Source organism: Campylobacter sp. BCW_6463 (assembly GCF_001762785.1).
GTDB lineage: Bacteria > Campylobacterota > Campylobacteria > Campylobacterales > Campylobacteraceae > Campylobacter_D > Campylobacter_D jejuni.
This window is the reverse complement of sequence record NZ_MJXL01000007.1, coordinates 1-57,671: the sequence shown is the minus strand read 5'-3', so window position 1 is coordinate 57,671 and position 57,671 is coordinate 1. Positions and strand designations below refer to the sequence as shown.

Sequence of the window (57,671 nt, the reverse complement as noted above, 5' to 3'; positions counted from 1 at the left end):
TCCTTGTTAATCTTTAAAAAAATGATAGACAAGGGTCTCAAATTCATTCTTGGTTAAGATCAGATAAATATTTTAAAATAAATTCCATAAATTCATCACTATCATTAGGACAACTTATTAAATCATAATCACATTTTGCTAAATGTTTATACTCCATACCTAGTTCAAAAATCGTTTCAGAACAATCTATACAAAAAGAAATAGGATAAATTAAAGCTTTATCGTTTAAATTTGCCAAAATATCGCTTGTATTTGGTTCAAGCCATTTTACAGGGCCTAGTTTGGACTGATAAGCTAAAATAAATTCATCAAAATGATCTTTTAATTTTTCTTTTAAAATTTCTACATGATTATTTACATGCTTTTCGTATAAATCACCCTTATCAATAATACTTTGTGGTAAAGAATGCGCTGAAAAAATCAAAATTTTGGCATCAAATTTATTTTTTTTAGCCAAAATGTGCGAAATTATCATCTCATTATAAAGTTCATTTTTGTAAAAAATATCTATAGTTTTTACTTTTGCTTGAATTTTTTGCTTTGAAATTTCATTTTGCAGAACTTCTAAAGATGAAGTTACTGTGGTGCAAGAATGGTGTGGATAAAGTGGAAAAAGAATGATTTCATCACTTTCATTTAAAGTGTATTTTTGCAAAATTTCTGTGGCAAAAGGAGGCACATAAAGATTTACAAAATCAAATTTAAATTCATCTTGTTTTAAATTAAGCTTGTCACACAGGCTTTGAGTAAGTTCGTTTAAAGGGGATTTTCCGCCCATTTTTTTATAGTTTTCTTGCATGGCTTTAACGCGAGCCTTTGTTATGATCCATGCTACAAATTTTCTTAAAAATCGATTTTTGATTCCTAAAATATAAGGATCATTAAACATATTTTTTAAAAAAACTTCACAATCTTGTAAATTCGTAGCTCCGCCCATATTTAAAAATAAAACTAATTTCACGCAAACCTTTCTAAAATTTCTTGAACTTTGTAAGCATCGCTCGTGCTGGCTAGATGATTGGGTTGATTATCGATAAGTTTTAACAAAGCTTCGTGTTCTGAAAAAAGTGGACTTTGTTGAGTAAGTTCTATAAAATTTCCATCTTTTAATAAAGAAAAATCATTTAAATTGGCTTCATAAAAATGATTTTTAGTAATAAGATGAATTTTTCTTAGTTTTTGTGTGCTATTCCAACTTTGATGTATGCTAGCAATACATTTTTCAAGCCCACATAGAATAATGCTTTCACTTTCTCTTGTTTGATCTTGAGTGTATTTTTTAAGCAAATTGGTTTTTGTTATTTCTTGCTTGCTTAAAAAACAAAGCAAATCAAGATCATGTACAGCCAAATCTTGCAAAATCCCTACATCGCTGATTCTTTGCGGGTAGGGTGAAAATCTTTGTATGTTAATGCTGATAATTTCTTCATTTTCAAGCTCTTTTTTTAGGGCTAAAACTGCAGGATTAAATCTTTCGCAAAAACCTACGCCTACTTTTATGCTGTATTCTTTAGCTAAATTTGAAATTTCGTCTATTTCTTTTAAATTTAGAGCTAAAGGCTTTTCGATTAAAACGCATTTGCATTGTTTAAAAACTTTTTTTGCTATTGCTAAATGTGAATTTGTAGGTGTTGCTATGATGATAATATCATTATTTTGATTTAAAAATTTATTCAAATCATCATAAAAAATATCATCAAAAATATTTAGATTTGGATTTTTGCAAAGATCAAAAAGTGCATTAAGCTTAAAATGAGAATTTTTGCTAAGTTCATTTAAGTGGTTTTGCCCCATTTTTCCAAGGCCTATGATACCTATTTTCATGGAGTTAATCTTTAAAAATATAAATAACTTGTTCTTGTTCTTCTTCGCTTAAAAAAGGTGAAAAAGGCAAAGATAAGATGTGTTTGCTTGCATATTCTGAATTTTTAAGTTCTAAATTTGAAAACTTACTAAAGCAAGGTTGTTTATGCAAAGGGGTTGGATAGTGTATAGCATAAGGTATATTAGCTTTTTCAAATTTTTGCAATACGCTAGCTCTATCTTCAACTAAAACGCTGTATTGTGCATAAGCGCTAAAAGCATTTGGATCAATTTGCGGAATTTGGCAGTTTTTTAAATTTGCATTATAAGTTTGTGCTAATTTTTGTCTTTTGTCTAATTCTTTTTCTAGGTATTTTAACTTAACATTTAAAATCGCCGCTTGTAAAGTATCAAGGCGTCCATTTATACCTATAAATTCATGTTTATAACGCTGAGTTTGTCCGTGATTGAGTAAAATTCTTATTTTTTTAGCAACTTCATCATCATGGCAAAAAATAGCCCCACCATCGCCATAAGCTCCCAAAGGTTTTGAGGGAAAAAAGCTTGTGCATGAAATTTTAGCTATAGAGCAGGATTTTTCTCCTTTGAAACTTGCGCCAAAACTTTGTGCACCATCTTCGATCAAAGTGATATTTTTATCTTTTAAAATTTCTTCTAAAGCCCTTAAATCACTCATTTGTCCAAACATACTCACTGCTATAACAGCTTTAGTTTTTGGGGTTATTGCTTTTTGCACTGCTTCAAAATCAAGATTGTAATTTGATAGATTTATATCTACAAAAACAGGTTTTGCACCTGTTAAGGCCACAACTTCAGCTGTTGCTATGAAAGTAAAACTAGGCACTATAACTTCATCATCTTTGCCAATATCTAAAGCTCTTAAGGCAAGATATAAAGCACTGGTTCCACTTGAGCAACCTATAGCGTGTTTAACACCTAAAAAATGAGATAAATTTTGCTCAAATTCGTTAAGCTTTACACCGCCTATGAAAGAAGAGCTTGATAAAACGCTTTCAATTTCAGTATTGATTTCATCTTTGTATGCGAGATATTGGGCTTGAAGATTGATAAAATTCATAAAAAACCTTAGAGAAATAAAATTAAATAAAAATGTTTATTGTATTTTAGTTTTACTTAATTTAAAGTAATTTTGGTATGATATGTTTTTATAAAAATTTCTTTAGGAAAATTCATGGATATTAGAAAAGCTTATTTGGATTTTTTTGCATCAAAAGGACATGAGATAACCCCGTCAAGTCCTTTAGTTCCTGATGATGCAACTTTACTTTTTACTAATGCGGGTATGGTGCCTTTTAAAAGTATATTTACAGGAGAATTTCCACGCCCAAACCCTCCACGCAAAACAAGCTGTCAAACTTGTATAAGAGCGGGTGGAAAACACAATGACTTAGATAATGTAGGATATACCGCACGCCATCATACTTTTTTTGAAATGCTTGGAAATTTTAGCTTTGGAGATTATTTTAAAGAACAAGCCATAGCTTATGCTTGGGAATTTGTAACTGAAGTTTTAAAACTACCTAAAGATAGACTTTATGTAACCGTGCATGAAAACGATGATGAAGCTTTTAATCTATGGCAAAAACACATTCAAAAAGAAAGAATTTACAAATTTGGTGATAAAGATAACTTCTGGCAAATGGGCGATACTGGTCCTTGTGGTCCTTGTAGTGAGATTTTTTATGACCAAGGACAAGAGCATTTTAACTCAAGCGAAGATTATATGGGTGGAGATGGAGATAGATTTTTAGAAATCTGGAATCTTGTTTTTATGCAATACGAAAGAAGCGCTGATGGAGTGCTTAGCCCACTGCCAAAGCCAAGTATTGATACAGGAATGGGGCTTGAAAGGGTAACAGCGATTAAAGAAGGTAAATTTAGCAATTTTGATAGCTCGCTTTTTATGCCAATCATCAATGAAATTTCAAAACTTTGTAATAAAACTTATGTTTATGAAAGTGGAGCAAGTTTTAGAGTAATAGCCGATCATATAAGATCAAGTGTATTTTTACTTGCGCAAGGGGTAAGTTTTGACAAAGAAGGCAGAGGCTATGTTTTGCGTCGTATTTTGCGTCGTGCTTTAAGGCATGGATATTTGCTAGGTTTTAAACAAGCTTTTATGTATAAACTAGTTGATGTTGTATGCGATTTAATGGGCGGACATTATACCTATCTTAATGAGAAAAAAGACTTTATAAAAGAACAAATTCGCCTTGAAGAAGAAAGATTTTTAAGCACTATAGACAATGGGATTGAAATTTTTAATGAAGAGCTTAAAAACACTAAAGAAATTTTTAGCGGAGAAGTAGCCTTTAAGCTTTATGATACTTATGGTTTTCCGCTTGATTTAACGGCTGATATGCTAAGGGAAAAAAATCTTAAAGTTGATGAAGAAAAATTTGAACTTTTAATGAATGAGCAAAAAGCACGCGCTAAGGCTTCTTGGAAAGGAAGTGGAGATAAAACTGCAAGCGGAGATTTTAAAAACTTGCTTGAAAAATTTGGAGAAAATCATTTCATAGGTTATGAAAAAGCGGAATGCGAAAGTAAAATTTTAGCCCTTTTAGATGAAGATTTTAAAGAAGTTTCTACCCTTAAAGATGCGGGTTGGGTGATGCTTGAAAACACACCTTTTTATGCGACAAGCGGGGGGCAAAGTGCTGATAGTGGGTTTATAGCTAAGTGTGAAGTTTTAGATACGCAAAAGTTTTTTAATCTCAATCTTAGCTTTGTAAAAGCAGGTGAAGAACTAAAAGTTGGCGATATAGTTCATGCAAGAATCGATACAGAAAAAAGAGAGCAAATCGCACGCCACCACTCAGCCACTCATCTTTTACACCATGCTTTAAGAGAAATTTTAGGTTCTCATGTAAGTCAAGCAGGATCTTTGGTTGAAAGCAATAAACTAAGATTTGATTTTACTCATCATAAAGCTTTAAGCAAAGAAGAGCTAGAAAGCATTGAAAAAAGAGTCAATGAAATGATTATAAACTCAAGCGAAGCTATCTTAGAAAATATGCCTTTAGAAGAAGCTAAAAAAAGCGGTGCTATAGCATTGTTTAATGAAAAATACCAAGGCAATGTGCGTGTTTTAACTCTAGGTGAAAGCAAGGAACTTTGCGGAGGAACTCATGTTAAAAATACTGCTCAAATAGGAAGTTTTTACATAGTTAAAGAAAGCGGTGTGAGTGCTGGAGTTAGACGCATTGAAGCTGTGGTTTCTAAAGCGGCTTTAGAATTTGTAAAAAATCAACTTGAAGAACTTTCTAAAGCAAAAAATGAGCTTAAAAATAATGATATTTTAAGCGGGATTAAGAAACTTAAAAATGAAATTTTAAGTTTAAAAAATGAGCTTAAAAACTCAAGTAAAACCGAGCTTGATTCTAAAAATATCCAAGGTGTTGAAATTTGCGTAAAGCGTATAGATAATGGCGATATTAAAGCTATGATTGATGATTTTAAAAACAAATTTGCTAAAGCGGTGATTTTACTTATCCAAGTAAAAGATGAAAAAATCACTTTAGCAGCTGGTGTTAAAGATGCGCCTTTAAAAGCAGGAGCTTTAGTTAAAGAAGCGGCGCAAATTTTAGGTGGAAATGGTGGCGGAAGAGATGATTTTGCTACTGCAGGTGGAAAAGATTTAAACAAAATTGATGAAGCTTTAAAACAAAGCTTAGAAACGATAGAAAAAGCACTTTAATGTTAATTCTTGCTTCAAGTTCCATTTCAAGGGTTAACTTGCTTAAAACCGCAAAGATTGATTTTAGGCAAGTTAGTTTTGATTATGATGAAAATTTAAATAAAAATATTTCACCTTTTTTATATGTTCAAAAAATAGTTCTTGAAAAAGAAAAACAATTTTTAAGTGCTTTAGGCAAAGATTTTCAAAACCAAAATTTACTTTTTGCAGATAGTATAGTTTGTATAGATGAAAAAATTCTTACCAAAGCAAAGGATAAAAAAGAAGCCTATGAAATGCTTGCCTTGCAAAATGGCAAGTATGCAAGTATTTTATCGGCTTTTTTGCTTGTAAAACCTGAAAAAAGAGTTTTTTCTCTTTCAAAAACTACGCTTTATTTTAAAAATTTTGATGAAAATGCTTTAAGAGATTATGTAGAAAATGATCTTTATAAAGGCAAGGCGGGTTGTATTATGTGTGAGGGTTTTCATCAAAATTTCATCACCCAACAAGTAGGAAATCTAAGCACTGCTTTAGGGCTTGATATCCAAACTTTAAAGGCTTATTTATGAAAATATTAAAATATATTTTTTCATTTTTTACTCTTTTGTTTATAGCTGGATTTATTTATGTGGCTTATCTTTTCACAAGTGCTGATACTGAGGGTTATACTTTTAAAGAATACAAACCTCCTCTTACAACACAAATTTACGATAGAAATGGCAAGCTCGTGGCTAATATTTTTGAACAACATCGTTTTTACGCTCCTTATGAAGAGCTTCCTCCACGCCTTATAGAAGCTTTGGTTGCTATAGAAGATACAAGCTTTTTTGAACATAATGGAGTTAATATCGATGCCATTTTTAGAGCTGCTGTAAAAATCATAAAAAGCGGTGGAAAAACCATGGAAGGAGCTTCCACTCTTACCCAGCAATTTATTAAAAACACAGAATTAACCCCAGAAAGAACTATTACGCGTAAAATTCGCGAAGCTTTGCTTGCTTATAAAATGGAAACCATTTTAACTAAAGAGCAAATTTTAGAAAGGTATTTAAATTTTATCTTTTTTGGACATGGGTATTATGGAGTAAAAACCGCAGCTTTGGGGTATTTTCATAAAAATTTAAATGAATTAAGCCTTAAAGAGATTGCTATGCTAGTAGGTATGCCAAAAGCACCTAGCAGTTATGATCCTACAAAGCATTTAGATCTTTCCATTTCAAGAGCAAATAATGTTATTTCAAGAATGTATAATCTAGGTTGGATTTCAAAAGCAGATTATGATACGGCCATCAAAGAAATTCCGCAAGTTTATGATGATACGCTTACTCAAAATACTGCTCCTTATGTCGTAGATGAAGTGATTAAACAATTAAGCCCTAATATCAAAGACTTAAAAACAGGTGGATATAAAATCATTTTAAATATAGACTTAGATGTTCAAAATATGGCGCAGAATGCTTTGAAATTTGGTTATGATGAGATAGTAAAACGCGATAAAGATGCAAATTTAAGCACTTTAAACGGAGCCATGGTCGTGGTAAATCATCAAAGTGGTGATGTTTTAGCTTTGGTAGGTGGGGTTGATTATGAAAAAAGTAATTATAACCGTGCTACTCAAAGTATGCGTCAACCTGGAAGCTCTTTTAAACCTTTTGTGTATCAAGTGGCGATTAATTTAGGATATTCGCCTATGAGTGAAATTGCTGATATTTCTAGAATTTTTGAAGGTGGAGCGGGTAATAATGAGGATTGGAAACCTAAAAATGAAGGGGGTAAATTTTTAGGTTTAATTACCTTAAAAGAAGCTTTAACAAGATCAAGAAATTTAGCTACCATTAATCTCGCACTTGATATGGGGCTTGATGTTCTTTACTCTAAACTAATGGAATTTGGATTTAAAGATATACCGCCTAATTTATCAATCGTATTGGGAAGTTTTGGTATTTCTCCTTTGGAGTATTCGAAATTTTATACCATGTTTGGGAACTATGGTATAATTAAAGATCCTCAAATTATCAGACAAGTTCAGGATAAAACCGGTAAAACCATCATGGAATTTAACTCAAATGAGCGTAAAGTCAGCAATGAAGCGCAAAGTTTTCTGGTTTTAGATATGATGAGAAATGTTGTTGAAAAAGGCACAGGGCGTAATGCAAGAGTAAAAGATATAGAAATAGCAGGAAAAACAGGAACAACGAATAAAAGTGTTGATGCTTGGTTTTGTGGACTTACGCCTGAAATAGAAGCAATCATTTGGTATGGAAATGATAACAACAAGCCTATGCGTTATACAGAAGGTGGCGCTAGAACGGCTGCTCCTGTGTTTAGAGAATTTTTAACTCAATATATAGAAAAATTCCCTGATACAACTAGAAAATTTAGCATTCCTAATGGAGTTTATCGTGGAAATTATAAAGGAGAAAGTGCTTATTATACCACCAAATCACCATTACCAAAAGTAAATATGAAATTTAATGAAAGTGAGATTATATTTTGAAAGTAGTTCCTTTCTACTTTCAAAATGATTAAGCTTTTTTGATGATTATTTCATCATCTTTTGCATCAATGATAATGCTATCATTTTCATGAAGTTCATCAGCAAGTATCATATCGCTTAATTTATCTTCTATAAGATCATAAATAGCTCTTCTTAAAGGTCTAGCACCAAAATCAGGGTCAAAACCATCTTTAGCGATTAAAAGAGCTGCATTTTCGCTTAAACTCGCTTTTATCCCCTTGTTTTCTAAGCTCATTTGTAAATCTTTAAATAAAAGCTTAACTATTTCATAAGCTTCATCTTTTCCAAGTGGATTAAAGGTGATAATATCATCTAAGCGGTTTAAAAACTCAGGTTTAAAGAAAATTTTTAACTCATTTTTTACCGCATCTTCTTGTTCTTTTCCACTTAAATTCATAATAGCACTTGAGGCGATATTAGAAGTTAAAATGATAATGGTATTTTTAAAATCCACTGTTACACCTTTGCTATCGGTTGCTCTACCATCATCTAAAATCCCTAAAAGCACATTAAATACATCTTTATGTGCTTTTTCAACTTCATCAAACAAAAGCACGCTATAAGGTTTTCTTCGTACAGCTTCAGTAAGCTCTCCACCTTCTTCATGTCCTATGTATCCTGGAGGTGCACCTAAGAGTCTTGAAACACTATGTTTTTCCATAAATTCACTCATATCAAAGCGAATCATTGCTTTTTCATCATCAAATAAAAATTTCGCCAAAGCTTTAGCTGATTGTGTTTTTCCTACCCCTGTTGGCCCTAAAAACAAAAAGCTTCCTATAGGTTTATTGTCCGCATTAAGTCCTGCTTTGTTGCGTTTAATGGCTCTAGCTAAAGCACTTAAGGCCTTATCTTGTCCTATGACACTTTCTTTTAAATGTTTTTCCACTTCTAAGAATTTTTGTTTTTCAGAGGTTAGCATTTTTTGCACGCTAATACCTGTCCATTTGCTTAAAATTCCAGCAACCAAATCCTCATCTACTTGATTTTTAAGTAAAACTCCATTTTCGCTCATTTTTTTCCATTTATCTTCTAAAATTTCTACTTCTTTTTCAAGACTTGGAATTTTTCCATACTCTAACTCAGCTGCTTTTTGAAATTCACCTCTAGCTTTAGCTAAAGAAGCTTCATTTTTAAGTAGATCAATTTCTTTTTTCTTAGTGCTTATATCATCAAAAACACTTTTTTCATTTTCAAACTGTGAATTTAGGGCATTTTGTTTTTCTTTTAAATTAGCTAGTTCTTTTGTGATTTCATCGAGTCTTTTTTGATTTTTCTCATCATTTTCCATTTTTAAAGCTTCATTTTCAACTTCTAAAGTTTCTATATCTTTGCGTACTTTTCTTAAAGAACTTGGTTCACTTTCAATTTGCATTTTCAGTTCAGCTGCAGCTTCATCGATTAAATCAATGGCTTTATCAGGTAAAAAACGATCTGCTATATAACGCTTTGAAAGTTTAGCTGCGGCTACTAAAGCGCTATCATTTATAGTTACATTATGATGAATTTCAAGCTTTTCTTTTATACCCCTTAACATAGCCAAAGCCTCATTAACACTTGGCTCACCTACATTTACAGGCTGAAAACGGCGCTGCAAGGCTGCATCTTTTTCAAAATATTTACGATATTCTTTTAAAGTAGTTGCGCCTATGGTATGGAGTTCACCTCTTGCAAGAGCGGGTTTTAAAATATTTGCCGCATCCATACTGCCTTCACTCGCTCCAGCACCTACTATAGTGTGAATTTCATCGATAAAAAGAATGATATTTTCACTTTTTATCACTTCATTAACCACAGCTTTTAATCTATCTTCAAATTCTCCTCTGTATTTTGCGCCTGCAATTAAAGCACTCATATCAAGAGCGATGACTTTTTTATTTTGTAAAGATTTTGGAACATCTTTTTTGATAATTCTTTGCGCTAAAGCTTCTACTATAGCTGTTTTTCCTACACCTGGTTCACCTAAAAGTATAGGGTTATTTTTGGTTTTACGTATTAAAATTTGCATCAAGCGTTCGATTTCTTCTTCTCTACCTATAACAGGATCAAGTTTACCCTCACTTGCTTTTAAGGTTAAATCTATACCAAATTTATTTAAGCTATCTAAGGTTTCATCGCTTGTTTTGCTATCTATTTTGCGTCCTGCCCTTAGACTTTCAAGCTCTTTTTGAAATTCTCTTAAATCTAAAAATTGCGCTAAAATTTCTTTAATAGGACTTTTTTGACTTTCACTTATAAGCCAAGTATCCACACTTAAATAACTATCTCCATTAGCACTCATCAATCCTTTAGCATTTTCTAATGAATTTATAAGTTCATTGGAAAAGCGTATATTTTCACGGCTTACATTTGAACTCGTTGCAAGTTTTGAAATTCTGCTTTTAATTTCAAGCTCTAAGGCTTCTTTAGAAATATTTAATTTATTTAAAATTTGATTTAAAATACTTGTACTATCTACGCTTAAAGCCCATAAAAGGTGCAAAGATACGACTTCGGTATTTTTAGAATGTATAGCTAAAGATGCTGCACTTTCAAGGTTTGAAAGCATATTATCAGTTAAAAAATCTTGTATATTTGCCATGTTTTATCCTTTATTTAGTTTATATACTTGACATTATATAACTTTAGTCATATAATGTCAAATTAATTGAGTAAAATTTTTTAAATAATAGGACAAATGACTAATTTTAGATTATTTCATAAACATATCTATAGCCTTGTTTAATTCTTCTATGCTTTGAATATCATTTTCTTCTATAGCATGTACCATACAATGAGCTAAATGTTCTTTTAAAACTACTTTTGCAGTATTGTTAACTTCGGCTTTTACGGCAGCAAGCTGGATTAAAATTTCACTACAGTCTTTGTCATTTTCAACCATTCTTTTAATAGCGCTTAAATGCCCTATGGTTCTACTTAGACGATTGCAAACTGCTTTAAGATGTTTTTGAGAATGTGTATGAGTATGTTTTTCTTGGCACATTGTATTAACTTTCTTTTTGGAATTTTTAGTCTATTTTAACATATTTTTAAGAATTTAAATTTATTTACGAAGTTTTAAGTAATTTTTATTAAAATTTAGTCTTTAAACTAAAACTCAATAATGGAGCTTATTTTGAAAACAAAACGATTTTTTGCAGGTCTTGCAGGCTTTGCCACTACTTTTATTTTATGTCTATTTTTAACGAGTCATTTACAAGCTAAAGTTGATCAAAAAGAAGAGCAGGTTCAAAAACGCCTAGAAGCTTTAGATAAGCTTACAAAAACTCTTGCCATAGTAGAGCAATACTATGTGGATGATCAAAATATCAGCGATTTGGTGGATAAATCTTTATCAGGACTTTTAAGCAATCTTGATGCGCATTCTTCTTTTTTAAATGAAAAAGATTTTAATGATATGAAAATTCAAACCAATGGCGAATTTGGTGGCCTTGGTATAACCGTAGGTATGAAAGATGGCGCTTTAACAGTTGTTTCTCCTATAGAAGGAACACCAGCAGATAAAGCAGGGATAAAATCAGGAGATATTATTTTAAAAATTAATGATGAGGCCACTTTAGGAATTAATCTCAATGATGCTGTAGATAAAATGCGTGGTAAGCCAAAAACTCAAATCACTTTAACCATCTTTAGAAAAGGTGCAACAAAACCTTTTGATGTTACACTTACAAGAGAAATTATTAAGATAGAAAGTGTTTATGCAAAAATGATAGAAAATGAAAACATTCTTTATCTTAGAGTTACAAATTTTGATAAAAATGTTGTAGATGTGGCAAGTAAAGAACTTAAAAAATATCCTAATGTTAAAGGGGTTATTTTAGATCTTAGAAATAATCCTGGTGGACTTTTAAATCAAGCTATAGGACTTGTAAATTTATTTGTAGATAAAGGTGTTATTGTTTCTCAAAAAGGACGCATCGCAAGTGAAAATCAAGAATATAAAGCCGATCCTAAAAACAAAATTTCTAATGCTTCTTTGGTTGTGCTTGTAAATGGTGGAAGTGCTAGTGCAAGTGAAATCGTAAGTGGAGCTTTACAAGATCTTAAACGCGGTGTTATTGTGGGTGAAAATACTTTTGGAAAAGGTAGTGTTCAACAAATCATACCTATTAATAAAACTGAAGCTTTAAGGCTTACTATTGCAAGATATTATCTTCCAAGCGGCCGTACTATTCAAGCAGTGGGTGTAAAACCTGATATTGAAGTTTTTCCAGGTAAAGTAAATACTCAAGAAGATGGTTTTTCTATAAAAGAAAGCGACTTAAAACAACATTTAGAAAGTGAGCTTGAAAAAATAGATAAAAATAAAAAAGAAGATAAACAAGAAAATAAAGACAATAAAAATCTAATCAGTCAAAAACAAATCAATGATGACGCACAGTTAAAATCAGCTATTGATACTATTAAAATTTTAAATATCAAACAAGGACAATAAAATGACAAAAAAAGAAATGCTCTACGAAGGAAAAGGTAAAAAACTTTTCAAAACTGATGATGAAAATTTACTAATTAGTGAGTTTAAAGATGATTTAACTGCTTTTAATGCAGAAAAAAGAGGCAATGAAAGTGGAAAAGGCGCATTAAACTGTAAAATCAGTACTGAAATTTTTCATTTGCTTGAAAAAAATGGGATTAAAACCCATTTGGTAGAAACTATAAGCGATACAGAACAAGTGGTTAAAAAATGTAAAATTGTTCCTATTGAAGTTATAGTACGCAATGTTGCAACAGGTTCTCTTACAAAAAGACTGGGCATTAAAGATGGCACTGTACTACCTTTTGCTTTGGTAGAATTTTGTCTTAAAGATGATGCCTTAGGCGATCCTTTTATCAATGATGAGCATTGTTTGATTTTAAATTTAGTGCAAAATGAAGCTCAAATTAGTGAAATTAAAAATATAGCTAGAAAGATTAACTCTATTTTAACTCCATTTTTTGACAATAAGAATTTAAGGCTGATTGACTTTAAAATCGAACTGGGTTTAACTAAAGATAATGAGCTTGTTTTAGCTGATGAAATAAGTCCTGATAGTTGTAGATTTTGGGATAAATTTAGTAATGAAAAATTAGACAAAGATAGATTTCGTCAAGATCTAGGTAATGTAAAAATGGCTTATGAAGAAGTTTTAAAAAGAATATTAAATTAAGGAAAAATATGGAAGTTATTGTAAATATTTCTTTAAAAAATGGGGTTTTAGATCCACAGGGCAAAGCGGTGGAAAAAGCTTTGCATTCTTTAAATTTTAATAGCGTAAAAGAAGTAAAAATAGCAAAACAAATCAAAATTTCTCTTGATGAGAAAGATGAAAAATTAGCCAAAGAACAAGTCAAAAAAATGTGTGAAGAGTTGTTGGTAAATAGCGTCATTGAAGATTATGAGCTTATAATTGAGAAAGAGTAAAATGAAAGTTGCTATTATTAGATTTCCAGGGACAAATTGTGAATTTGATACAGCTTATGCCTTTGAAAAACTTGGAGTAAAAACGCAGATTGTTTGGCATGAAGAAAAAGAATTTGATGCAGATTTAGTTGTTTTGCCAGGCGGATTTTCTTATGGAGATTATCTAAGATGTGCAGCTATTGCAAAACTTGCTCCTGTTATGCAAGGTGTTTTTAATCATGCAAAAAAGGGAGGATATATCTTAGGTATTTGTAATGGTTTTCAAATTTTACTTGAAAGCGGTCTTTTAAAAGGTGCAATGAAGCATAACAACAATCTTAGCTTTATCTCAAAAAACCAAAATTTAAGAGTAGTTTCTAATGATAATACCTTTTTGAAAAATTTCAAAAAAGATGAAATTATTAATTTGCCAATTGCCCATGGAGAGGGAAATTATTACGCTGATGAGGCTACTTTAAAAGAATTGCAAGATAAAGATCTTATTACTCTAAAATACGAGTCAAATCCAAATGGTTCTGTATTTGATATCGCAGGAATTTGTGATGAAAACAAAAAAATCTTTGGACTCATGCCACATCCTGAGCGTGCTTATGAAAAAGTTCTGGGTAATGATCTAGGTTTAAAAATGCTTAAAGGCTTTTTATTTTGAAAATTTTATTAACTTTAATTTTTAGTGTTGTTGTATTGTTTGGCAGAGGTGAAATTTCTGTATTTAGCGGCCAAGATGAAAATATGCAAAAAGAATTACAAAAATTACCCCAAGAAGAACAAAAAATTTATCAAAATATTCCGCCAAGCGATGAAAATAATGACTTTGAAAGCAATGTAGATGATCCTTTTATAGCTAAAGGGAGTTTGGTTCTTACAAATGATGAATATCCAAGTAGGGTATATGTTGGAGAAGTTTTTCCTATTACGATCTATGCTCGCACTACGGAAAATACAAAATTTGATTTTAACATAAGCGTAGAAAAAACTAATTTATCTTTTTTAAATCCAGATGCAAAATGGGAATTTATCAATAACGAATATAAAACAACTTTATGGTTTGAAGCTAAAAATTCAAATGCTAGTTTGAGTAAAATTTCTATCAAACTTCTTAGAAATAATGAAGCTTTTCAAGAGGCTGATATCAATCTGAATCCTATCAAATTTGAAAATACTTTATCCAATAAAGATTTTTCACACCTTGTGGCAAGTTCTTTGGAAATTAAAAAAGTTAAAGCGAGTTATTTTGATGATGCTAATATCATTATGATGGTAGAACTAAACGCAACCAATACAAATCTTAAAAGCTTTTTTATAGAAGGAATTCAAAAGCAAGGCATTGAAAATTTAAAAGGGGATTTTAATGCTTCTAGTGCTTTTTATTATGCTATTTTGCCATTAAGTAAAACAAATTTTGAATTTTCGTATTTCAATAAGGACAGTAAAAAGCTTGAAAATATAAATTTAAAACTAAAAATTAGTGACGATGAGATCAGCACTCAGAGTGATTTAAATCCTGTAAATAAAGACTTAAATATTTATAAACAATATACCTTATGGTTTTTAGCGGTTTTATTTGGAGCTTTATTTGTATGGAGAAAAAATTACATTATTCTGGCTTTGGCAGTTGTTTGTTTTGCGCTTAGTTTTCTTGTAGATACCAATACTCAAAATGCGATTATCAAGGCTGGTTCTAGGGCTAAAATTTTACCTACAGAGCCTTCAACTTATTTTTATACGGCAAATGCAGATGAAAAAGTAGAAGTTTTAGGCAAAAGACAAAATTATATTAAAGTACTGTTTTCTGATGGAAAAATAGGTTGGGTTAATAAAGATGATTTACAAAAAAATTAAAGCTCTTTATTTTTGGATTTTTTTTGTTTTAAGCGTTGCTTTGGTGGTTTTTTGTTTTTACTTTACAAAATCTCAAAACACACTTTGGAAAATCCGCAAAATTTGGGCTAAATTTCAAAGATATACCATCTCTTATAAACAAGAAATCATTGGTACTTTTAATCCACAAGCTCAGATGATTTTAATGAATCATCAAAGTGCTTTAGATATCATTGCTTTAGAAGAATTATATCCTAAAAATTTATGCTGGATTGCCAAAAAAGAATTAGGAGAAATTCCTATTTTCAAAGTCGCTATGAAAAAACCAAAACTTCTTTGTATAGATAGAAAAAATCCGCGTGATTTGGTACGAGTTTTAAAAGAAGCAAAAGAAAGAATTAGCGAAGATAGGGTTTTGGCTATTTTTCCAGAAGGAACTAGATCTAAGAATGAAAAAATGCTTAAATTTCAAAGTGGAGCAAAAATTTTAAGTGAAAAATTAAATCTTAAAGTTCAGCCTATTTTAATTGTGGATTCTGCAAAAATTTTAGACACAAAAAGTTTTAGTGCAAGCAGTGGAGTACTTAAAATCATTTGTATGGATTTAGTCGATACAAATGATGACAAATGGCTTGAAAACACTAGAAAAAAAATGCAAGAATTGCTCGAGCAAGAAAGAGCTAAGCTTTGCTAAATACCCTTTTAGTTGTTGGTTTTGGGGGATTTATAGGAGCAATATTAAGAATGCTTTCTATAAATTTAGTGAATAAATTTTTTCCTTATTCTATCAACCTTGGAACTCTTTTTGTTAATGTTTTGGGTTCTTTTATCATAGGACTTTTGTTTTCTTATGTACAAAATAAAGGTTTATCTCCTTTACTTAAAAGCTTTATAGGTACAGGTTTTTTAGGAGCTTTTACAACTTTTTCTACTTTTTCTTATCAAAATTTACTTCTTTTGCAAAGTGGAAATTATCTTCATTTTGCGTTAAATATTATCTTAAATGTCTTTCTTTGCTTATTTGCCGCATGGCTTGGTTTTATAATTTTCAAATAAATCTTTAAATTTACTTTAGAATTTGTATTTTTTGCTAAAATACCACTTTAAAAAATTACAAAGGAGATTAAAATGCAATTTCAAACCGAAGTAAATCAGCTTTTACAGCTTATGATACACTCTTTATATTCTAATAAAGAAATTTTTTTAAGAGAACTTATTTCAAACGCAAGCGACGCTTTAGATAAGCTTAATTTTTTGAGTGTAAGTGATGATAAATATAAAAGCTTAAAATTCGAACCTAAAATTGAAATCAAAATTGACAAAGATAAAAAAACTTTAAGCATTAGTGATAATGGTATAGGTATGGATAAAGATGATCTTATCAACAACCTTGGAACCATAGCAAAAAGCGGTACTAAAAGCTTTTTAGAAAATTTGAGCGGTGATGCTAAAAAAGATTCTCAACTCATAGGACAATTCGGAGTAGGTTTTTATTCTGCTTTTATGGTGGCTAGTAAAATCGAAGTTTTAAGTAAAAAAGCTTTAGATGATAAAGCTTATCTTTGGAGTTCTGATGCAAATGGTTATGAGATTGATGACGCAAACAAAGAAGAACAAGGAACAAGCATTACTTTATATTTAAAAGATGATGAGTTTGCTAATACTTATAAAATCGAAAGCATTATTGAAAAATATTCTAATCATATTCAATTTCCAATTTTCATGGAAAAAGAAGAATTTACTCCTGCTAAAGAAGGCGAAGAAGAAGGGAAAACTGAACTTAAAATTTCTCAAATCAATAAAGCCAATGCTTTATGGAGAATGCAAAAATCAAGCCTTAAAGCAGAAGATTATGAAAGATTTTATGAGCAAAATTTTCATGATTCAAACAAACCTTTACTTTATCTTCACACTAAAAGCGAAGGAAAATTAGAATACAATTCTTTATTTTTCATACCACAAAATGCACCTTTTGATTTATTCCGTGTGGATTATCAAAGTGGCTTAAAACTTTATGTAAAACGCGTATTTATCAGTGATGACGATAAAGAACTTTTACCAACTTATTTGCGTTTTGTGCGTGGGATTATCGATGTAGAAGATTTGCCGCTTAATGTAAGCCGTGAAATTTTACAAGAAAATCAAATTTTAAAAGGTGTTAAAGAAGCTAGCGTTAAAAAGATTTTAGGTGAACTTGAAAAACTAAAAAACAATGATAAAGAAAAATACTTATCTTTCTTTAAAACCTTTGGCAAGGTATTAAAAGAAGGACTTTATGGTTTTGGTGGAGAAAAAGACGGTCTTTTAAAACTCATGCTTTATAAAAGCACTAAAGGTGAAAATTTACGCTCTTTAGAGGAGTATAAAAATGACCTTCAAGGCGAACAAAAGGAAATTTTTTATATAGCAGGAAATAATGAAAGTTTATTAAGAACCTCTCCTTTGCTTGAAGAGTATAAACAAAAAAATATAGAAGTTTTACTCATGGACGATGAGATTGATTCTTTAGTAACTCCTATGCTAGAATTTGAAGGTTTGAAATTTGTAGCCATCAATCAAGTAGAAGATAAAAATGAACTAAGTGATGAAGAAAAAAATACTTTTGCTCCACTTGTAGCTAAATTTAAAGAACTTCTAAAAGATCAAGTTGAAGATGTAAGACTAACCAGTCGTTTAAAAGATAGCCCAAGTTGTATAGTTTATGATAAAAATAAACCTGATTTTGCTATGCAGCAACTCTTAAAACAAATGGGTCAAGAGCAAAATTTCAAACCTATTTTAGAAATCAATCCAAAACACGCTATTTTTACAGGTCTTAAAAACAACGAAACTTTTAGCGCAGATATAGCAACCCTAGTTTTAAATATGGCAAAACTAAGCGAAGGTATGGGCGTGGATAATCCTGCTGAATTTAATGCAAGCCTTACAAAAATCATCAACAAGGCTTTTTCATGATAGAGAATATCCCTGCAAGTCTTTGGACAAAGCAAGATTTAAACGCATATCAAATTTTTGATGTGCGCACTCCTTTAGAATGGGAAGAAGGTATTTTACCTAATGCGCAATGTGTGGCTTTATATGATAATAAAGGGCTTTTAAATGCTAAATTTTTAGATGAATTTCAAAGTAAAAGAGATGAAAATAAAAAACTTGCTTTTATTTGTCGTAGTGGTCATAGAAGCATGGTTGCAGCTGAATTTATAGCCGAAAAATTGGGACTTGAAAGCATTAATTTAGATGGCGGCATGCTAGCCCTTAAGGGTTATTAATGCTAGGAATTTATTTACTCATAGCAGCTTTGTCTTTTTTAGCTCTTTATTTTGCTGTTAAAAAGCTTACTTTAAATATAGATGAGCGAACTCTTTTAGAGCCTATTAAAATGGATATTTATCCGAAATTTTGTGATTTAATCGATGAAAAAATCAGAGAATTTAAAGAAAATATCCAAAATACTAATTTAGCATTAAAAATTTCTTATCAAAAAGATGAATTTTTAGAAAAACTTGGGGATTTAAGCAGGGAGCTGACTTTCATACAAACCATGAATTTGAGTAATAAAAACGATAGTATTTGGCAAAACGAACTTTTTTCTTTTTTAAAAGAATTAGAAAATTTATTGCTTGAGTATCTAGAAAAAGGGGAAGAAGAAGCTGAAAATTTAAGAGAATTTCTGATGAATGAATTTGAAAAACTAAAAGGTTAGGCATTGCAAGAGGAAAGAAATTCTTTAAAATATTTTAAATTTATTTCATGGAGCATTTTTACTTTAGTTCTGATTTTTATTTTAATTCGTTATGATGGGCTTGCCAATCTTTTAGCAGGAGTGGCAATACTTCTTATTGGAATGACTAATTTAGGTATAGGTTTTAAAGCTTTTAGTGGTGGTTTGCTTGAAAAAATTTTAGCAAAGTCAACTGATACAAAGATAAAAAGTATACTTTTTGGTACTTTAAGTACTTTAATTATGCAATCTTCAACTTTAGTTTCTATTATTACGATTTCTTTTTTGAGTGCAGGGCTTATTTCTTTAGGTGCGGGCATAGGGATTATTTTTGGAGCAAATTTAGGAAATACGGCAAGTTCTTGGCTGATTGTTGGTTTGACAAATATTAAAATTTCAATGTTAGCTATCCCACTTTTGATTATTGGAGTATTATTTTTCTTTCAAAAAGATAGTGTTTTAAAGGGTTTGGGTAATATTTTTATTGGTATAGGATTTTTCTTTTTGGGTGTGGATTATATTAAAAGTGGTTTTGAAAATTTTAAACATATAATTGATCTTTCTCGCTTTGATTTTGCTGGTTTTAAAGGAGTTTTTGTTTTTTTAGGATTGGGTGCTTTGCTTACAGGAGTTATACAATCAAGCACAGCTACAATGGCTATTATTGTTGCTGCTTTACTTGCTGGACAAATCAGTTTGGAAAATTCCTTAGCAGCAACTTTAGGTACTAGTGTTGGAGGGGTTGTAACGGCTGCTTTAGCTTCTTTAAGTACCAATATTGAAGGAAAGAAATTAGCGTTTGCAAATTGTATTTTTAATTTTGGTATAGCTTTTTTAATAGTGCTTATTTTTCCTTATTTTATACATTTTCTTAATTTTTTATCCATTGTATTAAACATAGAAGATATAGCTTTGAAAGTAGCATTATTTCACACTTTGTTCAATTTAATTGGTGTTGTGCTTTTTTCATTCTTTACTCCTCAAATTGTTCTTTTTTTAAATAAGTTGGTAAAAGCTCCTAAAGATAAGAATAAAGACAAACCTTTATATCTTGATAGTAGTTTGGTTAAGTTTAGCGACACAGCCATCGAAGCTTTAAGGAAAGAAAGCGAGCATCTTTATAACAATACCTATGCAATTGTTGCTCATGCTATAGGTTTTAGTCGTAAAGATATACAAAGTGATAAAAGTTTTAAAGAAATTTTAGAAAATAAAAGGTGGTTTAGTAAAAATGTGGATTTGGACTATTTGTATCAAACTAGGATAAAGGTTCTTTTTGAAGCTATTATTGATTTTTCAACTAAAGCACAAGTTTATATTAACGATGAAGCAAAGAATCATAAAATTTTTACCTTTAAGATGGCAGCTAAAAATTTAGCCGAAACAACTAAAAATTTAAAAATTATCCAAGCAAATATTAAGAAATATTCTAGTTCTTCTAATGAATTTTTGGCTTTAGAGTATAATAAAATTAGATCGAATTTAGGAGAGCTTTTAAGAAGTATCGAAGAGCTTAGAGTGGTTGAAGATCGTGAAAAGCTTTATTTGATTATTAAAAATCTTCAAAAAGGAAAAGAAATTTTAAAAGAAATCGATACTTTAACCTTGAGCAATGTTGAACATCTTATTTCGGTAAGAAAAATCACAACAGCTGAAGGAATTTCAATACTTAATGATACAACTTTTGCTGCTAAGATTGCTGAAGAACTTATAGGTGCTGTTGAGGTGATATTTTCTAAAGATATATCAAACTAGTTGTTTGTGCTAGTTTGGTTATTGTCTTGTATAGGCGTTAGAAATTCTTCATTGATTAAAATATCAACAACATCTTTAAACATAGGCAAAGCGCTTTGTGCAGCATAATAACTATAAGGTTTAGTAGGATGTCTTACGAGAACTCCTATGGTATAGGCGTGATTTAAATCATTTGCAAAACCAAAAAAGGATGCATTGTAGCGATTTGAGGTGTAACCTTGTCTTTCGGCTATTCTTGCCGTTCCTGTTTTACCTCCTGCAATAATACCTTGTGTAATTGCTTTTTTTCCTGTTCCTTTTTCTATAACATTTATAAGAACATTTTGCATCGTTTTAGCAGCTTCGCTAGAAAGAATTTTTTCTTTTTTTACATCATTATCAAGATTTGTAAAGCGTCCATTTTGATAGAATTTTTCAGCTAAACGCGGTGTGATATAAAACCCATCATTGTTGAAAACATTATAAGCCGCAAGGAGTTGTATAAAGGTTGTTTTAAGTCCATAACCATAACTTAAAACAGATTTTTCTATATCTCTTAAGCGCTTAGGATTTGGAATTTCTCCTTTTTGTTCATAGGGTAGGTCAATACCACTTTTTTCGCCAAATTTAAATATTTTAAGTCCTGATACGATTTCTATATTGTTAAGTCTTTTAGCAATTTGTATCATGCCTATATTTGAAGAATATCTTATAACTTCCTCCATAGTCATTTTGTCCATTTTGTGATCGTCTTTGATGGTGAAACGTCCTAGCTTATAAGAACCGCCATAAGTATTAATTACTTCATCCATTTTTATTTTACCAAGTCTTAAGGCTGTTGTAAAGATAAAAGGTTTGATAACAGAACCTGCTTCATAGCCGTATTCTATAGCGCTTGCATTAAGAACTGATAGATCTTTTCCACGATTTTGCGGGTCATAGCGCCTTGAGCTTGCTAAAGCTAAAATTCTTCCTGTTTTGCTTTCCATTACCCCAACGATGATTTCATTGGCTTTTAAATCCTCATTTCTTTGATCTATGGCTTTTTCTATGCTTTTTTGTAGTTTTAAAGAAAGATTTAAATATAAATCACAACCATTGATCTTTTTTTGTTGTAGTGAATTTAGATTTAAAATAATATTTCCACCTATATCTTTAAGTCCTTGAATTTTTTCATTTTGAACAGGACTTAGACATTCATCGTAGTATTTTTCTAAACCTTTAACTCCTATATTTTTTAAAATTCCACTTTCTGGATCTAATATCATTTTAGTATAACCGATAATAGGAGTAAAAGAATCTTTTGACATGTAAATTCTATCTTCTTCATGTTCGATGATATTTAATCCTCTTGTTTCAACTCTTCCAGAATTATTTGTAAAAGCTTTGAAAAAGCCTTGTATATAAAGTTTTTTAGCAAGGTCTTTAAGGTAGCTTGCTTGCTTGGAATCTAAGTTTTGTAAAAGAACAAAATTATAAGAGCGTTTTTTTTGATTTTGCATTCTTTTTTTAATATCTGCTATTTGATCGTTACTTATCCCACTATAAATTTGAAAAAGCTTTAAAAATAGATCAAATTTATCTTTGTTGATACTTCTAAGATCAATTTCAGCGCGATAAATTTGTTTAGAACTTGTGATAGTAAAATTATCTTTAGTTATAATCGATCCTCTTAGAGCAAGAGCATATTGATCTTTTTCAGTGTTAGGTATATGACGTTTTGATGTAAGAAAAAAAGTAGAGCTGATAAAAATAATCATAAACAAAAGTGCCATGCAGTAGGCAAAGGCAACTTTTGAAACCCTATTTTTTTTATATTCTTGCATTAGGGTTTAAATTTGAGTTCTTGTGATTTCTTTATAAGCACTGATCGCTTTATTTCTTACTTCTAGCATAAATTTCATACTGCTTTCAGCTTTAGTGATAGCTATAGCTGCTTGATGTAAATCTTTTACTTGTCCTGTGGCAATGTCTGTCATTGCAGCTTCTCCACTTTCTTGTGCTTTATTTAAATCATCGATTTCATTTTTAAGCATCTTGGCAAATTCATCACCAATTCCTGTGGAATTTTGACTTTTGTTGGTATTTGAAATATTATTATTTAATCTTAAATCATTAATATTGTTCATTTTTTATTATCCTCTTAATAAATCAATCGCACTTTGAGCTATAGTTTTTGCACTTGTAAAAGCACTTACATTGGCTTGATAAGCTCTTGTAGCTTCAATCAAATCTGCCATTTCAATAACAGGATTTACATTTGGATACGCTACATAACCTTCAGCATTTGCATCAGGATGGCTCGGATCATACTTCATGCGAAAATCTTTGTCATCTCTGACCACTTTATCCACTACAACACTTTGAATAGCAGGTTTAGCTTCTTCTGGCGAACTTGGATCATTTAAAGGATTTTCATATTTTAAAAAATTATTATCTTTGTTAATTTGCTCATTTAAAAGCTTATCAAAATCTGTTGCTTTAAAGATCACTTCGCGTCTTCTATAAGGCCCACCCTCAGCTGTTCTTGTAGTGTTTGCATTAGCTATATTAGAGCTAATAACATTCATTCTAAAACGTTGAGCACTTAAACCATAACCACTAATATCAAAATCACTTAAGTATGCCATAATTTACCTTTAACTTAATTTAGAGCTTGCGTCAAGTATAGAACTAAAGATATTGCTTTGTCTTCTTAAAACTCCATCAAGAGCTGTTATCATAACTGTATTTTTGCTCATTTCTGTGGTTTCTACATCTAGATCAACAGTATTTGCATCATTTCTTGCTAAATGTCCGTCTCTTAAGTAAATAGTAGATTTACTAGGATCTGGAAATTTCCAAGGTTTTTGATGTCCTTCTTCAGTTACGGCTAATTGCAATTCTTTATTATCATTTTTTTTAAAAATTTCATTTGCACGATTTACCAAAGCTGTTTCAAATTCAATATCTCTTGCTTTATAAAAAGGAGTATCAACATTTGCAAGATTGGCATTGATGAGTTGATTTCTTAGATTTCTACCCGCTAAAGCACCAGTGACTAGTTCTTTTGACTTAAATGGGTTAATCATTTTTTATCCTTTTTATAATTTTTAATATTAGCAAGCAAATACTGTTCCAATTTAATTATTTTGTATAAAAATATCAAAATTATTTTCCTTTTTGTAAATTTATAGCTTTATTGTGATCATCTATATTTGTGTTAAAAATATGAACTCCAGTATTTTTATCACGCACAAAATATAAATAATCTGTTTTTAAAGGAAAAATAGCTGCACGAATAGCAGCTAAAGAAACATTACAAACCGCTTCTTTAGGCAATCCCGTAAATTTATAGGTATTATAAGAGCTATTATCTTGTCTTATTCTTTGTGGGGTAACTTTTACATGGGAGTAAATTCCATAATTTAAAGTTCCATCCATTTGAAGCTTCATACCTTTTTTAAGTCGATTGTAAATTACGCTTGCAACTATAGGCATTTCATTTTCATTGGCAGCTTCTTTTTGTATTACAGAAGCGATGATGATATATTGGTGCCATTTTTTTGGATTATAATCCCCAAAAATTTTCTCAGAAGTTTTTTTATTGGAAATTTCAGCATGATTTAAAAGCATTTGAATGAGTAGATTTTCTGTAATGCCTTTTGGGATTTTATAAGTTTCTGGTAAAAAAACTCCTTCATCATAAGGAGCTTGAGCTTGAAATTCTTTTAAAAGTATATCTTTATCAAGTCCAAGTTGTTTGGCTGCTTGTTCTAAAAAGATTACACTTGTTTCCCCTGGGATAAGAGTAATGGTTTGAAGTGCTGCTTTAGCAATAGTGAGTTTATGTAGAAATTCAGCTCTATTTAAATCTTTTGTACCTATGTTGATCCAGCCTGATTGAGGGTGTCCTAAAAAAAATAAAATATATTTATCAATACTACTCATCTGATATTTATTTTGCTTTAAATATGTTATAATTTGAGAAATTGAACCTTGGGGAATAAATACCACAGAATTGCTTTTTAAAGGCTGAGTTAGATAATAAAAAATCCCCAAAATAAATATCAAAAAGAAGTTGCGTATGAAAAAGAAAATTTTATATATTGTTGTATTTTTTGTTGTGCTTATATTAGCTTTGTTTATAGTGCTTAAAAATGGGATTGTCATCTCTAGTATCCAATTTGATTTTTTAAAATTAGAACAATTATATATTAAATTAGATAAAAAATTAATTGTACGAGCAAAAAATATCACTATAAATGAGACTCAAAATTCCGAAATTTCATCACAAACTCACTCTTCTGATAATGCTTCAACAGAGATTTTAAAAATAACAAAAAATTTAAAATATCTATATACTTTTGTTGAAGAGATTGATATACAAAATTTAAATATAAAAGATAATCATGTGCGTATTTTATTTAAAGATAATGAATTTTTTATAGATAATGATTTATTGTTTTTAAAATTAACATTACAGCGTCAAAATAAAGAACTTATAGCTGGTATTAAAAAACTTTTATTAAAAGATTATGATTTAAATATTGATGGAAATTTAAGTATCAATACTAAGAGCGAGTTTTATTATTTTCAAGGTAGAGCAACTGGAGAATTGCTTGACTTTAACGCAAGTATCTCTTACAAAGATAAAAATTTAGCTTATAAAATAGAAGATTTAAATATTAGAAATATTACGGAAATTTTTAAAAGAGTTAATAAAAGAATAGAACTTCCACAGAGTTTAAATCTTTGGATGGCATATAGGGCTAAGGGAGAATTTTATCATTTAGATTATTTGCAGGGCTTTATAGATTTTACTAAAAATAATTATTATTTAGACAATATTAGCGCATCAGGTTATGTTAATAATGTCAAAGTTCGTTTGGATGATAAAATGAATGCTATTGAAATTCCAAAACTCGATTTAAATTTAAACAAACAAAAGCTTGATTTTGTCTTTAATAAAGCTTTCTATAATGGTGCTGATTTAAGTTCTAGTAAGGTTTATCTATATGATTTATTTGATGAAAAAAAAGCTGGGATTTATTTGCGTATTAAGTCTAATAATCTAAAATTTGACGAAAAACTTGCTAAAGCTTTGGAAGATTATCATTTTTCATTACCTTTTTATCAAAAAAGCGGAAAAATTAAAAGTGATTTAGAGCTTAAAATTGATTTTCATGATAAGGGTGAAATTTTTTATAGTGGTATTTTAGCTTTAGAGAATGCTAGTATTTCTTTGGCTGATTTTAATATTGCAAAAGCATTTGTCAAATTAAATCAAAATAATTTAAATATAGAAAATGCTAGTGTTGAAAATGGCTTTTTAAAAGCTGATTTTAATGCTAAATTTGACTTGCAAAAACAGCAAGGAAATTTCAATACTCAGATTTCAAGGCTTTATTTTGACAATGGGGAGCTTTTAGATTTAAAAAATCAAAATGTAGAAGTAAAATTAGATTATTCGCAAAATGTTAACATTAGCATTCCTCAGTGGAATTTGATTTTAAATTTTAAAGATGGACTTGAGGCTAATCTTAGTAATCCTAAGATTTTATTTTCATTTTCTCCATTGCTTAAAAAGTTTGGGTTTATCGATGCTAAAAATGTTTATTATAAAACTTTAAATTTCGAAGATTTTAATGCAAGCGTTAATGATGCTTATTTTAAAAATAATTTACTTATCAACGGTCAAACTCCTTATGAAAATGATAGCTTTGATATTGTAAAAAATAAAGGCATTATAGAAATTCATACTCAAAGTGATACAGCAAGTGCTAAAATAAGTTCTGATAATAAAGAAATTCATTTGAAAAATTTAAGTTATATTTATAGAAAAGATTCCAACTCTTCAAATTCAACATTTGATATTTCTACTAATACCCAAAATATTAGTTTTGGTGGAGCAAATGTAGCTTTAATTTTGCCAGATTCTAATAAAACTTTGGCTTTTGATAGGGTAGAGGCTGATTTAAAAGGCAATGCTTTGGATCTTAAAGGTTCTAGAGGAAATGCAAAATTTGATCTTTATTATTCTTCTAATGATTTAAATTTAAACGTTAGCAATATTGATGATAATTATTTAAATGAGTTTTTACAAAAACAAGCTGTTCAAGATGGAGTGTTTAACTTAAGTATAAAAGGAAGTGGATTGGAGTATTTTGACGGACAGATCGATTTTAAAAACACTTATGTGAAGGATTTAAAAGGTGTAAATCAGCTTATTTCCTTTATTGATACTGTACCAAGTTTATTGATGTTTAAATCTCCAACTTTTAATCAAAAAGGTTTAAGCTTGCATGATGGAAAGATTATTTTTAATAGGAAAAAAGATCTTTTAAGTGTTTCAGCTATTAATTTAAATGGCGATAGTGTAGATATATATGGTTTAGGATCAGCAAATTTAAGATTAAATACAGTGGATTTTAGTTTAGAGCTTAAAACTTTAAAATCAGCTTCAGAAGCTATATCCAAGGTTCCAATTTTAAATTATGTAATTTTAGGTAAAAATCAAGAAATTAGCACAAACTTAAAAATAGATGGAAGTATAGATGATCCTAAATTTCATACCGAAATTTTAACAGATACTCTAAAAACCCCTTTTAATCTTATTAAAAATATCATACAACTTCCTGCTAATTTACTTAATTAAAAATATTTAAAGTTTGTTTGAAAACTAAAACAAACTTTAAACTTACTCTTGCATTTTTTTTTATTTGTAATATACTTAAAAATGAAAATAAAAATAAGTATTTTAAAGGACTAAAAATGCAAATTACTTATACCTTAACAGATGAGTCTCCAGCTCTTGCGACTTATTCGTTTTTGCCTATAGTGAAAGCTTTTTTAAGTAGGGCACATATAGGAGTAAAAACCTCGGATATTTCTTTATCTGGAAGGATTTTAGCTACTTTTAGTGAGTATTTAAAAGAGGAACAAAGATGTGAAGATGCTTTAGAGCTTTTAGGCGAGCTTGTCAAAAGATCGGATGCAAATCTTATTAAAACCCCAAATATTTCAGCTTCTATTCCTCAGCTTAAGGCGGCGATTAAAGAATTGCAAGATAAGGGTTACATGTTACCAAATTACCCAGATGAGCCAAAAAATGATGAAGAATTGCAAATTAAAACAAAATATCAAAAAGTTTTAGGTTCAGCGGTTAATCCTGTATTAAGACAAGGAAATTCAGATCGTCGTTCAACAAAAGCGGTAAAAGACTATGCAAAAAACAATCCTTATCGTGTGGTTGAGTTTAATCCAAACTCAAAAACTCGTGTTTCTTACATGAAAGAAGGGGATTTTTTCTCTAATGAAAAAGCGGTTTTAATCGATCAAGATTGTGTGGCTAATATAGAATTTACAAGCGTTGATGGTAAAAATGAAATTTTAAAAGAGGGCTTAAAACTTGAAAAAAATGAAATTTTAGACGCTACTTTTATGGATGTGCAAAAACTTCAGGAATTTTATGCAAAAGAAATTAAAGCAAGCAAAGATGATGATGTGCTTTTTTCTTTGCATTTAAAAGCTACAATGATGAAAGTAAGTGATCCTATACTTTTTGGCTATGCGGTAAAAGTATTTTTTAAAGAATTATTTATCGAATTTCAAGATGAATTTGAAAAATTAGGTATTAATCCAAATAATGGTTTAAGTGAGCTTTTAAGTAAGATCGAAAATTCAAGCAAAAAAGATGAAATTTTACAAAAATACAATGAAATTTTAGCTAAATCTGCAGATATTTCTATGGTAAATTCAGATAAAGGTATTACAAATCTTCATGTTCCAAGCGATGTTATTGTTGATGCTTCTATGCCTGCAATGCTTAAAAATGGCGCAAGATTGTGGGATAAGGAAGGTAAGGAAAAGGACACAAATGCCGTAATTCCTGATCAAACTTACGCAACTATTTATGAGGCGGTTATTGAAGATTTGCATAAAAATGGTACTTTAAATCCTTCAAAACTTGGCAGTGTATCTAATGTAGGTTTAATGGCTAAAAAGGCTCAAGAATATGGCTCGCACGATAAAACCTTTGTGGCTAAAGAAGAAGGAGCTTTTAAAATAGTTTCTAACGGTAAAGTTTTATTAGAACATAAGGTTAGAAAAGGTGATATTTATAGAGTTAATCAGGCTAAATTTGATGCGGTGCTAAATTGGATTGATTTAGGTATAGAAAGATCAGAACTTAGTGGAGTCGAAGCTATTTTTTGGTTAGATAGCAAAAGAGCTAGTAATAAAATCATGATAACTTTGGTACAAAATCGTTTAAAAGAAAAGGGTAGAAATATAGCCATTTTAGCTCCAAAAGAAGCTTGTTTAAGAAGTTTAGAGTTAATCCGAGAAGGTAAAGATGTTATTTCTATCACGGGTAATGTTTTAAGGGATTATTTAACCGATCTTTTTCCTATTTTAGAGCTTGGAACAAGTGCAAAAATGCTTTCTGTTGTGCCTATGTTAAAGGGTGGAGCTATGTTTGAAACAGGAGCAGGGGGTTCAGCACCTAAACAAGTAGAACAATTAGTCGAAGAAAATCATCTGCGTTGGGATAGTTTGGGTGAATTTTTGGCTTTGCAAGCAAGTTTGGAATTTTATGCAAATAAGTGTAGTCATCATAAAGCTAAGGTTTTAGCAGAATGTCTTGATGAGGCTATAGGCGAATGGCTTGAAAATAATAAAGCTCCATCAAGAAAAGTTAAAGAAGATGACAATAGAACAAGTCATTTTTACTTAGCAATGTATTTTGCAAATCATTTAGCAAGACAAGCAAGTGATATGGAGCTTCAAAGCTTTTTTAAAGATATTGCCCTAGAGCTTTCTTCTAATGAAGAAAAAATCAGAGCCGAATTTAATGATGCACAAGGTGTGAAAGTGGATTTGGGTGGATATTATAAATTTGATGATGAAAAAGCAAATAAAATCATGCGTCCAAGTGCAACTTTTAACGCTATTTTAGAAAAAATAGGACAAAGATGAAAATTACTGTTATAGGGGCTGGTAATGTGGGCTCAAGCGTAGCTTATGCTTTGATTTTAAGAGAAATAGCAAATGAAATTGTTTTAGTAGATATCAATGAGGATTTACTTTATGCAAAAGAACTAGAACTTACTCAAAGCATAGCTGCTTTAAATTTAAATATAGATTTACTTTGCACTAAAGATTATACTCATACCAAAAATTCAGATATAGTGCTTTTTAGTGCAGGTTTTGCTAGAAAAGATGGGCAAAGTAGAGAAGAATTGCTTCAGTTGAATACAAGCATTATGCTTGATTGCGCTAAAAAAATTAAAGATTTTACAGAAGATCCGCTTTTTATTATTTTAACTAATCCTGTGGATTTTCTACTTAATACTCTTTATGAAAGCGGAATTTTTTCATCAAAGAAAATTATAGCCATGGCGGGAGTTTTAGACAATGCAAGATTTAAGTATGAGCTTGCCAAAAAACTTAATGTCAAAATGTCAAGCGTGGATACAAGACTTATTGGTTTTCATAATGATGATATGGTTTTGGTAAAATCTTACGCAAGTGTTAAAAATAAAAATATAAGCGAATTTTTAAATGAAGAAGAATTTGATGATTTGGAAAATGAAGTTAAAACAGGTGGAGCTAAAGTAATTAAACATCTTAAAACTTCAGCTTATTTAGCCCCTGCTAGTGCTTGCATAAGAATGCTTGAGTCCATAAGAAGTGGCGAGTTTTTACCTATGAGTGTGATTTTACATGGAGAATTTGGAGTGCAAAACAAAGCCTTGGGAGTTATGGCAAGATTAGGACTTGAAGGTGTGATTGAAATCATGAGATTAGATCTTAGTTTGCAAGAAAAAGACAAATTAGAAAAATCTTTAATCAAATATCAATATAAAGGAGAATAAATGAACATACATGAGTATCAAGCAAAAGCAATTTTTGCAGACAATGGCATCCCTACCTTAAAGGGAAAAGTTGCATTTAGCGTAGATGAAGCTGTGGCTAATGCTAAAGAATTAGGCGGTAGTGTTTGGGCAGTTAAAGCTCAAATTCACGCAGGAGGCCGTGGTCTTGGTGGTGGTGTTAAAATCGCTAAGAATTTAGATGAGGTAAAAGATTACGCAAGTAAAATTTTAGGAATGAATTTAGTAACTCATCAAACAGGACCTGAAGGTAAGCTTGTACAAAAACTTTATATAGAAAGTGGTGCTAATATAGTAAAAGAGTATTATTTGGCTATTTTATTTAATAGAATGGCAGAGCAAATTACCATTATCGCTTCAAGTGAAGGAGGGATGGATATAGAAAAAGTAGCCAAAGAAAGCCCTGAAAAAATTGCAAAAGTAGGTATTGATCCACAAATTGGATTTAAAATGTTTCATGGACTTGAAGTAGCGAGAGTTTTAGGACTTGATAAAGATGAAGGCAAAAAACTCATTTCTATGATAGCTAAACTTTATAAGCTTTACATGGATAAAGATATGAATATGCTTGAAATCAATCCTTTAATTAAAACTGCAGAAGGAGATTTTTATGCTCTTGATGCAAAATGCAGTTTTGATGATAGTGCACTTTATCGTCATCCTGAAATTGCTGAACTTAGAGATATTACCGAAGAAAATCCTGCTGAAAGAGAAGCGGCTGAATTTGGCTTAAGCTATGTGAAATTAGATGGAGATGTAGCTTGTATGGTAAATGGCGCGGGTCTAGCAATGGCAACTATGGATATTATTAATTATAGTGGTGCAAAACCTGCAAATTTCTTAGATGTAGGTGGGGGAGCTTCTCCTGAAACTGTTGCAAAGGCTTTTGAAATTATTTTAAGAGATAAAAATGTAAAAGTTATATTTATTAATATCTTTGGTGGCATTGTTCGTTGTGATAGGATAGCAAATGGAATTTTAGAAGCTACTAAGAATGTTGAGGTAAATATTCCAATTGTAGTGCGTCTTGATGGCACTAACGCAGCAGAAGCAAAGACAATTTTAGATAATTCAAATCTTAAAAATATCAAAGCAGCAACCAATCTTAAAAACGGTGCAGAGCTTGTAAAAAGTTTAGTAGGATAAGGATAGAAAATGAGTATATTGGTTAATAAAAATACAAAAGTAATAGTTCAAGGTTTTACGGGTAAAGAAGCAACTTTTCACGCTGAGCAATGCATGGCTTATGGTACAAATATAGTTGGAGGTGTCACCCCTCATAAAGGCGGACAAACTCATTTAGGTAAACCAGTTTTTGATACCGTTGCAGATGCGGTTAAAGCAACAAAGGCTGACGTGAGCTTGATCTTTGTACCTGCTTTTGCTGTGGGTGATAGCGTGATTGAAGCAGCCGATGCGGGTATTAAGCTTGCAGTTGTAATCACAGAGCATACACCTGTAAAGGATATGATGTTTGCTAAGCAATATGCTAATAAAAAGGGTATGAAAATCATTGGACCAAATTGTCCAGGTATTATCACTTCTGAAGAATGCAAATTAGGAATTATGCCAGGTTTTATTTTTAAAAAAGGTTGCGTGGGGCTTATTTCAAAAAGTGGAACTTTAACTTATGAAGCTGCTAATCAGGTAGTTCAAGGTGGTTATGGAATTTCTACTGCAGTAGGAATTGGCGGTGATCCTATCATAGGTCTTGCTTATAAAGAACTTTTAAGTGAATTCCAAAAAGATGATGAAACTAAAGCTATTGTAATGATAGGTGAAATTGGTGGTAGTTTGGAAGTGGAAGCGGCTAAATTTATTAAAGAAAATATTAGCAAACCTGTGGTAGCATTCATTGCAGGTGCAACTGCTCCAAAAGGTAAAAGAATGGGGCATGCAGGTGCCATAGTAGGAAGTGCTGATGAAAGTGCTGTGGCTAAAAAAGAAGCTTTGAAAAGTTACGGAATTCATGTGGTGGATTCTCCGGCTTTAATTGGTGAAGAAATTCAAAAAATATTAGGTTGATAAAGGAAAAACATGAGTATGACAGCTCCAAAAGATACCCCTGTTTGGGTAGATGAGCATAGATGCAAAGCATGCAATATTTGTGTTAGCTATTGCCCCGCTGGGGTTTTAGCTATGCGCGATGATGTGCATGCGGTTTTAGGACAAATGATAGAGGTGGTACACCCTGAATCCTGTATAGGCTGTACTGAGTGTGAGACACATTGCCCTGATTTTGCTATTATGGTGGCAAAAAGAGATGAATTTAAATTTGCCAAACTTACTGCTGAGGCTAAAGATAGAGCTGTAGCCGTAAAAAATAACAAATACAAAAAATTAGCATAGGAAAAATAATGAGAGAAGTTATAGCAACAGGTAATGTTTTAATCGCCAAAGCTGCGATTGATTGTGGATGTAAATTTTTTGGAGGTTATCCTATTACTCCTAGTAGTGAGATAGCTCATGAATTAAGCCATATGCTTCCTGCAAATGATGGAACTTTTATACAAATGGAAGATGAAATTTCAGGTATTAGCGTGGCTATTGGTGCGGCAATGAGTGGAGTAAAATCCATGACTGCAAGTAGCGGTCCAGGAATTTCTTTAAAAGCGGAGCAAATAGGACTTGCATTTATTGCTGAAATTCCACTTGTGATTGTAAATGTTATGAGAGGTGGTCCTTCGACAGGTCTTCCAACTCGTGTAGCACAAGGAGATTTGTTTCAAGCTAAAGCACCAACTCATGGGGATTTTGCAAGCATTGCTATTGCTCCTGCAAGTCTTGAAGAAGCTTATATAGAAACCATTAGAGCGTTTAATTTAGCTGAAAAATATATGACTCCAGTATTTTTACTTATGGATGAAACTGTAGGGCACATGAATGGTAAAGCGGTTTTACCTGATTTAAAAGATATTAAAGTGTATAACCGTAAAAAATTTGAAGGAGACAAAAAGGATTATAAACCTTATGCAGCAGGAGAAAATGAGCCTGCAACTTTAAATCCTTTCTTTACAGGTTATCGTTATCATGTTACAGGACTTCATCATGGAGATATAGGTTTTCCAACTGAAGATGGAGTTATAGTGAAAAAAAATATGGAAAGACTCATAGGTAAAATAAAAAACAATCAAGAAGATATTTGTGCTTATGAAGAGTATATGCTTAATGATGCTGAATTTTTAATCATTGCTTATGGAAGCGTAAGTCGTTCAGCAAAAGAAGCTATACAAAGATTAAGAGAGCAAGGGATTAAAGTGGGACTTTTCCGTCCAATTACTCTTTATCCAGTGGCTGAGAAAAAAATCGCTGAAGTTGTAAGCAAATTTAAAAAAGTAATGGTAAGCGAGCTTAATATGGGACAATATCTTGAAGAGATTGAAAGAGTAACTTCGCGTCGCGATTTTATTAGCTTGCACCGTGCAAATGGTCGTCCTATCACTCCAAGTGAAATTATTGCTAAGGTAAAGGAGAATATATAAATGGCTTTTAATTATGATGAATATCTAAGAGTAGATAAAATGCCTACTCAGTGGTGCTGGGGATGTGGTGATGGCGTTGTTTTAAAATGTATTATCCGTGCAATAGAAAAACTTGGTTGGAATATGGATGATGTTTGTCTTGTTTCGGGTATAGGTTGTAGTGGTAGAATGAGTTCTTATGTAAATTGCAATACAGTTCATACAACTCATGGTAGGGCAATAGCCTATGCAACAGGTATTAAATTAGCCAATCCTAGTAAACATGTTATTGTAGTAAGTGGAGATGGGGATACTTTGGCAATTGGTGGAAATCATACCATACATGGTTGTCGTAGAAATATTGATTTAACCCACATTGTGATCAATAATTTTATCTATGGACTTACGAATTCACAAACAAGCCCAACCACTCCAAAAGGTTTTTATACAGTAACAGCTCAATTTGGAAATATTGACCCTAATTTTGATGCGTGTGAATTAACTAAAGCTGCAGGAGCTTCTTTTGTGGCAAGGGGTAATGTGATTGAAGCTAATAAGCTTGAAAATTTAATTTATAAGGCTCTAGCGCATAAGGGTTATAGTTTTGTAGATGTTTTTTCAAATTGTCATATCAATCTAGGTAGAAAAAATAAAATGGGCGAAGCTGTAGCTATGCTTGATTGGATTAAAAATCGCGTTGTGGATAAAGCTAAATTTGAAAGCATGGATTTTGAAGAAAGAAAAGATAAATTTCCAACAGGAATTTTACATGAAGATAATTCTCAGCCAGAATACTGCCACGCTTATGAAGAAGTACGTCGTGCAGCCAAAGAAAAAAGAATGGTGGATTTAGGAGCTTTAAAATGAAATATCAATTAAGATTTGGTGGTGAAGGCGGACAAGGTGTTATCACCGCAGGAGAAATTTTAGCAGAAGCAGCCATTAAAGAAGGTCGCCAAGCTTTTAAGGCTTCAACTTATACTTCACAAGTGCGTGGTGGCCCTACTAAGGTGGATATTATCATTGATGATAAAGAAATTTTATTTCCTTATGCTGTAGAAGGGGAGATAGACTTTATGCTTTCGACTGCAGATAAGGGCTATAAAGGTTTTCGTGGCGGTGTAAAAGAAGGAGGCATCATAGTTGTAGAGCCAAATTTGGTACATCCTGAAAGTGAAGATTATAAAAAATGGCAAATTTTTGAAATTCCTATTATTACCATAGCTAAAGATGAGGTAGGAAATGTGGCTACTCAATCAGTTGTAGCACTTGCAATTGCTGCTTATATGAGCAAATGTATAGATTTAGATGTTTTAAAGGAAACTATGCTTCATATGGTTCCTGCAAAAACTCGTGACGCAAATGCTAAAGCTTTTGATTTGGGTGTAAAATACGCCACTCAAGCAAAACCACATTCATAATAAATTCCGCACCATGCGGAATTTAACTTCTAAAATTTTACATATTGCAAATAAAATTTAAATTTTAATTATTTTAATTTAGCTACTTTTAACGATTAAAATTTTATAATCAAAAACTTATATTTTCAAGGAAAATTAATGGATTTTTTTGATGAATTGTTTAATAAAACTCCAAAAGAAAAATTTATAGAAATTATACAAAATGGAAATTTAGGAGCCTTAGAAAAAGTTTTTGAGGAATTTTTTGCTGATCATATTGCCATGGTAGAACTTTTAGAAAAACAAGGTTTAACAGAAATGGATGTAAAAAATTTCATATTAGAAAATGGTGATTTTATAGAAGAAAGGCAAAATGATATTTATATAGAATTAGGCGCAAAAATTTTAGGACACGAAGGCTAAAATTGTTTAAAATAAGCCCTTGTTTAATTTGTATTTTTTTTATTTTTAGCAATGTTTTAGCATCTGAACCAACTTTTGATTATACTTATAAATTTATACTTAAAAAAGATGAGAGAGCTAGTGTGCAGATTAAAGAAATAGGCTATGAAGATAAGGTGCAAAATTTTGATTTTTATTGGACTTTGTTTGATAATACTAATATCATCGTACATTCGAAATTTCGCAAATATCCGCGTCAATTTGTGATGAGTTTAAGAAGAAATTTAGATTGGGTAACTCAAACTTTAATACCTGATTATACCAATCCACATATTGATAGAGCAAGACTGATTTTAGAATTTAGTGCTTATAATAAAGGTTTGGCAACTTTTACAGTTTATATAGAAGATAAGGAATCTCGTTTAATGGTAGAATTTTTAGATCCGAGAAAAAAAGCTTTACAAAATCCACCGCAAAACAATCAGGTTGTTCCTATGATTAATTTTAACGAACCTCAGGTAAAACCATTAACAAACAAAGAAAATAATAATAGCAATTAACAAGGAAAAGATAGTGCAAAAAATAGATGAATTAATAAAACAGTTTTTACAAGAACTTGGCTATGAACCTATTTTAAATATGCTTTCAAATGTAAAATCAGGAAAGAAATTACGCTCTAAATTATTATTAGCTATCGCAGATGAGAGTGAGATTGCTTTTAAAATTTGCGCAGCTATAGAATTGATACATCTTGCTAGTTTGTTGCATGATGATATTATCGATGAGAGTGAATTAAGGCGTGGAGCAAGATCTGTTAATGCTGAATTTGGCACAAAAAATGCTCTTATGTTGGGCGATATTTTGTATTCAAAAGCCTTTTATGAATTAAGCAAAATGGATACTAGATTTGCAAGTATTATTTCAGATGCTGTTGTAAAGCTTGCTATAGGCGAACTTATGGATGTTGATTTGGGAGAGAAATTTAATATCAATAAAGAAGCTTATTTGAAAATGATCTATAATAAAACAGCTGTTTTGATCGAAGCAAGTGCGAGATGCGGAGCTATTTTGGCTGGATTATATGAAAAAGATTTTGCAGAATATGGAAAAAATTTAGGACTCGCTTTTCAGATGATTGATGATATTTTAGATATTAAGAGTGATGAAAAAATTCTTGGAAAACCTGCTATGAATGATTTTAAAGAGGGTAAGACTACCTTACCTTATATTTATCTTTATGAAAATTTACAAGAACAAGATAGGATATATTTGCAGACTTTATTTAAAAAAGATTTAAATAAAAATGAAAAAGAGTGGCTAAAAACTAAATTTGAAGAACAAAAAGCTTTGGAAAAAGCTATTTTAGAAGCTAAAACTTATGCAAAAAAGGCTAGTAAAGCGATTGAAAAATATGATAATAACAAGCTTAATGATATTATTAAAGCTATGATAGATAGGGAATTTTAATGTATTATTGTATATCTTTTACTCATAAAAATACAGATATTGCCTTAAGGGAAAAGTTAAGCTTTTCCAATGAAGCTAAAAAAAGTGAGTTTTTAAAAATCATTAGCACTCATGAAAATATTGAAGAATGTTTGGTTATAAGTACTTGCAATCGTGTTGAAATTGTTGCTTTTGTAAAAATGGCCTGTGCGGAGTTTATTGTTAAATCTTTGGCTTTGCTTTGTGATGTGGATAAAGATATTTTACTTGAAAAAGCTGATATTTTTGAAGATAGTGGAGCAATCCATCATCTTTTTTCCGTAGCAAGTTCTTTGGATAGTTTGGTGGTTGGAGAAACTCAGATAGCAGGACAATTAAAAGATGCCTTTGCTTTTGCCGTAAAAAATAATTTTTGCGGAGTGCACCTTTCACGAGCAGTACATAGTGCTTTTAAATGTGCTGCTAAGGTACGCAATGAAACTCAAATTTCTAAAAATCCTATTTCTGTGTCCAGTGTTGCTGTGGCAAAAGCAAAAGAACTTGCAGATTTAACACAGAAAAAAGCTGTTGTTATTGGAGCTGGAGAGATGGGGGAACTTGCAGCAAAACATTTAATTGCTGCGGGTGCTAAAGTGATTATTTTAAATCGTGATTTACAAAAAGCCAAAGATTTGTGCGAGAGACTTGGTGTTTTAAGCGAATATGATAGTTTAGAAAATTTAAAAAAATATTTAAATCAATACGAGTTTTTTTTCTCAGCTACCAATGCACCAAATGCTATTATTACAAATGCTTTAATAGAAGAACTTCCTTATAAAAGGTATTTTTTTGATATTGCAGTTCCAAGGGATATTGATATCAATGAAAATGAAAATATATCTGTTTTTGCCGTAGATGATCTTGAGATTGTGGTTCAAAAAAATTTAGCACTAAGAGAACAAGAAGCTCGTATGGCTTATGGGATAATAGGTCGTGAAACAAGTGAATTTTTTAGATATTTAAACGATTTGGCTTTGATGCCTATTATCAAAGCTATACGCTTGCAAGCTAAAGAATATGCAGATAAACAACTTGAAATTGCGTTAAAAAAAGGATACTTGAAAAAATCCGACAAAGAAGAGGCTAGAAAGTTGATTCATCAAGTTTTTAAGGCTTTTTTACACACACCTACTGTAAATTTGAAGCATTTACAAGGTAAAATGCAAAGCGATACAGTGATTAATGCTATGCGTTATGTTTTTGATTTGCAAAATAATCTTGAAGGTTTAAATCAATATAAATGTGAATTTGATATGGAGAATAATGATGAGATTTACTAAATTTTATGCACCAAGCTTAAAAGAAGCGCCAAAAGATGCGAGTTTACCTAGTCATATTTTTTTAACGCGTGCAGGTTTTGTAGAACAAATTGGTAGTGGACTTTATAATTTCTTGCCTTTGGGAAAAAGAGTTTTAGACAAGATTAAAAATATAGTTAAAGAAGAAATGGATAAGGCTGGAGCACAAGAAGTAAATCTTAGTTTTATCACTCCTGCAAGTTTGTGGCAAGAAAGTGGGCGTTATAATGTTTTTGGAAAAGAACTTCTGCGTTTTAAAGACAGAAAAGAAAATGAATTTGTTTTAGGTCCAACACATGAAGAAGCTATGCTTTCTTTGGTAAAAAACAAAATCACAAGCTATAAACAACTTCCTTTGCATTTATATCAAATTGGACTTAAATTTCGTGATGAAGCAAGACCTAGATTTGGGCTTTTAAGATGTCGTGAATTTTTAATGAAAGATGGATACAGTTTTCATGCTAATGAAGAAGATTTAGGGCGTGAGTTTGAGCTTATGTATAAAACTTATTCTCAAATTTTACAAAGAATGGGACTTGATTTTAGAGCAGTTGAAGCTGATAGTGGGGCTATTGGTGGAAGTGGTTCTAAGGAATTTATGGTTTTAGCAAAAAATGGGGAAGATGATATTTTAATTTGTGAAAATTGTGATTATGCAGCTAATGTTGAAGCTGCAAAAAGAGCTAAAAAAACTTGTCAAGATGAGCGTCCTGAAGCAAATTATGCAAGTAAATTTCACACTCCAAATATTAAAACTATAGATTCTTTAGCACAATTTTTTAAAATCAATGCTTTTTATACGATTAAAGCAGTGGTAAAAAAAGCTATTTACGAAAATGAAAGCAAATTAGTTGTGTTTTTTATAAGAGGAAGTGATGATTTGCAAGAAATCAAGGCTCAAAATGCTTGCAATGCCCTTGAACTAGTCGATGCAAGCGAAGAAGAATTAGAAAAAGCTGGTTTAGTAGCTGGTTTTATAGGTTTTGTGGGATTAAAAGATATAGATTTTTATATAGATTTTGAGCTTGAAAACGAAAAACAAATGATTATGGGTGCGAATGAAAAAGATTATCATTTAATCGGCATTGATGTTGTAAATTTAAACAAAGATCGTTTTAAAGATTTGATTGAAGTTAAAGAAGGGGATTGCTGTGCTAAATGTGGAGCAAAATTAAAACAAAGCAAAGGTATAGAAGTAGGGCATATTTTTAAACTAGGACAAAAATATTCCAAAGCGATGAATGCAAATTTTTTAGATGAAAATGGCAAAAGTCAACCTTTTTATATGGGATGTTACGGCATAGGTGTTTCACGCTTGTTGGCTGTAGCTATTGAAGCAAGTCATGATGAAAAAGGATGTATTTGGAATAAAACTTTAGCTCCTTTTGTGCTTGAAATTATTGTTTCAAATCTCAAAGATGAAAAGGCTTTAGAATTTGCTAATAAGCTTTATGAGGATTTAACCAATCTTGGATTAGAAGTATTGCTTGATGATAGAAATGAGCGTTTTGGGGTTAAAATGAATGATTTTGAACTTATGGGTTTTCCTTATGCGTTAGTTATTGGTAAAGGATTAGAAAAGAATGAAATAGAGCTTATCCAAAGAGAAGGTTTGATAAAAGAGCTTATAAAAACTGATGAACTTATGGAAATTCTTAAAAAGAAAGTGTTATGAATTATAAATTAAGTTTAAGCCCTTTATTTGTACTTGAAATTATTGCAAGTATACTTTTTATAGTGTTTTTTGGTTTTGGTAATTTTTTATTTTTCATACTTTTGAGTATGATTTTTGGTGCGGTTTTATTGGGAATTTTTTGGAAAAATATGCTTGAATTTCAAATGGGTGGCTTAAAGGATATGTTAACACAATTTTCTTTTGTTATCGCAGGGTTTTTACTTGTTTTTCCAGGGATTATTACAAGCGTTTTTGGAATTTTTGTATTTTTCTTTGGTATTGCTTTGAAAATAATGACTAAATCAAAATATCAATACACTAAGCAAGAGTATCAAAATTCTAATGAAGAAATCATTGATGTTGAAATTATAGAGGATAGAAAATGAAGCTTATTATCGCAACAAGAAAAAGTCAATTAGCTCTTTGGCAAAGTGAACATGTAGCCCAAATTTTAAAAAATACACATCAAATTGAAGTGCTTTTAGAAGGTTTTAAAACAAAAGGCGATGTTTTGCTGGATTCTCCTTTGGCAAAAATTGGCGGCAAAGGACTTTTTACAAAAGAACTTGAAGAAAGTATGCTAAGAAAAGAAGCACATTTGGCGGTGCATAGTTTAAAAGATGTGCCTAGTTTTTTTCCTCAAGGTTTAGTTTTGGCAGCGGTAAGTAAAAGAGAGCAAAGTAATGATGCCATGCTAAGTCAAAATTATAAAGATTTTCTTTCTTTGCCAAAAGGTGCAAAAATAGGCACTACTAGTGTTAGACGTAAAATGCAGCTTTTATTGTTAAGACCTGATTTAGAGATTATTTCTTTGCGCGGTAATGTTAATTCTCGTATAGAGAAATTAAAAAATAATGATTTTGATGCGATTATTTTGGCAATGGCGGGAATTAAACGCTTAAACTTAGATAAGCAAGTGAATTTTGTTTATGAATTTAGCAAGGATGAACTAATCCCTGCAGCCTCTCAAGGAGCTTTAGGTATAGAAAGTATAAATGATGAAAAAATTTTAGAACTTTTAAAATGTTTAAATGATGAAAATGCTTTGATTGAAACAAGCATTGAAAGAGAATTTATTGCTACTTTAGAAGGGGGTTGTCAAGTTCCCATAGGTATTAACGCAGAGCTTTTAGGAGATGAAATTTGTGTGCGTGCAGTGCTTGGACTACCCGATGGAAGAGAAATTTTAAAAGATAAAAGAATGATTAAAAAAGATGATTTTAAAGGTTTTGGAGAGAGTTTGGCTAAGGAGTTTATTGCTAAAGGTGCTAAAGAACTTTTAAAAAAAGCTGAGAGCATGCTATGAAAGAATTTATTCAAATTTTAAAAGAAAATGATCTTTTAAGGGTAATTGAAGAGCCTGTAGATGTAGATCTTGAAATCGCTCATTTAGCCTATATAGAAGCTAAAAAAGGAGAAAAAGGTAAGGCTTTATTGTTTAAAAATCCTATAGATAAAAAATTAAATAAACAATATAAATTTCCTGTTTTGATGAATACTTTTTGCAATGAAAAGGCTTTAAATTTAGCTTTTGGGCGTGATTATGAAGAGGTGGCTGAAGAAATTTCAAAACTCACCAAGCTTCATATTCCTACGAGTTTTAAAGCAAAAATGGATTTTTTTATGAATTTGTTAAGTTTTAAAAATGTTCCTCCTAAAAGACTGAAAAAAAATAAAGCCTTGTATGATTATGAAATTTTAAACTCTCTTGAAGAACTTCCAGTGCTTAGAACTTGGGAAGATGATGCGGGTAAATTTATCACCATGGGGCAAGTTTATACGCAAAATTTAGATAAAACTCAAAATAATCTTGGAATGTATCGTTTGCAAATGAGTGATAAAAATGAACTTTTAATGCATTGGCAAATTCATAAAGATGGGGCAAATTTTTACCACGAATACAAAAATGCTGGTTTTAAAAAAATGCCTGTAAGTATAGCTATAGGTGGAGATCCACTTTATATTTGGTGTTCTCAAGCACCTTTACCTAAGGGAATTTTTGAACTTTTGCTTTATGGTTTTATTAAAAAAACTCCTGCAAAACTTACCCCTTGTGAAAATGGTATTTTTGTACCTTATGATAGCGATGTAGTTATTGAAGGTTATGTGGATTTAGAAGAGTTTAAAATCGAAGGTCCTTTTGGAGATCATACGGGTTTTTACACTCCTGCTGAACTTTTTCCTGTGATGAAAGTGGAAAAAATTTATGCTAAAAAAGACGCGATCTATCAAGCAACGGTTGTAGGAAAGCCTCCTTTAGAAGATAAGATCATGGGGCTTGGTACCGAAAGAATTTTTTTACCCTTGCTTCAAACTTCAGTTTCTGATTTAATTGATTATAATATGCCTGAAAATGGGGTCTTTCATAATCTTATCTTGGCAAAAATTGATGCAAAATATCCCGCTCATGCGCAACAAGTTATGCATGCATTTTGGGGAGTGGGGCAAATGAGTTTTGTTAAACATGCAATTTTTGTAGATAAAAATGCACCTTCTTTGAAAGATTATGATGCTTTAATTCCTTATATTTTAAATCGTTTTGATACAAAGAAAATTTTAATTTCAGAAGGAATTTGTGATCAATTAGATCATGCTTCGCCTAATTCTTGTTTTGGGGGTAAAGCAGGACTTGATGCTTGTAAGGAAACACAACTAGAAGAGCTTGAAATTTTAGAAGATGAAAAATTGTTAGAACTTTTTAAAACCAAGGTAGAGCTTTTAAATTTAAAGCAATTTTATAAAGAAAGCAAAAGTCCTATAGTTTGCATTTTGCTTGATAAAAAAGAAAAAATCGAACAAAGTTTTAATAAACTTTTAGAATTTAAAAAACATTTTAGGATTTTAGTATTTTTGGATACCGAAAATAAGCTTGAAAACCCTTATATGCTTGTTTGGCGTGTGGTAAATAATATTGATGCTAAAAGAGATATTTTTATCAAAGAAGAAAGACTTGGAGTGGATGCAAGTGCTAAGGGTGAAGCTGAGGGTTATTTAAGAACTTGGCCTAAGCAAACAGATTGCACTAAAAGCGTGATAGAAGATTTAATCTTGCGTAATATTTTAGAAAACAATCCAGATCTTTTTAATAAATTTGAAATTTTTTAAGATAGTTGAGATTTTTTTAAAATTTTGGCACAGTTTTTGCTTATTGTTTTTTATATTGAAAAATAAATTTTTCTTTACTAGGTGTTCATAAATTTATAAATTTGTCGATATAAGCTTTTAACTAGCAATAAGAAATTTTAAAAAGGATTTTAAAATGGAAATATCGAAGGCAAATGGGCAAATGGATACAGCTTTGGCAAACATTAGTCAAAGAACAAATGAGACACAGGCTAGTTCAAACATTCAAACCGATAGAAGTCAAAGCCAAGGAGGCGATGATGAACAACAACAAGGTGTGAGTGAAAAGTTAGCTGATATTACAAAAAAGCTAAATGAGCAAATGGATTCTTTAGATACTAATGTTCGTTTTGGTTATAGCGATAAAATTAATTCTATGTATATTAGCGTGACTGAAAAAAGTACTGGAAGGGAAATTCGTCAAATTCCTAGCGAAGAAGCTATGAGACTAGCTGAGTATTTTAGAGATGTGATAGGAATGATATTTGATAAGGAGAGTTAAAAATGGCATTTGGTAGTTTATCTAGTTTAGGATTTGGTTCTGGAGTTTTAACTCAAGATACTTTAGATAAGTTGAAAGAAGCTGAACAAAAAGCTCGCATTGATCCTTATACTAAAAAAATCGAGGAAAATACAACCAAACAAAAAGATTTAACTGAGCTTAAAACAAAGCTTTCTGCTTTTCAAGCAGCTGTATCGTCTTTAGGAGACTCTACGGCTTTTGCAAAAAGAAAGGTTATAGCAAGTATCACTGATAATCCTCCTGCAAGCCTTAGTGTGACTTCAGGTGTTGCTTTGCAAAGCATGAATATCAATGTAACTCAACTTGCCCAAAAAGATGTTTATCAAAGCAAGGGTTTGGTAAATGATACAGGAATTATCAATGCAAGTTTAAAAGAACCTACAAATTTAACTTTTTTTTCTAATGGAAAAGAATACAGCGTTACTATAGATAAAAATACAACCTATAGTGATTTAGTTGATAAGATTAATACTGCTACGGGTGGAGAAATTGTAGCTAAGATGGTAAATACAGGAGAAAAAGACGCACCTTATCGCTTAACCTTAACGAGCAAAGAGACAGGTGAAGATAGTGCTATAAGCTTTTATCCGGGTGCAAAAGATTCTGATGGTAAATATAAGGTTGATGAAAATGCTAAAAGTGTTTTTGAAAGTCTTGGTTGGAAACTCGATGAAGATGCTTTAAAAGCTGAAGATTTTGATCCTGCTAAAAGTAAAAAAGGTGTTGGCATTGTTGATAGCGAAGATAATCCTTTGCATATTCAAAAAGCTCAAGATGCTAAATTTACCATGGATGGTATCAAGATGACAAGATCGAGCAATACTATAACCGATCTTGGTGTAGGTATTACTTTGACTTTAAATAAAACAGGTGAAATTAATTTTGATGTTCAGCAAGATAGTGAGTCCGTTACTAAAGCTATGCAAGATATGGTCGATGCTTATAATGATTTAGTGTTAAATCTTAATGCCGCTACAGACTATAACAGCGAAACAGGAACTAAGGGTTCATTACAAGGTGTGACAGAGGTAAATTCTATACGATCTAGTATCATTTCTGTGCTTTTTAAAACCCAATCGGTTGATGGTACTGTAGAAGATGATAATGGTAATAAGGTAAATACTAAAGTAATGCTTTCTTTACAAGACTATGGTTTAAGTATGACTGACTCAGGGACTTTAAATTTTGACTCTTCTACTTTTGAAAGTAAGATGAAAGAAAATCCTGATTTAACTGAAAGCTTTTTTTCAGGCATTACTCAATACAAGGATATAAACTATACTGGTGATTTAATTAAAGAAGATAGTCTTAAAGACTATTTAGGCAAAGAAGATGGTAAAGGTATAAGTTTTGAATCTGGAAAATTTCAAATTGTTACAAATTTTGAAACTTATGATTTATCTAAAAATGCCGATGGAACCACTTTTAAATTGACAGGTGAAACAGAACAAGAAATGCTTCAAAATTTGGCTAATCATATCAATAGTAAAGGTATTGAAGGTTTAACAGTTAAAGTTGAAACTTATGAAAAAGATGGAGAAAAAGGATATAAGCTTAATTTTAAGACCGATGGAAGTTCTGATTTTGCCATAAAAGGAGATAGCGAATTTCTTAAACAATTTGGTTTAAGTCAAACGAGCATTGCCGCTGAGGCAGTTGAAGGTGTGGGTGTTTTTGCTCAGCTTAAAACAACTTTGCAAGGCATAACTGGTACAAATGGTTCTTTAACAAAATACGATGAGAGTTTAACGAATGATACTAAGTCTTTAACTCAAACTAAAGAATCAACTCAAACTTTGATTGATACAAGGTATGATACAATGGCAAATCAATGGTTGCAATATGAGAGCATCTTAAATAAACTTAATCAGCAATTAACAACTGTGACTAATATGATCAATGCAGCAAATAATTCTAATAATTAAGGATAAAAAAGATGCAAAATAGTTTAGCTTATAATGCTTATTCTCAAAATCAAGCGGGGATAGAATCTCCGCAAAAACTTATCGAAATGCTTTATGAAGGAATTTTGCGTTTTTGCGCAAGGGCTAAAGTGGCGATAAGAAACGAAGACATAGAACAAAGAGTGTACTTTGTAAAAAGAACAACAGCTATTTTTATAGAGCTTATTAATACTTTAGATTATGAAAAAGGTGGAGATGTGGCGCATTATTTAAGTGGGCTTTATACAAGAGAAATTCAACTTTTATCTTTGGCAAATTTAGAAAATAACGAAGAGAGAATCAATGAAGTTATAAATGTAACCAAAGGTTTACTAGAAGCTTGGAGAGAAGTACATAGTAATGAAACAGTGGCTCAGTGATTTTAAACTCGCGTTAATTCAAGAAGATATTAATAAGCTTGAAAATTTGCTTGATAAACTTGATATGAAAGCTTTTATTAAAAATTTAGCTAAAAGATCACCCTCAGAAGACTTTTTAAAAGAAAATATGAATGATGTATTTTATCAAATTCAAGCTCTTTTGCAAGAAGCTGTTATACTGATTGAGCAAAAGAAAAAAGCAAAGGCTGTTGAAATTCAAAAATTTCAAAAAGCTTTGACCTATGTTAGATCTTAAAAAGCATAGCGATAAGCCGAGTTCTGTCTTGAATGCTCATTTATCTAGTTTTGTTTTTACAAACAAAATCAAGCGAAGGGTCAAAACAAAGACGCTAACCATCCCTTCTTGCTGCACATTGGGTTTACATAGCCGAAATTGTTGCCAAAATCGCTGGTAGGCTTTTACCCCACCGTTTCACCTTTTCCACTTGTGTGGTAGTTTTCTTTCTGTTGCACTATCCCTTAGGTTACCCTAGCCATCTGTTAGATGGAATGCTTGTCTTTAGCAGCTCGGACTTTCCTCTTCTAAAAAGAAGCGAGCATTTACTATGCTTTAAATTTAAATTTTAGCGTAATTTTACTTATTTTTTTATCAAATAAAATAATTTTATTGTGATATCAATCAAAATTTGATAGAATTATTTTTTATTTTTTTAACAAAGGAAATTTATGGCATCTTATTCAATGGGTGATTTAAAAAAGGGACTTAAAATAGAAATCGATGGAATTCCTTTTAAAATAGTTGAGTATCAGCATGTAAAACCAGGTAAAGGTCCTGCTTTTGTGCGCATTAAAATCAAATCTTTTATTGATGGTAAAGTGCTTGAAAAAACTTTCCATGCAGGCGATAAATGCGAAGCTCCAAATCTAGAAGATAAAACCATGCAGTATCTTTATGATGATGGTGAAAATTGCCAGTTTATGGATACACAAACATATGAACAAGTAGCTATAAGTGATGATGATGTGGGTGAGGCAAAAAAATGGATGCTTGATGGTATGATGGTAGATGTGCTTTTCCACAATGGTAAAGCTATCGGCGTAGAAGTTCCACAAGTTGTTGAACTCAAAATCATCGAAACGGCTCCAAATTTTAAAGGTGATACTCAAGGATCAAATAAAAAACCAGCTACATTAGAAACAGGTGCGGTAGTTCAAATTCCTTTTCATGTGTTAGAAGGTGAAGTTATACGCGTTGATACTGTGCGTGGTGAGTATATAGAAAGAGCGAACAAATAATACAAAAAAAGCTTTTGGAGTATTCCAAAGCTTTTTAAATTTATATAATTTTTTATTTTCTTTATTTTATTCTGCAAGGTATTTTTCAAATTTTTAAACTTGACTTTTCTGTAGTGTTTTAATTCTATATTATAAAGATGAGCTTATGAGAATATTCTTTCTATTTTCAAATATTTTTAGATGGGATTATAGTATTGTTTTTTTGCCTAAAAAGGGTTTTTGCTTGTTATAATTCAAGATATTCTGTAAAATATTTTATAAGATGAGTAAATTTGTTACTAAATAGATATTTTTTAAATTTTAGATTTTGTTTTTATGCTTTGAAAAATATATTTTTTGATATCATAAGCCCTATAATATTTTAAAGGATGATAATGGTTTTTTTAATCATCTCTAGTATTATAGTAGCCATCATTTTAGGCTATATTACTAGACATAATGTTGGAATTTTTGCTATGATTTTTGCTTATATTATAGGAGCCTTTTTTATGGATTTAGCTCCTAAAAAAATCATAGCTTTTTGGCCTATTTCTATATTTTTTGTTATTTTTGCTGTTTCATTGTTTTATAATTTTGCAACCGTAAATGGAACTCTTGAAAAATTAGCTGGACATTTAATGTATCGTTTTGCTAATCATCCTTATTTACTTCCTTTTGTTATTTTTGTGGTTAGTGCTATTATAGCTGCTTTAGGAGCGGGTTTTTATACGGTTTTGGCTTTTATGGCACCCCTTACTTTTTTGCTTTGCGATAAAATCGGTTTAAGTAAAATTGCCGGAGCTATGGCCATAAACTATGGTGCTTTAGGAGGAGCAAATTTTATGACTTCTCAAAGTGGGATTATTTTTCGAGGATTGATGCAAAATTCAGGAATTGAAGCAAATGAAGCTTTTATAAATTCTAGTATTATTTTTGCTTTTACTATAATTTTACCTATTGTGGTATTATCTTTTTTTGTGTTTAATGCTTTTAAAAATAAGATGCAAACCAGTGTTATTTCAAAACCTGATCCATTTGATTATAAACAAAAAACTACTTTAATTCTCATGTTTATGATGATTATTGTTGTTTTAATCTTTCCTGTGCTAAATATTATTTTTCCGCATAATGAGATAATTAGTTATTTTAATAAAAAAATAGATATAGCTATGATAGCCATGATTTTTGTTGCCATTGCTTTATTTTTAAAATTAGCCGATGAGAAACAAGTTGTTGCTTTAATTCCTTGGGGAACCTTGATAATGATTTGTGGAGTAGGGATGTTAATTAGTATAGCGGTTGAAGCGGGAGCTATAAAATTATTTTCAGATCTTGTAGAAAATGAGATCAATGTGATTTTTATTCCGTTAATAATGTGTGCTATTGCAGCTTTTATGTCGCTTTTTTCAAGTACTTTGGGTGTGGTTACTCCAGCACTTTTTCCTATAGTTCCAAGCATCGCTGCAAGCAGTGGATTAAGCGAGGCATTGCTTTTTTCTTGTATTGTTGTAGGGGCCCAAGCTTCTGCTATTTCTCCTTTTTCTTCTGGAGGAAGTTTAATTTTAGGATCTTGTCCTGATAAATATAAGGAAAAATTATTTAAAGATTTACTTATTAAAGCTGTGCCAATAGGATTTATGGCGGCGATTTTAGCTACTATTATAATGAGTTTTATTTTATAAGGATAATTTAATGAAGATTGATACTCATGCACATATATTTTTGAAAAATTTAAATACGGTTGCAAATGCAAGATATAAGCCTGATTATGACGCTAGTTTTAAAGATTATAAAGCAAATTTAGATCATTATGATTTTGATAAAGGGATTTTAGTTCAGCCAAGTTTTTTAGGTGTTGATAATGAATTTTTGCTTCAGAGTATCGAAAAAGATGAAAATATAAAAGCTATAGTTGTGGTTGATGAAGGTATTAAATTTGATGAGCTTCAAAAACTAAAAGAAAGAAAAGCTTGTGGAGTTAGATTAAATTTAATTGGCAAAGAATTGCCAAATTTTAAAAGTACGGTTTGGACTCAATTTTTTGAAAATTTAAGTAAGCTTAAAATGCAAATAGAAATTCAAAGAGATTTGGATAATAATCTTGTTGATATTGTTAAAAATTTAATTCCTTATGGTTGTAATATTGTTATCGATCATTTAGCAAGAGCTAATGCAAGCTTAACAAATTTAGAGGATTTAATTTACTTAAAAAACTCTAGAATATTTTTTAAAATTAGCGGTTTTTATAGAGCAAAAATAGACTATGTTAATAATGAACAAGCTGTAAAATTTGCAAAGAAAATATATGAAATTTTAAAAGAACATTTTCCACTTAGCAATTTTGTTTTTGGAAGTGATTGGCCGCATACAAATTTTGAAGCAAATGTTAATTTTTCATCGGCTCTAGCAGCTTTTAATGAAATTGTTGTATCTAAAAAAGAACAAGAGCAAATTTTAGGGGATAATGCTTGTGTTTTATTTGACTTTTAAGCTTTTCGTTTTATCCTAAAGATGTATTTTGCAATGCGTTCAAAATATATTCTTAGATAAGGTTTATAAATTACAAAACCACCCAAAAGTCCTAAAATGCTTCCTATTACGACATCAACTAAACGAGTGAGTATTAATGTATTTGCATTTTCACTCATAAAATTAGCTGCTTCTGAAAGATAAGTAGCATAAGGAGTAAAAAAAATCATAGCTAAAGCATAGTTTCGATTGACTAAAAATTGTCCTATAAAAAACAAAGACATCATAAGTAAAATAAGCTCTATATTGTGAAATTGTTTAGATAAAAGCCACCATGCAAAACATACTCCTAAGGCCGTTCCTATGATGCGTTGAATTTGTTTAATCCATATAGAGTTTAAAGTTACACCTTGCATAATAGCTGTGCAAGAAATGGCTATCCAATAACTTCTTTCAAGTTCTAAAAAAGTTCCTAAAAATATAGAAAAAGCTACAAAAGAACCCATAATCAAAGAATCCACAAAAACTGCATCAAAACCTATGTATTCTCTAGGTGGAATTTCGCCAGGTAAAGCATTTTTAAATCCATAAATCACAACGATAGAATATAACAAAGCCATTAAATTAGCTACCATTGCCCCAAGAAAAACAAGACCCACTAAAAAGATAAAATCCTTAGCTTCAAAAGGAGAATAAGCTCCTAAAACACAAGAAAATACAAAGAAAAAATATCCAGGTGCACCAATGTTATAATATCTAACTAAAATAGAACTTCCCATAGCCACAAGTCCTATAGGGATGAAGGCAAAAATTGAAGGTAAAAAATGGGTTAAAATTCCTAAGAAAAAACTAGAAACTATACCAAAAGAACAGCACATCACAACAGCCATTCTATGATATAAAGGAGTGTTTGGAACATATAAAAAAGATAAAGCTCCTATCATGGCAATGAGTCCATAGTTTAATTTTCCAAAAAATACACTAAACCCTAAAACTATACCCACACCCAAAGCCGCAAAAAAAGGCATTTGCCAAACTTGTTCGCTTGAATTTAGTTTAGCAATTTCTTTAAAGTGCTGCTTTAGTATTTCTATTTTATTCACTCTCGAATTTGTCCTTCTCCATTAATTATATATTTATAAGTGCAAATATCTTCAACCCCCATAGGACCTCTTGCATGCAATTTGCTAGTTGAAATTCCAACTTCTCCACCAAAGCCAAATTCTCCTCCATCGCTAAAACGCGTTGAAGCATTAGCATAAATACAAGATGAGTTTATAAGGCGTTGAAATTTAGCGATATTTGAAGCATCATTTGAGATAATGGTTTCAGAATGCAAGGAGCTGTGTTTATTGATATGCTCTATAGCTTCATCGCAATCTTTTACTAATTTTACACTTAAAGCAAAATCAAGCCATTCTGTATCAAAGGTATTTTCATTTGCTTTAAAAACTTCTAAATTTGAGTTGTTAAAATAAGCCAAAGCATTTTCATGGGCGTGAATTTTTACCTTAAATTTTTCAAATTCAGGGATTAAAAGACTTATACAATTTTTAGCAATTTGTTCATGTATTAAAAGCGTTTCTAAAGCATTACAAACACTTACTCTTTGACACTTTGCATTAAGGATTATTTTTAAAGCCATATCTAAGTTAGCGCTTTGATCTACAAAAGCATGACACAAGCCCTTGTCTTGCTTAATAAGAGGAATTTTGGTATTGTTTGCGATTTCTTGTATCATATTTGAACTACCGCGAGGTATGATCACATCGATTAAATCATCAAAAGTTAGAATTTGCTTGATCTCGTCTCTTTGAGTAAGCATAGCAAAACAATCTTGCAAACCAAATTCCTTAAGTATTTTGCTAACAAGAGTAAATATAGCTTCATTTGTAAATTTTGCTTCACTTCCGCCTTTAAATACACAAGCATTAGAACTTTTTATCATTAAAGCTACAATTTCAGCACTAAGACTAGGCCTTGCTTCGTAAATAACACAAATGAGTCCCAAAGGAATGCTTATTTTTTTTATGCTCAAACCTGTATAATTTTTCCAGCCTTTAGAAATTTTGCCTATGGGATCTTCGATATAAGCGATTTTTTCTAGGCCTTCACAAAGAGCTAAAATGCGTTTTTCATCTAACAAAAGCCTATCTTTTATTGCTCCACTTTTTGTGAAATTTGCTATATCTTTTTCATTTGCTTCTAGGATAATTTTGAAATTTTCTCTTAAAATTTGAGCTAATTTTAAAATAATTTTTTCTTTATCTTTAGGTGTTAAGTTAAGTAGTTTTTGAGAATTTTTCTTAATATTTTCAAGCAAATTTCGCATTTTTAATCCTTTATTTACAAAAAACTTGATAAATTATACAAAAAAAATCAGAATTGAAAGGTAAATATAAATGAAAAAAATAGATTTAATTATAGTAGGTGCAGGTCCAACAGGCATAGGCTGTGCGGTTGAAGCTAAGCTTAAAAACAAAGAAGTTTTGATACTGGAAAAATCAAATAACATTTGCCAAACTTTAATGCAATTTTATAAAGATGGCAAAAGAGTAGATAAAGCTTATAAGGGATGCGAAGGAACTAATCATGGACATGTTCCTTTTGAAGATGGTACCAAAGAAAGTACTATAGAAACTTTTCAAAACGTATTAAAAGAACACAATATAGAAGTTGAATTTGGCTCTGAAGTTGAGAGCGTTAAAAATGAAAATGGAGTTTTTTTAGTAAGCACAGCTAAAGGCGTTTATGAGTGTAAAAACATCATCGTTGCTATAGGTAGAATGGGTAAGCCTAATAAGCCTGATTACAAACTTCCTATGACTTTAACAAAAATCATTAATTTTAATGCCAATTCAGTTTTGGGAAATGAAAAAATTCTTGTTGTAGGTGGCGGAAATTCAGCAGCAGAATACGCTGTGGATTTGGCAAATTCAAATCAAGTTAGCCTTTGTTATCGTAAAAAAGAATTTACAAGATTAAATGATATAAATCTTAAAGATATTCACGAAGCTGGAAATTCGGGTAAAGTAGAGTTAAAACTAGGAATTGACATTAATGAAGTAGAAGATGATAATGGCAAAGCTAAAGTAAATTTTACCGATGGTACAAGCGATATTTATGATAGAATCATTTATGCTATTGGTGGTTCTACTCCACTTGATTTTTTACAAAAATGCGGGATTAATGTTGATGATAAAGGCGTGCCTTTAATGGATGAAAACAAACAAAGCAATGTTAAAGGCATCTTTGTAGCAGGAGATATTGCTACTAAAAATGGAGCAAGTATAGTTACAGGGTTAAATGACGCTGTAAAAATTCTTTCCGTGCTTTAAATTTTTAGCCTTCGGGCTAAATTTGACTTATTAATAAGTAAATTTTATAATTCTTAGTTATTTTAATTTAAATCTATGAAAATGCAAAATAAAACTAATACAAAAACAACAATAAGAACTTATCGTTTAAATTTCTATATTTTAGAACTTCAAGCACTCTACTAGCGTCTTTAAAAATATTTTATTTTAATATTTTAAAGGATTTGTATGTCAAATATTTTTAGCACTTTAAGCCCTTTTAGGCTTTTTATAAAATGTGCCGTGCCAAATGTCATAAGCATGGCCTTTATTTCTTTTTATTATATAGTTGATGGAATTTTTGTTGGAAAATATCTAGGAAGTGATGCTTTAGCAGCACTAGCCTTGATTATTCCCTTTATTATGATGTCTTTTGCTTTGGCTGATATGATAGCTATAGGTTCAGCAGTGCAAATTTCTATGCATTTGGGTTTAGGCAAGAAGAATTTAGCTAGAAAGATATTTAGTTCTAGTATATTGATTATTTTTCTAATCTCTTGTTTTATTGGAATTTTGGAGTATTTTTTAGGACCTGTTTTGATTGATTGTCTAAATGTTAGCGATGAGATTAAAACCATAGCTAAAGAATGTATGTTTGTTTTTGCTTTATTTGCACCTTTTACCATGCTTTCTTTTGCCTTGGATAATTATTTAAGAATTTGTGGAAAAACAACCTATAGTATGATTATGAACATAATCATAGCTTTAAGTAATATTATATTTGATTATCTTTTTATAGTTGTATTTGGTTGGGGCTTGTTTTCGGTAGCCCTTGCAACTTGTTTAGGAATTGTTTTAAGTGGTATTTTTGGAATTATTCCTTTTTTATTTCAAAATTTAGAGCTTAAATTTTCAAGTTTATATATAAATTTGAGAATTTTTAAAAATATTCTTTATAATGGAAGTAGCGAGTTTTTTGGCAATGTTTCGGGTTCTTTATATAGTATTTTTGCAAATTTTGTTTTGTTAAAAATTTCTACCACTCAAGCCGTGGCAGCTTTTTCTATTATTTTATATATTGATAGTTTTATTATAATGCTCATTATTGCTATGGGGGATGCGATGCAACCTGCACTTAGTTATAATTATGCTAAAAAAGATTTTTTAAGGATTAAAGCTATTATAAAAGTGGTATTTTTTGCAGGGGGAATTTTATCTTTATTTTCTATAGTATTTATATTGATATTTGGAGAAAATTTAATAGCACTTTTTGCAAAAGAAAATGATCAAGAATTTAAAACTTTTGCTTATACAGCTTTGATGCTTTTTGCTTTTAATTATCTTTTTGCATGGTTTAATGTTCTAAGCGGTTCTTTTTTGACAGCTTTTAATAAGGCAAGCTTTTCTTTGGTTTTAAGTTTAATGCAAAATTTATTCATACCTTTATTTTTTCTTTTGATTTTATCCTACTTTATAGGTTTAAATGGAGTATGGTTAAGTCCATTTTTTGCTGAATTTTGTGTTTTGATTTTAGCTTGGATTTTTCTTAAAAGGATTTTTAAAGATCTATCTTTATAGGAGATAGATCTTTTTTAAATTTTATCAAAGGAGCTTTTTTATAATTTTTTAGAATTTATATCCTATTCCAGTTAAAACAACTTGATAGGTTTCATCATAAAATCCTATATCGCTATTTCTTTTTTCTATACCATAATTTGCAAAACCATAAAGTCCGTTATAGCCCAAAAATTGATTTTTAACAACTTTTAGATTAAGCTTAACTATATTACCGTCTTGTTTTTTGTGGAAGATAGGATCTGTTCCTACTGCTTCATATCTGCTAAGACTTAAATTTGGGGTGAAAATATAGTCATCAGCAAAAGCCAAATTTGCTCCCATGCTTAAACCATATCTTGAGTAACTTTGAGCTTTTCCATCTGCATCATTATAATCATAGCTTAGTCCTAAATTTAACAAACTATAATTGTAATTTAATTCAAACTCGTGATAATACCCCTCTCTTTTTAAAGAGCTGTGCTCAACTGCGTCTTTATCATATTTGTTTTTGCTAAATAAATATGAAGCTGTAAATTTTCCTAAATCACTTTCGTAAAGTTGAGAGATTTTAAAACCATATCTATCAACATCAGTTTCTTCTCTATTACCTATTTGATAAGGATTTGCATAAGCTTTTTCCCTTAAAGAAGAGATTACAGAAAAAGAAGTGCTAAAACGCTCTAAATAAGCTTTTTCGTAACCTAAAGCTATACCGCTGACATCTCTTCCATTGTAGTTTTTGATAAAAACTCTATCATTGTCTATAAGGTTACCATAGTAAAGTTCTACACCGATAAAAGGAATAAAAGAAGAGTCCGAATTATCAGCGTCATAACCACCTAAGTAATCACTATCCGCTAAAGTTGAAATATTGCTTTTAATATCTCTTGCACCTACACCTATGCTTAAATTTCCACTAAAACCTTCTTGAAAATCTACAGCCATAGCTGACTGGGCTAAAATGGAAGCTAAAATACATGAAAATAAATGTTTTTTCAAGTGTTCTCCTAATAAAATAAATGTTGTGATTATAATTGTAACTAATATTACATTAAATATTTATAAAAAATTAAAGTTTATAATTTTAAGTTTTTTTAGATAAAATTTTTAAAACTATTTATATTTATAAGGAAATTTAGTGCAACAAGAGTATTATGACTTGGATTTAGAGCGAGCTATTTTAAGCAGTTGCATTATGAGTGAAGAAGCTTACGCTAGTATAGCAGGCGATATCAGTCCGAAAGATTTTAGTCTTAAAGCTCATGAAGATATTTTTAAAGCAATTATAGCTTGTAGCAACAACAAAGAGCCTATTTCTATAAGTTTTTTAAAAAAACATAAAAAAATAGATGAAGAGATTTTAGCAGAAATTCTTGCCACTCCTTCTATGATAGATTTGCCTGCTTATGTAAATGAACTTCGCGAAAAGTCCATCAAAAGACAACTTTTGAGTTTTGCACATCTTTTACCAGCTCGTATTAATGAAAATCGTGCCGTAAGTGAAATCGCAGATGAAATTGGTAAAGAAATTTTTAGCATTACAAATCGTGTAAATTTTAGAGATATTAAAGATGTTAATATAATAATATCAGAACTCTTTGAAGAATTTAAAAAGCAAAAAACTTTAGAAAATAAAAATATCATAGGGCTTGATACAGGCTTTGAGGGTCTAAATAAAATGACAAAAGGTTTTAAAGGGGGTGAGCTTATAATAATCGCTGCACGCCCAGGTATGGGAAAAACAACCCTTTGTTTAAATTTCATTGATAAAGTTTTAAGACAAAATAAAGGTGTGGCTTTGTTTTCTCTTGAAATGCCCGCAACTCAAATCATGCAAAGAATGCTTTCTTCAAAAACTTCTATCCCTTTACAAAGAATTTTAACCGCAGATTTAAACGATGATGAATGGGAGCGTTTAGGAGATGCTTGTAATGATTATAGTCAAAAGAAATTATATATTTATGACAGTGGTTATGCAACTATCGCTGATGTAAGGGCTATTTTAAGGCGTTTAAAATCTCAAGATGAAAGTATAGGACTTTGTGTGATTGACTATATAGGGCTTATGATGAGTAATTCAAATTTTAATGATAGGCATTTGCAAGTGAGTGAAATTTCAAGAGGACTTAAGCTTTTGGCTAGGGAGCTTGATATGCCGATTATCGCACTTTCACAACTTAATCGTGGCTTAGAGCAAAGAGCAAATAAGCGTCCTTTGATGAGTGATTTGCGAGAAAGTGGAGCTATAGAGCAAGATGCGGATGCTATTTTGTTTGTATATCGCGATGAGGTTTATAGGGAGCAAGAAGAAAAAGAAAGAGAGAATAAAGCTAAAGCCGAAGGCAAAGCTTATCAAAGAATTTTTATACCCAATGCTATGCAAGAAAATGCTGAAATTATTGTTGGAAAAAATAGAAATGGACCGGTCGGAACTATAGAGGTTATATTTTTAAAAGAAAAATCTTGTTTTGTAGATAGGCCTATGGGCTATGAAGCTACTGAATTTACAGGCTAGCTTTAATTAATATAAATTAATTAAAAATATTTCACAGATAATTTCAATATTTAATTAATTTTACTCTCATTAAATCAATTTTTTATATAAAATAAAATTTAAATTGAAATTTTATTTTATATAATAATCAGTATTTAATTATACTTTAAGTTTAAATATTTTATTATTCCGCTATTTTATTTTTATATTTTATATTATTATTAAAAAATAAATAATATGAAATTAATTTCAAAATAAATCATTTTAAATAAGGAAGGAGAAAAATATTTGAGTAAAAATATTATTTCAAGTAAGGTGTCTACGGGGGGGGG

The 57,671-nt window shown here is 30.7% G+C and carries 53 protein-coding genes, 1 other RNA gene and 1 pseudogene; 41 read left to right on the top strand and 14 right to left on the bottom strand.

Annotation, left to right across the window (positions count from 1 at the left end):
* Positions 1–43 precede the first annotated feature (43 nt).
* The 3 genes from hemH to AJ884_RS00335 are packed head-to-tail and all read right to left on the bottom strand — an operon-like array spanning position 44 to position 2,902.
* Entirely contained in the window at positions 44–961 is a 918-nt protein-coding gene (gene hemH, locus AJ884_RS00345) for a ferrochelatase (protein WP_002881223.1), read from the bottom strand.
* On the bottom strand, positions 958–1,824 hold the full coding sequence (locus AJ884_RS00340) for a Gfo/Idh/MocA family protein (RefSeq protein ID WP_070233408.1): 867 nt from the start codon (positions 1,822–1,824) through the stop codon (positions 958–960). Before AJ884_RS00340 ends, hemH begins: the two co-directional genes overlap by 4 nt.
* 4 nt (positions 1,825–1,828) lie before the next feature.
* Positions 1,829–2,902 (bottom strand): DegT/DnrJ/EryC1/StrS family aminotransferase, encoded by a 1,074-nt coding sequence (locus AJ884_RS00335; RefSeq protein ID WP_070233409.1) that lies wholly within the window; start codon positions 2,900–2,902, stop codon positions 1,829–1,831.
* A 114-nt stretch (positions 2,903–3,016) separates the two neighbouring features.
* Between AJ884_RS00335 and alaS the strand changes: the two genes are divergently transcribed.
* From alaS to AJ884_RS00320, 3 genes are read left to right on the top strand one after another with little or no spacing between them, the layout of a single operon-like run.
* Positions 3,017–5,545 carry an alanine--tRNA ligase gene (gene alaS, locus AJ884_RS00330; RefSeq protein WP_070233410.1) on the top strand — a complete coding sequence of 843 codons (2,529 nt, stop codon included), beginning with the start codon at positions 3,017–3,019 and terminating at the stop codon, positions 5,543–5,545.
* Positions 5,545–6,096, top strand: a complete 552-nt coding sequence (gene maf, locus AJ884_RS00325; protein WP_044779938.1) for a septum formation inhibitor Maf — start codon at positions 5,545–5,547, stop codon at positions 6,094–6,096. The genes alaS and maf overlap by 1 nt, the downstream gene beginning before the upstream one ends.
* On the top strand, positions 6,093–8,024 hold the full coding sequence (locus AJ884_RS00320) for a penicillin-binding protein 1A (protein ID WP_070233411.1): 1,932 nt from the start codon (positions 6,093–6,095) through the stop codon (positions 8,022–8,024). The genes maf and AJ884_RS00320 overlap by 4 nt, the downstream gene beginning before the upstream one ends.
* Before the next feature lie 28 nt (positions 8,025–8,052).
* Here AJ884_RS00320 and AJ884_RS00315 read toward each other — a convergent pair whose 3' ends face one another.
* A complete protein-coding gene (locus tag AJ884_RS00315; RefSeq protein WP_070233412.1) occupies positions 8,053–10,626 on the bottom strand; it encodes an ATP-dependent Clp protease ATP-binding subunit in 2,574 nt (857 codons plus the stop codon).
* Positions 10,627–10,737: 111 nt separating this feature from the next.
* Positions 10,738–11,028, bottom strand: a complete 291-nt coding sequence (locus tag AJ884_RS00310; protein ID WP_002859054.1) for a metal-sensing transcriptional repressor — start codon at positions 11,026–11,028, stop codon at positions 10,738–10,740.
* Positions 11,029–11,145: 117 nt separating this feature from the next.
* On the opposite strand from AJ884_RS00310, the gene AJ884_RS00305 reads away from it, so the two are divergent.
* The 11 genes and pseudogenes from AJ884_RS00305 to AJ884_RS00255 all read left to right on the top strand — a co-directional run bounded on the left by AJ884_RS00305 (position 11,146) and on the right by AJ884_RS00255 (position 20,743).
* A complete protein-coding gene (locus AJ884_RS00305) occupies positions 11,146–12,480 on the top strand; it encodes a S41 family peptidase (RefSeq protein ID WP_002856815.1) in 1,335 nt (444 codons plus the stop codon).
* A 1-nt stretch (position 12,481) separates the two neighbouring features.
* Positions 12,482–13,192 (top strand): phosphoribosylaminoimidazolesuccinocarboxamide synthase, encoded by a 711-nt coding sequence (purC, locus tag AJ884_RS00300; RefSeq protein WP_002880951.1) that lies wholly within the window; start codon positions 12,482–12,484, stop codon positions 13,190–13,192.
* A gap of 8 nt (positions 13,193–13,200) precedes the next feature.
* Entirely contained in the window at positions 13,201–13,446 is a 246-nt protein-coding gene (purS, locus tag AJ884_RS00295) for a phosphoribosylformylglycinamidine synthase subunit PurS (RefSeq protein ID WP_002858611.1), read from the top strand.
* Position 13,447: 1 nt separating this feature from the next.
* A pseudogene (gene purQ / locus AJ884_RS00290) lies at positions 13,448–14,120 on the top strand (phosphoribosylformylglycinamidine synthase I).
* Positions 14,092–15,288: an SH3 domain-containing protein gene (locus AJ884_RS00285; protein WP_002870959.1), complete on the top strand. Its 1,197-nt coding sequence runs from the start codon at positions 14,092–14,094 to the stop codon at positions 15,286–15,288. The pseudogene purQ and the gene AJ884_RS00285 overlap by 29 nt, the downstream one beginning before the upstream one ends.
* On the top strand, positions 15,269–15,961 hold the full coding sequence (locus AJ884_RS00280; RefSeq protein ID WP_070233413.1) for a lysophospholipid acyltransferase family protein: 693 nt from the start codon (positions 15,269–15,271) through the stop codon (positions 15,959–15,961). The genes AJ884_RS00285 and AJ884_RS00280 overlap by 20 nt, the downstream gene beginning before the upstream one ends.
* On the top strand, positions 15,955–16,323 hold the full coding sequence (gene crcB / locus AJ884_RS00275) for a fluoride efflux transporter CrcB (RefSeq protein WP_079860125.1): 369 nt from the start codon (positions 15,955–15,957) through the stop codon (positions 16,321–16,323). Before AJ884_RS00280 ends, crcB begins: the two co-directional genes overlap by 7 nt.
* A 72-nt stretch (positions 16,324–16,395) precedes the next feature.
* Positions 16,396–18,222 carry a molecular chaperone HtpG gene (gene htpG / locus AJ884_RS00270; protein WP_002921604.1) on the top strand — a complete coding sequence of 609 codons (1,827 nt, stop codon included), beginning with the start codon at positions 16,396–16,398 and terminating at the stop codon, positions 18,220–18,222.
* Positions 18,219–18,536 (top strand): rhodanese-like domain-containing protein, encoded by a 318-nt coding sequence (locus tag AJ884_RS00265; RefSeq protein WP_002861250.1) that lies wholly within the window; start codon positions 18,219–18,221, stop codon positions 18,534–18,536. Before htpG ends, AJ884_RS00265 begins: the two co-directional genes overlap by 4 nt.
* Positions 18,536–18,970: a hypothetical protein gene (locus AJ884_RS00260; protein ID WP_070233415.1), complete on the top strand. Its 435-nt coding sequence runs from the start codon at positions 18,536–18,538 to the stop codon at positions 18,968–18,970. Before AJ884_RS00265 ends, AJ884_RS00260 begins: the two co-directional genes overlap by 1 nt.
* A 3-nt stretch (positions 18,971–18,973) precedes the next feature.
* On the top strand, positions 18,974–20,743 hold the full coding sequence (locus tag AJ884_RS00255; protein ID WP_070233416.1) for a Na/Pi cotransporter family protein: 1,770 nt from the start codon (positions 18,974–18,976) through the stop codon (positions 20,741–20,743).
* On the opposite strand, the gene AJ884_RS00250 is transcribed toward AJ884_RS00255, so the two are convergent.
* The 5 genes from AJ884_RS00250 to mltG form a co-directional block, all read right to left on the bottom strand.
* Positions 20,740–22,548, bottom strand: coding sequence for a peptidoglycan D,D-transpeptidase FtsI family protein (locus AJ884_RS00250; RefSeq protein ID WP_044794220.1), 1,809 nt, complete (start codon positions 22,546–22,548; stop codon positions 20,740–20,742). The two genes, AJ884_RS00255 and AJ884_RS00250, sit on opposite strands and share 4 nt — an antisense overlap.
* 6 nt (positions 22,549–22,554) lie before the next feature.
* Positions 22,555–22,851: a flagellar hook-basal body complex protein FliE gene (fliE, locus tag AJ884_RS00245; RefSeq protein ID WP_002856884.1), complete on the bottom strand. Its 297-nt coding sequence runs from the start codon at positions 22,849–22,851 to the stop codon at positions 22,555–22,557.
* Between the two features lie 6 nt (positions 22,852–22,857).
* Positions 22,858–23,352, bottom strand: coding sequence for a flagellar basal body rod protein FlgC (gene flgC / locus AJ884_RS00240; RefSeq protein WP_002855235.1), 495 nt, complete (start codon positions 23,350–23,352; stop codon positions 22,858–22,860).
* A gap of 9 nt (positions 23,353–23,361) precedes the next feature.
* On the bottom strand, positions 23,362–23,793 hold the full coding sequence (gene flgB, locus AJ884_RS00235; protein WP_002854879.1) for a flagellar basal body rod protein FlgB: 432 nt from the start codon (positions 23,791–23,793) through the stop codon (positions 23,362–23,364).
* Positions 23,794–23,872: 79 nt separating this feature from the next.
* Positions 23,873–24,874 carry an endolytic transglycosylase MltG gene (gene mltG, locus AJ884_RS00230; protein WP_044778761.1) on the bottom strand — a complete coding sequence of 334 codons (1,002 nt, stop codon included), beginning with the start codon at positions 24,872–24,874 and terminating at the stop codon, positions 23,873–23,875.
* Between mltG and AJ884_RS00225 the strand changes: the two genes are divergently transcribed.
* The 21 genes from AJ884_RS00225 to AJ884_RS00125 all read left to right on the top strand — a co-directional run bounded on the left by AJ884_RS00225 (position 24,789) and on the right by AJ884_RS00125 (position 46,543).
* The gene (locus tag AJ884_RS00225) at positions 24,789–27,359 is read left to right on the top strand and encodes a DUF3971 domain-containing protein (RefSeq protein WP_070276572.1); all 2,571 of its coding nucleotides are present in this window, start codon (positions 24,789–24,791) and stop codon (positions 27,357–27,359) included. The genes mltG and AJ884_RS00225 overlap by 86 nt on opposite strands.
* A 116-nt stretch (positions 27,360–27,475) precedes the next feature.
* Positions 27,476–29,680, top strand: coding sequence for an NADP-dependent isocitrate dehydrogenase (locus AJ884_RS00220; RefSeq protein ID WP_070286334.1), 2,205 nt, complete (start codon positions 27,476–27,478; stop codon positions 29,678–29,680).
* On the top strand, positions 29,677–30,579 hold the full coding sequence (locus tag AJ884_RS00215) for a malate dehydrogenase (RefSeq protein WP_052782883.1): 903 nt from the start codon (positions 29,677–29,679) through the stop codon (positions 30,577–30,579). Before AJ884_RS00220 ends, AJ884_RS00215 begins: the two co-directional genes overlap by 4 nt.
* A complete protein-coding gene (gene sucC / locus AJ884_RS00210; RefSeq protein WP_002855069.1) occupies positions 30,580–31,743 on the top strand; it encodes an ADP-forming succinate--CoA ligase subunit beta in 1,164 nt (387 codons plus the stop codon).
* 9 nt (positions 31,744–31,752) lie between these two features.
* On the top strand, positions 31,753–32,622 hold the full coding sequence (sucD, locus tag AJ884_RS00205; RefSeq protein WP_002861259.1) for a succinate--CoA ligase subunit alpha: 870 nt from the start codon (positions 31,753–31,755) through the stop codon (positions 32,620–32,622).
* A 12-nt stretch (positions 32,623–32,634) separates the two neighbouring features.
* Positions 32,635–32,946: a 4Fe-4S binding protein gene (locus AJ884_RS00200; RefSeq protein ID WP_002854819.1), complete on the top strand. Its 312-nt coding sequence runs from the start codon at positions 32,635–32,637 to the stop codon at positions 32,944–32,946.
* An 8-nt stretch (positions 32,947–32,954) separates the two neighbouring features.
* On the top strand, positions 32,955–34,079 hold the full coding sequence (locus AJ884_RS00195) for a 2-oxoglutarate synthase subunit alpha (RefSeq protein WP_070233418.1): 1,125 nt from the start codon (positions 32,955–32,957) through the stop codon (positions 34,077–34,079).
* Entirely contained in the window at positions 34,080–34,925 is an 846-nt protein-coding gene (locus AJ884_RS00190) for a 2-oxoglutarate ferredoxin oxidoreductase subunit beta (protein ID WP_002854895.1), read from the top strand.
* Positions 34,922–35,479 (top strand): 2-oxoacid:acceptor oxidoreductase family protein, encoded by a 558-nt coding sequence (locus tag AJ884_RS00185; RefSeq protein ID WP_002870949.1) that lies wholly within the window; start codon positions 34,922–34,924, stop codon positions 35,477–35,479. Before AJ884_RS00190 ends, AJ884_RS00185 begins: the two co-directional genes overlap by 4 nt.
* Positions 35,480–35,617: 138 nt before the next feature.
* On the top strand, positions 35,618–35,881 hold the full coding sequence (locus AJ884_RS00180; protein ID WP_070233419.1) for a DUF2018 family protein: 264 nt from the start codon (positions 35,618–35,620) through the stop codon (positions 35,879–35,881).
* A 2-nt stretch (positions 35,882–35,883) separates the two neighbouring features.
* A complete protein-coding gene (locus tag AJ884_RS00175) occupies positions 35,884–36,420 on the top strand; it encodes a hypothetical protein (RefSeq protein ID WP_002870948.1) in 537 nt (178 codons plus the stop codon).
* Between the two features lie 13 nt (positions 36,421–36,433).
* Positions 36,434–37,327, top strand: a complete 894-nt coding sequence (locus tag AJ884_RS00170) for a hexaprenyl-diphosphate synthase (RefSeq protein WP_070233420.1) — start codon at positions 36,434–36,436, stop codon at positions 37,325–37,327.
* Positions 37,327–38,625, top strand: coding sequence for a glutamyl-tRNA reductase (gene hemA, locus AJ884_RS00165; RefSeq protein WP_053872533.1), 1,299 nt, complete (start codon positions 37,327–37,329; stop codon positions 38,623–38,625). Before AJ884_RS00170 ends, hemA begins: the two co-directional genes overlap by 1 nt.
* On the top strand, positions 38,609–40,318 hold the full coding sequence (locus tag AJ884_RS00160; RefSeq protein ID WP_079860126.1) for a proline--tRNA ligase: 1,710 nt from the start codon (positions 38,609–38,611) through the stop codon (positions 40,316–40,318). Before hemA ends, AJ884_RS00160 begins: the two co-directional genes overlap by 17 nt.
* Positions 40,315–40,704, top strand: coding sequence for an FxsA family membrane protein (gene fxsA / locus AJ884_RS00155; RefSeq protein WP_070233421.1), 390 nt, complete (start codon positions 40,315–40,317; stop codon positions 40,702–40,704). Before AJ884_RS00160 ends, fxsA begins: the two co-directional genes overlap by 4 nt.
* The gene (hemC, locus tag AJ884_RS00150) at positions 40,701–41,624 is read left to right on the top strand and encodes a hydroxymethylbilane synthase (RefSeq protein ID WP_070233422.1); all 924 of its coding nucleotides are present in this window, start codon (positions 40,701–40,703) and stop codon (positions 41,622–41,624) included. Before fxsA ends, hemC begins: the two co-directional genes overlap by 4 nt.
* Positions 41,621–43,423: a menaquinone biosynthesis decarboxylase gene (locus tag AJ884_RS00145; RefSeq protein WP_070233423.1), complete on the top strand. Its 1,803-nt coding sequence runs from the start codon at positions 41,621–41,623 to the stop codon at positions 43,421–43,423. The genes hemC and AJ884_RS00145 overlap by 4 nt, the downstream gene beginning before the upstream one ends.
* 154 nt (positions 43,424–43,577) lie before the next feature.
* The gene (locus AJ884_RS00140) at positions 43,578–43,943 is read left to right on the top strand and encodes a FlaG family protein (protein ID WP_070233424.1); all 366 of its coding nucleotides are present in this window, start codon (positions 43,578–43,580) and stop codon (positions 43,941–43,943) included.
* Between the two features lie 2 nt (positions 43,944–43,945).
* Entirely contained in the window at positions 43,946–45,889 is a 1,944-nt protein-coding gene (fliD, locus tag AJ884_RS00135; protein WP_070233425.1) for a flagellar filament capping protein FliD, read from the top strand.
* 11 nt (positions 45,890–45,900) lie between these two features.
* Positions 45,901–46,287, top strand: a complete 387-nt coding sequence (gene fliS, locus AJ884_RS00130; protein WP_070233426.1) for a flagellar export chaperone FliS — start codon at positions 45,901–45,903, stop codon at positions 46,285–46,287.
* Entirely contained in the window at positions 46,268–46,543 is a 276-nt protein-coding gene (locus tag AJ884_RS00125; protein ID WP_070233427.1) for a hypothetical protein, read from the top strand. The genes fliS and AJ884_RS00125 overlap by 20 nt, the downstream gene beginning before the upstream one ends.
* Here AJ884_RS00125 and rnpB read toward each other — a convergent pair.
* Positions 46,540–46,860, bottom strand: an RNA gene (rnpB, locus tag AJ884_RS00120) — RNase P RNA component class A. The two genes, AJ884_RS00125 and rnpB, sit on opposite strands and share 4 nt — an antisense overlap.
* A 114-nt stretch (positions 46,861–46,974) precedes the next feature.
* Here rnpB and efp point away from each other — a divergent pair.
* From efp to AJ884_RS00105, 3 genes are all read left to right on the top strand, one after another.
* Complete coding sequence (gene efp / locus AJ884_RS00115; RefSeq protein ID WP_002855210.1) at positions 46,975–47,544, top strand: elongation factor P; 570 nt, start codon at positions 46,975–46,977, stop codon at positions 47,542–47,544.
* A gap of 368 nt (positions 47,545–47,912) precedes the next feature.
* On the top strand, positions 47,913–49,205 hold the full coding sequence (locus AJ884_RS00110; protein WP_079860127.1) for an SLC13 family permease: 1,293 nt from the start codon (positions 47,913–47,915) through the stop codon (positions 49,203–49,205).
* Positions 49,206–49,215: 10 nt separating this feature from the next.
* Positions 49,216–50,013 carry an amidohydrolase family protein gene (locus AJ884_RS00105; RefSeq protein WP_070233429.1) on the top strand — a complete coding sequence of 266 codons (798 nt, stop codon included), beginning with the start codon at positions 49,216–49,218 and terminating at the stop codon, positions 50,011–50,013.
* Here AJ884_RS00105 and AJ884_RS00100 read toward each other — a convergent pair.
* Together AJ884_RS00100 and AJ884_RS00095 are read right to left on the bottom strand one after the other, a co-directional pair.
* Entirely contained in the window at positions 50,010–51,095 is a 1,086-nt protein-coding gene (locus tag AJ884_RS00100; RefSeq protein WP_070233430.1) for an FUSC family protein, read from the bottom strand. The two genes, AJ884_RS00105 and AJ884_RS00100, sit on opposite strands and share 4 nt — an antisense overlap.
* Positions 51,092–52,324 (bottom strand): glutamate-5-semialdehyde dehydrogenase, encoded by a 1,233-nt coding sequence (locus tag AJ884_RS00095; protein ID WP_070233431.1) that lies wholly within the window; start codon positions 52,322–52,324, stop codon positions 51,092–51,094. The genes AJ884_RS00100 and AJ884_RS00095 overlap by 4 nt, the downstream gene beginning before the upstream one ends.
* Before the next feature lie 70 nt (positions 52,325–52,394).
* Between AJ884_RS00095 and AJ884_RS00090 the strand changes: the two genes are divergently transcribed.
* Together AJ884_RS00090 and AJ884_RS00085 are read left to right on the top strand one after the other, a co-directional pair.
* Positions 52,395–53,330 carry an NAD(P)-binding domain-containing protein gene (locus AJ884_RS00090; protein WP_070286330.1) on the top strand — a complete coding sequence of 312 codons (936 nt, stop codon included), beginning with the start codon at positions 52,395–52,397 and terminating at the stop codon, positions 53,328–53,330.
* A 207-nt stretch (positions 53,331–53,537) separates the two neighbouring features.
* Positions 53,538–54,866 (top strand): MATE family efflux transporter, encoded by a 1,329-nt coding sequence (locus tag AJ884_RS00085; protein ID WP_070286329.1) that lies wholly within the window; start codon positions 53,538–53,540, stop codon positions 54,864–54,866.
* A 48-nt stretch (positions 54,867–54,914) separates the two neighbouring features.
* On the opposite strand, the gene AJ884_RS00080 is transcribed toward AJ884_RS00085, so the two are convergent.
* Positions 54,915–55,844, bottom strand: a complete 930-nt coding sequence (locus tag AJ884_RS00080) for a DUF2860 family protein (protein WP_070233434.1) — start codon at positions 55,842–55,844, stop codon at positions 54,915–54,917.
* A gap of 139 nt (positions 55,845–55,983) precedes the next feature.
* Between AJ884_RS00080 and AJ884_RS00075 the strand changes: the two genes are divergently transcribed.
* Complete coding sequence (locus AJ884_RS00075) at positions 55,984–57,360, top strand: replicative DNA helicase (protein WP_070233435.1); 1,377 nt, start codon at positions 55,984–55,986, stop codon at positions 57,358–57,360.
* Positions 57,361–57,671: the final 311 nt, after the last annotated feature.

Excerpts from the sequence above, each read along its gene's own strand:
- AJ884_RS00310 (WP_002859054.1), bottom strand. The coding sequence starts at position 11,028 with ATGTGCCAAGAAAAACATACTCATACACATTCTCAAAAACATCTTAAA.
- maf (WP_044779938.1), top strand. The coding sequence starts at position 5,545 with ATGTTAATTCTTGCTTCAAGTTCCATTTCAAGGGTTAACTTGCTTAAA.
- hemC (WP_070233422.1), top strand. The coding sequence starts at position 40,701 with ATGAAGCTTATTATCGCAACAAGAAAAAGTCAATTAGCTCTTTGGCAA.
- AJ884_RS00195 (WP_070233418.1), top strand. The coding sequence starts at position 32,955 with ATGAGAGAAGTTATAGCAACAGGTAATGTTTTAATCGCCAAAGCTGCG.
- purC (WP_002880951.1), top strand. The coding sequence starts at position 12,482 with ATGACAAAAAAAGAAATGCTCTACGAAGGAAAAGGTAAAAAACTTTTC.
- AJ884_RS00125 (WP_070233427.1), top strand. The coding sequence starts at position 46,268 with ATGAAACAGTGGCTCAGTGATTTTAAACTCGCGTTAATTCAAGAAGAT.
- AJ884_RS00090 (WP_070286330.1), top strand. The coding sequence starts at position 52,395 with ATGAAAAAAATAGATTTAATTATAGTAGGTGCAGGTCCAACAGGCATA.
- AJ884_RS00185 (WP_002870949.1), top strand. The coding sequence starts at position 34,922 with ATGAAATATCAATTAAGATTTGGTGGTGAAGGCGGACAAGGTGTTATC.
- fliE (WP_002856884.1), bottom strand. The coding sequence starts at position 22,851 with ATGAACAATATTAATGATTTAAGATTAAATAATAATATTTCAAATACC.
- AJ884_RS00180 (WP_070233419.1), top strand. The coding sequence starts at position 35,618 with ATGGATTTTTTTGATGAATTGTTTAATAAAACTCCAAAAGAAAAATTT.
- mltG (WP_044778761.1), bottom strand. The coding sequence starts at position 24,874 with ATGACAATCCCATTTTTAAGCACTATAAACAAAGCTAATATAAGCACA.
- AJ884_RS00320 (WP_070233411.1), top strand. The coding sequence starts at position 6,093 with ATGAAAATATTAAAATATATTTTTTCATTTTTTACTCTTTTGTTTATA.
- AJ884_RS00215 (WP_052782883.1), top strand. The coding sequence starts at position 29,677 with ATGAAAATTACTGTTATAGGGGCTGGTAATGTGGGCTCAAGCGTAGCT.
- AJ884_RS00140 (WP_070233424.1), top strand. The coding sequence starts at position 43,578 with ATGGAAATATCGAAGGCAAATGGGCAAATGGATACAGCTTTGGCAAAC.
- AJ884_RS00085 (WP_070286329.1), top strand. The coding sequence starts at position 53,538 with ATGTCAAATATTTTTAGCACTTTAAGCCCTTTTAGGCTTTTTATAAAA.
- AJ884_RS00225 (WP_070276572.1), top strand. The coding sequence starts at position 24,789 with ATGAAAAAGAAAATTTTATATATTGTTGTATTTTTTGTTGTGCTTATA.
- flgC (WP_002855235.1), bottom strand. The coding sequence starts at position 23,352 with ATGGCATACTTAAGTGATTTTGATATTAGTGGTTATGGTTTAAGTGCT.
- AJ884_RS00190 (WP_002854895.1), top strand. The coding sequence starts at position 34,080 with ATGGCTTTTAATTATGATGAATATCTAAGAGTAGATAAAATGCCTACT.
- htpG (WP_002921604.1), top strand. The coding sequence starts at position 16,396 with ATGCAATTTCAAACCGAAGTAAATCAGCTTTTACAGCTTATGATACAC.
- fliS (WP_070233426.1), top strand. The coding sequence starts at position 45,901 with ATGCAAAATAGTTTAGCTTATAATGCTTATTCTCAAAATCAAGCGGGG.
- AJ884_RS00105 (WP_070233429.1), top strand. The coding sequence starts at position 49,216 with ATGAAGATTGATACTCATGCACATATATTTTTGAAAAATTTAAATACG.
- fxsA (WP_070233421.1), top strand. The coding sequence starts at position 40,315 with ATGAATTATAAATTAAGTTTAAGCCCTTTATTTGTACTTGAAATTATT.
- sucC (WP_002855069.1), top strand. The coding sequence starts at position 30,580 with ATGAACATACATGAGTATCAAGCAAAAGCAATTTTTGCAGACAATGGC.
- flgB (WP_002854879.1), bottom strand. The coding sequence starts at position 23,793 with ATGATTAACCCATTTAAGTCAAAAGAACTAGTCACTGGTGCTTTAGCG.
- AJ884_RS00110 (WP_079860127.1), top strand. The coding sequence starts at position 47,913 with ATGATAATGGTTTTTTTAATCATCTCTAGTATTATAGTAGCCATCATT.
- AJ884_RS00250 (WP_044794220.1), bottom strand. The coding sequence starts at position 22,548 with ATGCAAGAATATAAAAAAAATAGGGTTTCAAAAGTTGCCTTTGCCTAC.
- sucD (WP_002861259.1), top strand. The coding sequence starts at position 31,753 with ATGAGTATATTGGTTAATAAAAATACAAAAGTAATAGTTCAAGGTTTT.
- purS (WP_002858611.1), top strand. The coding sequence starts at position 13,201 with ATGGAAGTTATTGTAAATATTTCTTTAAAAAATGGGGTTTTAGATCCA.
- AJ884_RS00220 (WP_070286334.1), top strand. The coding sequence starts at position 27,476 with ATGCAAATTACTTATACCTTAACAGATGAGTCTCCAGCTCTTGCGACT.
- AJ884_RS00280 (WP_070233413.1), top strand. The coding sequence starts at position 15,269 with ATGATTTACAAAAAAATTAAAGCTCTTTATTTTTGGATTTTTTTTGTT.
- AJ884_RS00260 (WP_070233415.1), top strand. The coding sequence starts at position 18,536 with ATGCTAGGAATTTATTTACTCATAGCAGCTTTGTCTTTTTTAGCTCTT.
- fliD (WP_070233425.1), top strand. The coding sequence starts at position 43,946 with ATGGCATTTGGTAGTTTATCTAGTTTAGGATTTGGTTCTGGAGTTTTA.
- AJ884_RS00145 (WP_070233423.1), top strand. The coding sequence starts at position 41,621 with ATGAAAGAATTTATTCAAATTTTAAAAGAAAATGATCTTTTAAGGGTA.
- AJ884_RS00315 (WP_070233412.1), bottom strand. The coding sequence starts at position 10,626 with ATGGCAAATATACAAGATTTTTTAACTGATAATATGCTTTCAAACCTT.
- AJ884_RS00265 (WP_002861250.1), top strand. The coding sequence starts at position 18,219 with ATGATAGAGAATATCCCTGCAAGTCTTTGGACAAAGCAAGATTTAAAC.
- efp (WP_002855210.1), top strand. The coding sequence starts at position 46,975 with ATGGCATCTTATTCAATGGGTGATTTAAAAAAGGGACTTAAAATAGAA.
- AJ884_RS00160 (WP_079860126.1), top strand. The coding sequence starts at position 38,609 with ATGATGAGATTTACTAAATTTTATGCACCAAGCTTAAAAGAAGCGCCA.
- AJ884_RS00335 (WP_070233409.1), bottom strand. The coding sequence starts at position 2,902 with ATGAATTTTATCAATCTTCAAGCCCAATATCTCGCATACAAAGATGAA.
- AJ884_RS00200 (WP_002854819.1), top strand. The coding sequence starts at position 32,635 with ATGAGTATGACAGCTCCAAAAGATACCCCTGTTTGGGTAGATGAGCAT.
- alaS (WP_070233410.1), top strand. The coding sequence starts at position 3,017 with ATGGATATTAGAAAAGCTTATTTGGATTTTTTTGCATCAAAAGGACAT.
- hemA (WP_053872533.1), top strand. The coding sequence starts at position 37,327 with ATGTATTATTGTATATCTTTTACTCATAAAAATACAGATATTGCCTTA.
- AJ884_RS00340 (WP_070233408.1), bottom strand. The coding sequence starts at position 1,824 with ATGAAAATAGGTATCATAGGCCTTGGAAAAATGGGGCAAAACCACTTA.
- AJ884_RS00095 (WP_070233431.1), bottom strand. The coding sequence starts at position 52,324 with ATGCGAAATTTGCTTGAAAATATTAAGAAAAATTCTCAAAAACTACTT.